Here is a 57671-nt window from a genome sequence, read left to right on the forward strand (position 1 = left end):
TGGAGGCCATCGGGGAGTCAACCATCGAGGCCTGGCGCCTGCGCAAGCGCGCCGTGCTGGTCGGCCCCTACCAGGACGAGGCCGCCGCGCGCGCCTCGCTGGCCCACATCGTCGACGACCTCCGCCTCTCGCGCGCCAACCCCGGGTGGGTCGAGGTCGGCCGCTTCGGCGACGACGCCGCCGCCGACGCCGTCGCGGGCGAGTGGCTGGCTCGCGGCGTCCAGGTCCGCGTCGAGGACGTCACGGATCTCACCTTCAACGTGACCACCATTCGTGCGCCCGAGCGTCAATCCTGGCGCGAGCTGCTGTGGCTGGAACGGCTGGACTTCGACCCCAAGGATTTGGCCGCCTCGGAGCTCGGGGAGCAGGTCGTGGCCGTGGCTCGCTCGGGCAAGGTGGCGTCATTCGGAGCGGACGGCGGCCTGCGCTGGGCACGCGACATGCGCATGCCTCTGGCGCACGTATCCATGCAAAGGCACGGCGACCTCCTGGCCATTCACGGGTTCGACGTGCAACTGCTCGATGCCGTTGGGAATCAGGTATGGCCGGCTCCATTCCGCCCGGACAATCAGCTCCTCGAGCAGGCGCTCTTTGACGACGAGGGCGCCCGGCTCGTGGTTCGCAGCACGAACGCCAGCGGCGTCGGACGGGTGTTCGCCTTCACTCGGCAGGGCCCGGATTGGGGCCCCACCAAGAGCTACATCTCGGCCGCATCGATCGATCTGGATAAGCGAAGCGGAGCCGTGGCCGTGGGGTCATCCAATCGTGGCGAGAACCAGGTCGTGCTGATCCGACCCGACGGGAATCTTGAGCAACGCTTCGGCGTCGACGGCGACATCCTGCAGGTCATCTTCACGCAGGAAGGGGACCAGGTCATCACCCTCACCAGCACTGGTCTGCAGGTATTCGAGGCCGAGAGCGCCAATATCCGGACCCAACTGCGCTTTCCGGCCACCGCCGCCGCGCGCGCCCCGCGCGACGACATCCTCATTCTCGCCGGGGAGGCCGGCGTCGGCTCGTTCACGCTCGACGGCACCGAAGTCTGGTTTGCGCCGCGCGTGCGCGCCCGCGCCGTCTATCCCATGGACGACTACGTGGCGGCGCTGGTGGACGACATGACCATCACCGTCATCCGCTCCGACGGCGCAGTGCTCGGCGACGCCACCACGCTCGCCGCCATCCGCGGCGTCGCGGTTGCCCCGCGCCTCAACCGGCTATTCGCCGTCAGCGCCGAGCGCCAGCTCCAAGCCTGGCAACTTCCGCCGGTCACGAGCCCGCCGCAGGGCTAGGCCGCCAACCTCCGCCAACCGCAAGCGCGCGTCGACGTTCCGCGCTCGACCTGCCTACCCGTCGGAGTCCGTAGCCCCCTTGCCCCCAATGGCGCCCAGCAGCCGGGTGAACTCCAGCGGGAAGATGAACTTCGAGGACGGGCTCTCACCAAGCGACTTGAGCGTGTCCAGGTACTGCAGGCTCATGGTGTTCGGGTCCACCTGCTGCGCGATCACGAAAATCCGTTCGAGTGCTTCGCTGAATCCCTGCGCGCGGAGCACGGCGGCCTGCTGGTCGCCTTCGGCGGACAGAATCTCGGCCTGCCGAGCGCCTTCGGCCTTGAGAATTGCCGCTTGCTTTTCACCTTCGGCAACCGTGATGTTCGACTGCCGCGTACCGTCGGCTTCCAGAATCACGGCGCGGCGCAGCCGCTCCGCCGACATCTGGCGATTCATGGCTTCCTGAATCTCTCGCGGCGGGTCGATCTCCCGAATTTCGACGTTGGTGACCTTGATGCCCCACCGCGCGGTCTCGGCATCGAGCTTCACCCGAATCGATTCGTTGATGCGCTCCCGCTGCGAGAGCACGTCGTCCAGGTCGATGTCGCCAACCACCGCCCGCAGCGTCGTGGTCGCCAGGCCGACGACCGCCGCGCGGTAGTCCTCGACCTCCAGCACGGCCCGCTGCGCCTGGTTGATGTCCACGCGCATGTACACCAGGAAGTCGATGTCGATCGAGGCGTTGTCCTTGGTGATGTTGGTCTGCCGCGGAATGTCCAGCACCTCGGTGCGCGTCTCCACGCGGCGAATCTGGTGCAGGATCGGAATCGCGAAGACGATGCCGGGCCCCAACATGCCCTCGAACCGCCCGAAGCGAAACCGGGCGATCCGCTGGTAGTCACGCACGAAGTTGATAATGGCCATGGTGAAGCCTCCTTCAGCTCGTCACCGTCGGCGCCTCTGACGCTGACTCTTGCAAGATATCGACCCTCAGTCGCAAACCTTCGACATCCCGCACCATAACGCGCTCGCCCACATCCGCGTGGCGCCCCGCCGGCAGCTCCGCTTCCCAGCGCTCGCCGGCAAGCCGCACTTCGCCGCGCGGATCGAGCGTGTGCGTCACTTCCGCCAGCCGGCCGACAAGCGCGGCCTGAGATGCAGGGCTTACGTACGAGGACGTGGCTCGCACGCGGTCCGACCGAAGCGCCCAGGCTATGACCGCGATTACCGCCGCGAACACGCCGCCGAGCAGCCCGATCAACCACGGGTTCACGCCGATCTCGATCTCCGGAATACCTATCTCCGGCACTCGAAACGCATCGCCCACAAGCAGAAACGCCCCAGCGACGAACGCCGCAACGGCACTGGCTCCGAACAGACCGAAGCCGACCGCCTGAACCTCCAGCGCCGCCAGCCCCAAGGCGCCGAGAATCAGCACCACGCCCAGCCAGTTCACCGGAAGCTGTCCCAGCCCGGTGAACGCCAGGGCGAGGGCCACCACCCCCACGATCCCCGGCACGCCGAGTCCGGGCGCCGAGAACTCGACGAGCAAGCCGAATCCACCGACGAACAGGAGCAGTAGCGCCAGGGTGGGATTCGCCAGCACGGACAGTAAACGCTCCACGCCGGTCGGATCGAGCTCGCGCACCTGGAGTCCGGACACGTTGACCTGTTGCATACCCCTTGTGGTCTCGACCTCCGCGCCGTCCGCCTGCCGCAGGAGATCTTCGAGGTCCTCAGCGAGGAAGTCGATGATGCCCGCGTCTTCAGCCTCGCCCGCGGAGTAGGACTTCGCCTGCGTCACCGTGGCTTCGAGCGCAGCCGCGTCCCGACCGCGCTGCTCGGCGATGCTGCGAATAAAGGCCTGCGTGTCCTCGCTGACCTTCTCCGCCAGGGTCGCCGGCACGTCTTCACCACCGGCCGTGACCGGCGACGCGGCGCCGATGTTGGTGCCGGGCGCCATCACCGCGAAGTGAGCGGCCGCGGCGACGAAGGTGCCGGCAGACGCGGCCTGCGAGCCTGCGGGCGACACGTAAACCGCCACCGGCACGCGGGACTCGAGAATGAGCCCCACCATGTCCCGGGTGCTGTCGGCCAGCCCGCCCGGCGTGTTGAGCCGCACCACCAGCAACGCGGCGTCCGTGTCCCACGCCTCGTCGAGCACCCGCTCGAGGTAGCGTGTGGCGACGATGTCGATGGGGCCGTCGATGGTCGCGACCGCGACGTACGACGACTGCGCGCCTGCCGCTGAATAGATGTTTGCCAGCGCCAGCCACGCAACGCCAAGTACGAACATGGCGCCGATACACCAGCGTCTGAGCAGCTGCTGTCGAGCCATTGGGCACCCTCCGCGCCGTCGACGCAATCTCGGCCGCGCCCTCCGCCACCGTCGGCTCAAGTATGCGCTATTCGCCCACGACGCTCTGGTCGAATCACTCCGGTTCAGACCACGCTTGCCCGCGCGGGCCGTAGACGCGAAACGTCTCGGGACCGTATGGCGCCGGCGCGAAGTCGTCGTTCCGCGCCAGCCGTGTGTACGTCCCGTCGAGCACCGGCAGCGCAATCTCGGGCACCAGCGAGACGAATTTGTCAGGCGTGCCCCGCAGGTCGGCGGCGCCGAACACGCCCACCGCATCGGCCTCCGAGGAAACCGCGCGTGGACGGCCTCGCACGTGCCGCATTTCAAAGATCACAAAGGTGTTCAACTCGTCGGCATCGACGCGGTGACGCACGGCCACTATGCCCTCCGGCTCGGCCTCGATCCCCGCCTCCTCCCACACTTCGCGCACCAGCGCCGCCTCGAGCGATTCGCCGGGATCGACCTTGCCACCGGGGAACATGAACCTGCCGCGATGCCGGCTGTAGGTCAGCCGCACCAGCACGATGCCGTCGCCGGAACGCACCACGCCGCCAACGGCAATCACCGCGCGATGACCGGAACGTCGAGCCATGGCCCTAAGCCTAACGAGCCGTGGAACAATCGGATGCGCAGGCAGTGGCCTGCATCGAGTCCGTCGTTCCCGCGAGTGGAGCCCCGGGCGAGATCTCTCCGTCATTCCCGCCAAGGGAGACCCTTGCGTAAACGTTCCGAAGTAGATTGGAGAGCACGTCCGGTCCCCTCTCCTTTGATGGGAGAGGGCTAGGGTGAGGGTGATTCGAAGCTTGGGCGCGGCTCACACCCCGAATCTGATCGGTCTGTGCAACGGATTCCGGAAGCGGGGCCGCTGGGCACCGGCTACCGACCGTCGTTGTTGCCTGGCACTCCCGTAGGCCACAATCAGCCGCCTCGCCGCCAATGGTTATTGCCCATGCCTGATGCAGCGGCGCCGTTCCAAGGCTCGCACCGCGCCTACGACTCGATTGTTAGTCCAAACGTCCTCATTCCCGCCCGCGACGGCGTGCCGCTGGCCGCCGACGTCTACCTGCCCGCGCGCAACGGCGAGGCGGTGGAGGGAGCATTCCCTGCCATCGTCGAGCGCACGCCCTATCTCAAGGACGGCACGAACTACGCCCGGCGCGGCCATTGGTATGCCCGTCGCGGCTACGCCACGGTCATCAACGACGTCCGCGGGCGCGGGCAATCGTCCGGCGAGTGGTATCCCTTTGCACTGGAGGCGCCCGACGGCTACGACGTGGTCGAATGGGTGGCCGCGCAGCCGTGGTGCAACGGGCGCGTGGGCACCATGGGCGCCAGCTACGCCGGGTCGGACCAGAGCGCGCTGGCCACGCTCAATCCGCCGCACCTCGCCTGCCAGGTCGTCGGGCAGGGCACCAGCAACTATCACGTGTCGTCGCTGCGGCAGGGCGGCGCCCTGGAGCAACGCTTCATCCGCTACGCCTTTCGCATGGCGCGCACCAGCCGCGAAGCCCTGGCCGACCCCGACCTGAAGCGCACCTTCGACGCCGCCGATCTCCAGATCCCGGAGCTATTCGGTCCACCGCTGCGATTCCGTCCCGGACGCACCGCCCTGCGCTTGCTGCCCACCTATGAGCAATGGGCCTGGGACATCCTGACCCGCGGCGTCTACGACGAGTACTGGATGCAGCGCGGCTACACCATCGACCGCTATTGGGATGAGCACTCCGATGTTCCGGTGCTCTTCCAGAGCGGCTGGTACGACACCTATCCACGCGGCGCGATTGCCAATTTCCTCGCCCTCGGCGAGCGCAAGTCGAGTCCCATGCGCCTGGTCATGGGTCCCTGGCGGCATGGCGAGGGAACGGTCGAGGAGAGCACCGCCGGCGACGTCCAGCTCGGCATCGACGCCGCCGTGCCCGCCTACGACGACATGCGGCTGCGCTTCTTCGACGAGCACTTGAAGGGGCTCGACACCGGATTGCGCGGCGCGCCGCCGGTTCGCTACTTCGTCATGGGCGGCCACGAGGGGCGTCCACCCGCCGATCTCGAGTCCACGCTTTGGCACGGCGGTCGTTGGGAGAGCGCCGCCACATGGCCCCCGCCGGAATACCGGGAGCAGGCGCTCTATTTCCACCCGGACGGTTCCCTCCAGGCTCAAGCGCCCACCGCCAGGCACGAGCCGACGCGATACACCTACGACCCGCACGATCCGGTGCTCACCGCCGGCGGATCGATCAGCGCCTCGGAGGACATACTGCCGTCCGGGGGCTTCGATCAACGCGGTCAGCCCGGCCGCTTCTTTGGACACCACGACACGCTGTCCCTGGCCTCGCGTCCCGACGTGCTGTCGTTCGAGACGCCGCCCCTGGACTCCGACATCGAGATCGCCGGTCCCGTGGAGGTGCGGCTGTTCGCGGCGAGCACGGCGGTCGACACCGACTTTACCGCCAAGCTGCTCGACGTCTACCCGCACGACCGCGACGCGCCCGGCAGCACGCCGGGCGGCTACGAGCTGAATCTCTGCGACAGCATCATCCGCGCGCGCTTCCGCAACGGATTCGAGTCGGAGGAGTTCCTCACGCCGGGCGAGATCTGCGAGTTCCGGATCATCCTGTATCCCACCGCAAATCGCTTCGCCCGCGGGCATCGCATTCGGGTTGACATCTCGTCGAGCAACTACCCGCGCTTCGACGCCAATCCCAATACCGGCGAGCCGCTGGGGCACGCCCGCCGCGTCAAAACGGCGGACCAGTCAATCTTCCACGACGCCAGTTGGCCGAGCCGCCTGCTCATCCACGCACGCACCGATTCACCCGTCGCGTCCTCAGGCGATTCCGGGCGCTGAGGCGTGAACCGCACATTCGGCGGCACGACCGTTGCGTGCGTCCGCGGCGACATCACGGAGCAGGAGGTCGACGCGATCGTCAACGCGGCCAACGCGCAGCTTGCCGGCGGCGGGGGCGTAGACGGCGCCATTCATCGGGCCGGCGGACGCTCAATCATGGCGGAGTGCCGCGCCATCGGCGGCTGCCCCACGGGCCAGGCCGTGCGCACCGGGGCCGGCGACCTGCCCGCCGAGCACGTCATCCACGCGGTTGGGCCGATCTGGCGGGGCGGCGAGCACGGCGAACCCGACCTGCTCGCCTCGGCCTACCAGTCGAGCCTCGAGGCCGCCGCCCAATCCGGCGCGCGCACGATTGCCTTTCCCTCCATCAGCACCGGCGCCTACGGCTACCCCAAAGCGAGCGCCGCGGCCATCGCCATGGCCAGCGTGGCCGCACACGCGCCAATGCTCGAGTTCGCCGAAGTCCGCTTCGTGCTCTTCAGCGACGCCGACTTGCAGGTCTATCGGCAGGCGCTACATCAAGTCGCGGCGTCCGACGCGGGTGGCCGTTAGGACAGCGTCGGCGGCCCCATGCGTCGCGGGTCTCTCGTTGGCGGCTGCAAGATCCGTTCCTGGGCTTCGGTCAGACCCTCCACGCCCGCGCCGTCCGGATAGGGCATCCACCAGGCCATTGGGCGCGGGCTGTATTTGTAGAAGATCGTGCGGCGTTCGGCCGCGCCGTGCCATGGCAGCGGTCCGTGCGTCAGCGCTTCGGTGAAGAACACCGCCGTTCCCGCAGGCCCGGTCACTCGCTCGACGAATGGCTGCGCCTCTTCGAGGTCCTTCCAGTCGGCAGGGAAGGGCAAGTTGCTCTTGTGGCTGCCGGGCACGCAGGCAAAGCCGCCGTCGCCGGGATTCACGTCCATCAAATTGATGGCCACCACGCACAGGCCGTTGTAGAACCGGCCGTCGGCGAACTCAAAGTACTGCGCCGAGTCATACGGCACGCGCCCGCCGTGCAGCGTGGCGCCAATGGGACTTAGACCGCCACGAATTATGTCAAGGTAGGTGTGGTCCAGGCGCACGTGCGGCCCCACCATGTCGACCACAAACGGCAGCAGCTTGGGATGATCGATCAGGTCGCGGTAGGGCGCGCCCCACGCCAGCAGTTCCAAGAAGCGATGCGATGACCAGTCCTGGTCCGGCAGACTCGCGATCTGCTCGTCGAGAACGTCGTTAAGCGCCTCCACCTCCGCGGCGTCCAGCGCGTTCGGGACTGCCAGAAACCCCTGCAGGTCGAAGAGATACCGCTCGTGCTCAGTCATTGAACGATTCACCCGGCATCTGCCGCGGCCCATGCTGGCACATCCAGCCACCGGGGGGACAGATTGCGACCGCCGGATTCCCGAAAGACCGGTCGTGGGGCGCTAGGATCCCGTCGTTTCGAGACGCACTCGCGGGTCGATATATGTATAGAGCACGTCGACGAGCAGGTTGGCCACGGCGTAGATGACCGCGGACAGCAGCACCAGGCCCTGCACCACCGGATAGTCGCGGTCGATGATGGCGTCGATCAGCCGCAGTCCCAGTCCCTGGCGGTGGAACACGGCCTCGATGATCACCGCGCCGGCCAGCAGGCCGCCGAACTCGAGGCCGATGACGGTGACCACGGGAATCAGCGCGTTGCGCAGGGCGTGCCCCATCACGACCACGCGCTCGCGCAGCCCTTTCGACCGCGCCGTGCGCACGTAGTCGCGCGAGAGCACATCCAGCATCGATGAGCGGGTGAGTCGCGCCAGGATGGCGGATGCCGCGGTGCCCAGGGTGAGCGCCGGCAGGATCAGCTCCTTGCCGTAGCCGTTGGATACCGCCGGCAGCATGCCCACGCCGTCGTCCGTCTGCCATTTGATGGCGAATACCAGGATCAGGAGCAAGCCAACGAAGAAGGGCGGGAACGAGATGCCCAGGATGGCGAACATTTGCGCGCCATAGTCGACGAACGTGTGGCGTTTGATGGCCGAGATCACGCCCGCTCCGACGCCGATGGTGATCGCCACGGCCATGCTCGCCATCGTCAGCGCAAACGTCGCCGGCCAGTGACTCGCAATCATGTCCACGACGGGGCGTCGGTAGGCGATCGACGTCCCCAGGTCGCCACGCACCACGTCCCAGACGTAGAGCACGAATTGGTGCGGCGGCGACTTATCCAGGTTGTAGCTTTCCCGCAGCTTCTCGAGCGCCTTGCGGCTGACTTCGCCGCCCTCGCGGCTGGTCGCGCCTGAGCCGCCGATCTCGCCCGACTGGAAGAATATCTCGATCGGGTCGCCCGGAATCAGCCGCATGAGCACAAACACCACGATCAGCACGCCGAACAGGACGGGGATCATGTAAAGGACGCGGCGGATGATGTACCCAACCATGGCTACGTCATTCTAGGGGAGGATTCGGACGGCAGGCGCCCGACCGCCACAAGACGGTCGGGCGCCTGCTGCATTCCGAGAGTCGCTACTCCTGGGTGCTGTAGAACTGCCCGTAGCTGGGCAGGTAGTCAATACCCAAGTGCAGCACGCCGCCGATGCGGTCCGGGTTGGACAGCCACGGCAGGTAGTCGTGCACCAACGGGATGGCAACCGCGTTCTCCATCAGGTAGAGCTCGGCTTCCTCCCAGATGGCCCGCTGCTCGTCCGGATCGAAGCTGGCCCGCGCGGCGTCCAGCAGACCGTCGATCTTCGCGCCTTCCGTCGCGGTGGCCGGAACGCCGTCCCACTCGAAGAACGAGTAGGCGCGGCCCGGTCGACCGTAGAAGGAAGTGTGGAAGCGGTCGTACAGCACGTCGCCGTTCGGACCCGCCACGCCGATCCACGTGGTGTGGAAGGCGCCGTCCTGGGCCTGCTCGCGGTGCGTGGCCTCATCCATCTTCGGGATGTTCACCTGGATGCCCAGGCTCCGCTCGACGTCCAGCTTGAACAGCTCGACCACGGGGTCGCCGCGGTCGGGGTAGCTGATCTCGAGCTTGCGGCCGTCCGGCGCGTATCGGAAGCCGTCGTCGCCCATGGCGTAGCCGGCCTCGTCAAGCAGCGCGCTGCCCTTGGCCGGGTCATACGTGTAGAGCTGGCCGGCCTCGGCGCTGCGGCCGACGGTGCCCGGCACCAGCAGGTTGCTGATGTTGGTCGGAGCCGTGCCGCCGTTCGCGCGCACCGTCACGGTTCGCCGGTCGACGCCGAACAGCAGCGCCTTGCGCACCGCCAGGTCGTCCAGCGGCCAGAGCTGCGTGTGCAGGGGCATGTACTGCCCCATGCCCGGCGCCGCAAAGCCGATGACGTGGTACTTCGGGTTCTCGGACACCCGCTTGTAGTCGGCGAATGACCAGTTCAACAGGATGTCGACTTCGCCCGCCTCGAAGGCCTGGGCGTTGTCGGTCATGTTGAAGCCGAAGATCTGCGACCGCATGCGGTCGGGATACGCCGGACCCTGGTTCGGCAGGTACGACGGGCCCCAGGCCCAGTTGTCGAACCGCTCGCCGACGATCTTCACGTCGTCTTCCCACTCGAGGAACTTGTAGGGACCGGTGCCGACCGCGTGGCGGTCGAGATCCTCGCCCATCTCCGTGATGGCCTTTGGCGAGGCGAACACCACGTGCTGGTGAGCGATGAACTTCAGGAAGAACGCCTGCGGCTGGTCCGTGTGGAACCGAAGCGTGAAGTCGTTGACTTTCTCGATGCCCGTAATGCCGGCGATGTCGCGAACGACGTGGCCGCGCGGCAGCTCTTCGTCGAGGAATCGGTCGAAGTTGAAGATCGCGGCGTCCGCGTCAAACGGCGTGTCGTCGTGGAAGGACACGTCGTTCCGCAGCGGCACCGTCCAGCTCAGCTTGTCATCCGAAACCTCGGGCAGGTCGGAAGCCAGCGTCGGCAGGATCGCGTTGCCCGGGCCGTAGTTGTACAGCAGTTCGTAGAACATGTTCGCCGGCTCGGCGGTGCGTCCGCCCCACGTCGCCGGGTCGAAGTTCGTCGGGTTGCCGAAGGTCATGTAGCTGACCTCGCCGCCAACCTTGGGGTCCCACGGCTTCAGACCGATGTTGACCGCCGAGTCGAGGTTGTGGATGTCGATGCCCGGCGCGCGCTCGGCGGCCTGCTCGACGATCTTCTCGACCACCCGCTCGACGACCTTCTGGACTTCAACCTCACGGATCACGTCGCGGGTGACGACCTTCTCGACCTCGACCTCTTTGACCGTCTCGACCGGGACTTCCTTGATCACCTCTTTGGTGACGACCGTCTCGACCGGGACTTCCTTGATCACCTCTTTGGTGACCACCGTCTCGACCGGGACTTCCTTCACCACTTCCTTGACTTCGGTGACCGTGACCGTGACCGTCTTCTCGACGACCTCGGCCTCGCCGCACGCGGCCAGAGCGGCTACTCCAACACCGCCCGCCAGCGCCGCCGCCCCACCGCGGAGCAGCTTGCGACGACTCAATGACTTACTCGGACCCATAGACATTCCCCTCCCATTTGGGGTGATCGTGCAGGCACGCGGCGCGCATACTACACGACTCTTGTGAAACAGGCACACGTATTTCCTGTTACCGGTACGAACTACACGCGCTCAGTGCGACCACGCCCCAGCTTGCGGATCGAGCGCCTCGCGCAGCCCATCTCCCAGCAGATTGATCGACAGCACCGTGATGGCGATGGCCAACCCGTTGAAGGTGGAGATCCACCACGACGACCGCAGCAAATGCCGGCTCGATGACAGCTCCAAGCCCCACTCGGGCGACGGGCGCTCGGCGCCCAGGCCCAGGAAGCTCAAGCCCGCGGCGGCCAGGATGGCCCCGCCCAGACCCAGCGTGGCCATGATCAGAATTGGGCTAACGATGTTTGGCAGAATGTGACGCAGCATGATGCGGGCGTCGGACATGCCCACGGCGCGCGCCGCCCGCACGTACACCAGCTCCCGCGCGGCGAGCGTCGTCGAACGCACCACGCGCGCATAGAACGGGATACCGGCCACTCCCAGCGCAATCATGGCGTTGTTGAGGCCAGACCCAAGAGCGGCAACCACCGTCATCGCCAGCAGCAATCCCGGGAACGCCAGCATCACGTCAATGAACCGGCTGATGACCATGTCCACCCAGCGCCCGAAATAGCCCGCCGACAACCCAATCAGCGTCCCGGCGATAGCCGAAATCGTCACCGCGGAGAACCCGACGCGAAGCGAAATCCGCGAGCCACGCACGATGCGGCTGAACACGTCGCGCCCGATGTCGTCGGTGCCTAGCGGGTGGCCCTCCGAACCCGGAGGCAGCTCGGCCGCCATGATGTCGAAGTGGTTCTCCGGTTCGGTCGCAATGACATCGGCAAAGATCGCCGCCAGCGAAATGATGATCAGAATGCCCAGCCCCCCGAGGGCGGCCTTGTTCCGGCGCAGCCGCCGCCACGCCATCGTCCACTCGCTGCGCGGTTTCGGCGCGGCGGCGGCCTCGAGCCCGGTCTCGCCCTCAGCCAGCGTATTGGTGGCCAACATCTCTCCTTCGCGTGAAATCCCGACCAAATCGCAGCAGTCGCTGCGGCCGCCTTGAGCGGTCGCCCGCCAACGCTACCACTCCGGCCATGCCAGCCCGACGCACGATGCGGACCGTGCGTGCGTCGGGCCGCGCAGTGCGCAAACCGGCGCAGCGTCCCAAATCGCGTGTCACCCGCGCAAGCGCACCGCCGGCCAAATTGACACGACGGCGCGCCACGGCTTACGTTCCGCCTTGAGGTGACGGCTCGTCTCCGGCGAGTCGATCGGATGCATCTCGCTTATCGGTGCATCCGTGGCGTTGCCCGGCCCGAGCCACCTGGAACCATTGACGGTCTCCGAGGCGGAGCCCACCTCGCGCAGACAGGCGGGGGAGCGGGTGTGTCGACGGACGCCCTAAGAGAGCCGACCAGCGCGACAGCGCAAGACCCACTCGAACTGCGTCCGCCGCGCAGCGAGTTGCAGATGTCCTATCGCCGCTTTTGGCGCCACAAAGCGGCCGTCGTCGGCCTCACGATCCTCATCATCATCAGCATCGGCGCGATATTCGCGGATGTCATCGCCATCGAGCCCGAAGCGACGTTCTATAGCTTCGATGAGCTCCAGACCAAGAAATGGCTGCCTCCGCTGACCGACGGCCACCTGCTGGGCACCGACGACATCGGGCGTGACGTGTTCAGCCGCGTCGTCCGCGGCTCACGCGTGTCGCTGCGTGTTGGGTTCTTCGCAGTGGGCATCGCCAGCATCGCCGGCACGCTATTCGGTCTCGCCGCTGGCTACTTCGGCGGCTGGATCGACCAGATGGTCAGCCGAGCCATCGACGTGATGCTGGCCTTCCCGGACTTGCTGCTGGCGATTGCGATTCTGGCGGCGCTCGGCCCTAGTCTCGTGAACGCCATGGTGGCCCTCGGGCTGGCGGGGATTCCCAGCGCGATCATGGCGTTGTTCAGCCCGGGACCCAGTCCCGCCACGATGGTGATGGCCAGCAGCAGGCTGGGAAACGCCAGCATGATGTCCAGCACGCGGCTGATCAGCATGTCCGGCCAGCGGCCGAAGTAGCCGGCGACCAATCCCAGAATGGACCCGAAAAACGCCCCAATGGCAACCGCCGTAAACCCGATGCGCAAGGAGATGCGCGCCCCTCGCACCACGCGGCTGAACACGTCGCGTCCGATATCGTCCGTGCCGAAGAGGTGGCCGTCCGTGCCCGGCGGCAACAGCGCTCCCGGAACGTTGTAGTAGTCCAGTCCTTCAGTAGCAATCACGTCGGCGAAAATCGCCCCGGTCGCCATCACGATGAGCACCGCGCCGCCAACCAGAGCGCCCTTGTTCCGGTAGAGACGCCGCCAGGCCAGCGACCATTCGCTGCGCGGCTTGGCCTGCACGGCGCCCTGGAGCGCCGAATCGCCCGCCACCCGTGACTCCAAGCTCAACGACCGCCCCCGGTCCCGGTACAGATGCGCATCGCAGCGCGGACATCCAGGTCGACCGACAGCAGAGCCGGCCCGATCCAGAACGAGCAATCAACCGGGCGGCCGCCGCTGTCGATTGAACCTAAACTGCCCGACCAAGAAGCGTCAATCCCGCGACGAGTCCGGTAGTGGGTCACCTCGAGCCCGGCGCCCCCGCGAAGGGAGCCCCTGCGCAACCCCTCCGTCATACCCGCGGAGCCCGTCCCCGCGCAGGCGGGGAGCGGGAATCCACCCTTCATTGAACCCGGGAGCGGATTGGGTTCGCCCGGTCATCCTCAAGCATGGCCAGGTTTCGCAAGGGTCTCTCAATGGGGAGGGATATGAGGGAGCAAGTGATGCACGGCATCGCCGGATGCCTGCGAATGGAAGCGGAGTGCCGCCGGCCAGACACCCACGCCCGTCATGCGCGATACTGTCGCACCAGCCGCGCAGGGACGCCACCGGAGTTGCCGTGAAAGTCGACCACCAGCGCCCGAGCCACTCGTGAAGCTCTGCATTTCCATCGCGTGCTACCGCTGGGCGTTCCAGCCGTCGATTCGGCGCGATGGCCCCGACTACCGCGCGGGCGGCGGGCCGCTAGCCTACTTGCAGTCATTCTCAGACCCACCGCCGGAAGACAACCGCTTCTTCTGGATGTGCGACAAGACGGCCGAGCTGGGACTCCAGGGCCTCTACGCACACCCAGGCGAATACGTCGACGACCGGGCCGGGGCCGAAGCCATGCGCCGCAAGGTCGACGACCGCGGATTGATCTGGAACGGCGGGCTCACGGTCAACATGGCCGCCACCGACGAGGAGTGGGAGAGCTTCGAGTACGACAACGCCGTGCGCCAGCTCGAGCTCAACCATTGGGCCGGCCTCAACATCGCCACCATGACTCACCGGCTGCCCAACGTGCACAACCACTTCTCGACCGACCCGCCCATCGACGAGCAGATGGCGCGCGCCGCCAAGCATCTCCCCGCGCTCACGCCCGTGGCCGAGGAGCTTGGCGTGATCATGGCCTGGGAAAACCACATGGACTACCGCGTCTCCGAGGTGGCCGGGGTCGTCAACGAGATCGACTCACCCTGGCTGCGGATCACCCTCGACACCTCCAACCCGTTTCCGAGTCTCGAGGATCCGCTGGAGGGCGCGCGCATCGCCGCCCGCAACGTCGTGGCGGTGCACTTCAAGGACTTTCGCGCCCAACCGCTGCGCGAAACCTGGGAGCCGCACTTCCACTACTCGCCCGTGGGCCACGGCGACTCGCCCATCGGCGAGATTCTCGCGCTGCTCCAGGCCGAGGCGCCCGATCCGGACAACCTGCTGGCCAACATCGAAATCTCGCCGCCGCCGCAGCACGACCCGGAAGCCTGGGTGCTCGAGAGCAAGCGCTGGCTGCTCGAAGAGCAGGGCCAGTACTTCGAGCCCCATCTGACCGTCCAATGAAGCTCGGACTCTCGCACGAGACCTACCGCTGGGTCGCGTTTCCGTGGATGCGGTCCGACGACCCGGAGTTTGTCGGCGAGATGCAAGCGCCCATCTACCTGCGCGGCATCGCCCCTCCGCCGGCGGGGGAGTTGCCGATTGATTGGATGGTCGACCGCGTGGTGGCGCATGGACTCTCGTCGCTGGCCATGGAATGCGGTTGGTTCCAGGACACGGACCGCGCCCACGCGTTTCGCGACCGGATGACCGAGCGCAACCTCACCTATCTCGCGTCCGCATCCGTCGACCTGGCCGCGGCGCCCGACGAGTGGGGAAGCGGGACGTTCGACCCGGCCAGGGGAAGTCGCCGCATGCCGACCTTCGATATGTCTCAGGCGACCGCCATGCGCACCGGCTGGACCGGCGGCGCGCCCTTCGACATCGCGCTGCGCGCCATGGAGCTGGCGCGGGCCGCGGGCGCGCGCGTCCTCAGCCTGGTGCACGGGCAGCCCGGCCGCCCGAACCACTACACCAAGGACCCAAACATCGACGAGCAGATCGACCGGATGATCCGCAACCTCGGCACGCTGCTGCCCATTGCCGACGAAATGGGCTTGACGCTCGCCACCGAGAACCACATGGACTACCGCTGCTCGGAGTTCGCCTTGGTCCATGAGGGCCTGGGCTCGACGACCCTGCGCCACGTGTTCGACTTCGCCGACTCCATGGCCGTGAACGAAGACCCGCTCGACGGCGTCCGCCACGTGGCCCGCCACACCGTCGGCACGCACCTGCGCGACATGCGGGCGCAGCCCATCACCCGGGTGGCCACCGGCGCGTTCTATCACGCACCCATCGGCCTCGGCAGCGTGCCGATTCAGACGATGCTCGCCATCTTGCAGGCCGAGGCGCCCAATCCCGAGGACCTGCATCACTACGTCGAGGTCGTCCCGCGGCCCGACTACGACACCGAGCACTGGCTCACCGCCAGCCTGGACTGGCTGCGCACCGAGTGCGCGGCCTACTGGAGCTAGCCGCTCCGAGCTCCTGACCCGGCGGCCGCCATCCGCTGAGCCAGTTCCGGAGTACGCTGCCTTCACAAGCGCTGCTCGCGCCGAGGGTGACCATGGACTACGACGCAATCATCGTCGGTTGTGGCCACAACGGCCTCGTGGCCGCGTTCTACCTGGCGCGGGCCGGAGTGCGGGTGCTGGCGTTGGAGCAGGGCCCCAAGGTCGGCGGCGCGGCCACCACCGACGAGCTTTCGCCCGGATACCACTTCTCAACCTGCGCCCACAGCTTCGTGCTGTTCCATCCGCAAATCCTGGACGACATGCGGCTCGTGGAGCTCGGCTTGCGCGTGTTTCGCCGCGACCCGCCGCAGTTCCACCCATTTGCCGACGGGGAGTATCTGCTCGCCTGGAACGACCTGGAGCGGACGAGGGAATCGATCGCCCGGATCTCACGTCACGATGCCGAAGCCTATAATGATTATGTCAAGTTTTGGCAGCGCGCGGCAGAGCTCTTCGATCCCTACCTCCTCACGCCCCCGCCCTCGCTGGGCGAGTTTCTCCGCGCCGCCGAGAACGGTCCCCATGGGTCCGTCGCGCATACCCTCGTCACCGGCACCCGACGTCAGCTCCTCGACGACTATTTCGAGTCGCCGCGCGTCAAGGCATCGTTCGGCACCACCTTCGACGTCGGGACTACCGACAACGCGGGCGGATTGCTTTACTTCGCCTTCGCCGCCGCTCTTTCGTCGCGGCTGGGCCAACGCGGGCTAGTGGGATTCCCCCGCGGTGGCATGGGCGCGGTCACGCAACTGCTGCGCCAAGCTGCTGAACTCGCGGGCGCGGAAGTGCGCACCTCGGCGCCCGTCGACAGCGTGCATGTGGCCGACGGACGCGCCCGCGGCGTCGTTCTCGTCGACGGAACCGTCGTGACCGCCCGAGCCGTGCTCTCCAACGCCGACCCGCAACGCACGCTCGCCCACCTGGTCCCGCCGGAGCACCTGCCGGAGCCATTCCTCCGCTCGGTGCGCCGTCTGCGCATGAACGCGGGCTACCTGAAGCTCCACTGCGCCACCACGGGCTTGCCGGACTGGCGCGCCCTACCCGGCGACGGTCCGCAGCATGGCGCCAACGTGCGCATCTGCGAATCGCTCGACCACATCGACCGGGCCTGGAACCAGGCGCGCGCCGGTCACATGCCCACCGAACCCGTCCTCGGGCTAGTCTGCCCCTCGGTCTACGACCGCTCGGCCGCGCCTCCCGGCCGCCACACGATTTCAATCTGGGTCGAGTACGCACCCGTGGGACTCCCGCCAGCCGCCTGGAAGGCCCAGCGGGCTCAAATCGCCGACGCGCTGATCGACCAGGTCGCGCGCTACGCCCCTAACTTCCCTGATCTGGTGCTGGACACGTACCTCCACGGACCGCCCGAAATCGAGGCCCGCGCCGGCATCACGCACGGCAACATGCATCACGTCGACATGACCATCGATCAGATGCTGGGGGCGCGCCCGCTGCCCGGCTGCGCCGCCTACCGGACGCCGCTCGGCGGGCTCTATCTGTGTGGGTCGGGGTGTCATCCCGGAGGCGGGGTCAGCGGCGTGCCCGGCCACAACGCCGCCGGGACCGTGATCCGAGACTTGAACGGGGTTCCGGCGGCACTCCCACCACGCGCTACCATCGGCGCCGCGCGGCCCGCGTAGTCAGACCCTTATGAGAGGCAGAGGCCTGTGATGTCCAAGGCCACGACGTCGTCCGAGCAACTCCTGGGAAGAGCCAAGCGTGTGCTGACCGCCGGAGCGTTGGGGCGGTTCAGCATTCCGGACGAGGTCAGCGTGGTATTCGAGTCCGGCTCCGGCAGCCGTTTGCGCACCGTCGACGGCGATGAGTACATCGACTATCTCCTCGGCTCCGGCCCCGTCCTTCTCGGCCATGCGCATCCGGACGTGGAAGCGGCCGTGCAAGCCCAGCTGAGCCGCGGCACGACCTATTTTTTCCTCAACGTGCCGGCGATCGAGCTGGCCGAGCGTCTGATCGACGCCGTCCCCTGCGCCGACCAACTGCGCTACACCAGCACCGGTACCGAGTCCACCCACCTGGCGCTGCGCGGCGCGCGGGCCTACACCGGCCGATCCAAGATCCTCAAGTTCGAAGGCGCCTGGCACGGCATGCACGACTACGCGCTGTGGGGCACGGTGCCGACCGATGCCAGCGACTATCCGCACTCCGAACCCGACTCGGCGGGGATTCCGAGCGTCCTGGGCGACGAGGTGCTCGTGGCCCCGTTCAACGAGCTCGAGATCACGCGGCAGCTCATTGAATCGCACGCCGACGACCTCGCCGCTGTGATCGTGGAGCCGCTGCAGCGCGTGCTCAAGCCCGAGCCCGGCTTCCTCGAAGGCCTCCGCGAGCTCACCGCCCGCCTCAGCATCGTGCTCATCTTCGACGAGATTGTCACCGGGTTTCGCATCGCCTGGGGCGGGGCCCAGGAGCGCTACGGCGTGATGCCCGACATGGCCACCTATGGCAAGGCCATGGCCGGGGCGTTCCCGCTGGCGGCAATCATGGGCCGTGCCGACGTCATGGACGTATACGCGCGCCAATCACGCTCGACGCGCGACGTGGCTTGGGCCAGCGGCACGTTCAGCGGAAACCCAGTCGCCGCCGCCGCCGGTGTCGCCGCCCTCGATGTCCTTTCAGCCGACGGCGTCTACGACCGCCTCCAAGCCACCGGGTCGCGACTGCGACGGGGCATTGAAGACTTGGGCCGCAAGCACGGCGTCCCCACGCAAGCGTTGGGGGAAGACCCCGTCTTCGGCGTCCGGTTCATGGAAAACGCCCACCCGAAGACCTGGATGGACCTGCAAGATCACGACGGCGACTTCGGCCATCGCTGGAGCGTCGAGTGCATCCGAGGCGGCCTGCTGCTCAATCCCAACGAAAAGTGGTACGTCTCGATCGCCCACGACGACGCCGACCTCGACCGCACGTTCGAGATTCTCGATGGGGCGTTCCGGCGGGCGCTCGGCTAGCAGAGGCGCCGAGTCGGCGGCATATATACGCCGCAAATGCCGTAAAGAATCTCACCCAAGCTTGCCTCGAATTGGCTTGGAGCCGTACCATGCTTCCGGTCTGCCGGGGGCGACAAACACGGAACCCCTAAATGCGTGTTCGAGCACGCGACATGCGTATGCGGTGGGCATTGAGGTCCGCCGTTACGGCTCAGGAGCGGCTGATGCGTTGGAAGCTGGGGTTGATCCTCATGATGGTGGCGGTCTTCGTCGTCGCCGTCGCGGCATGCGGCGAGGACGCCGAGGAAATGGTGGAAGAGGAGCCGATGGTCAGTCGCCTCGCCACCGTACAGGAGCGCGGACACGTCATCTGCGCCAGCCGTAACGACGTTCCCGGCTACGGCTCGCTTGACGCCAACGGCCGCAACGTCGGGTTTGACATCGACCTTTGTCGCGCGGTTGCAGCCGCGGTGCTCGGTGACTCCGAAGCGATCGAAATCGTGCTGATCACGGCTGCTGAGCGTGGCCCGACGATCCAGTCCGGCGACGTGGACCTGCTGGTCCGCACCGTGACCTGGACGACCTCCCGCGACGCCGGGTGGGGGAACTACATCCACACCACGTTCTACGACGGTCAGGGATTCATGGTCTCCAAGGACCTTGGAGTCAGCTCCGCCTATGAGTTGGCCGGCGCCTCGGTCTGCGTCACCAGTGGTACGACCACTGAGCTGAACATGGCCGACTTCTTCCGGCAGAACAACCTCGAGTACAACCCGATCGTGTTCGAGGACACCGACGTCGTGCTGGACGCCTACCAGGAAGGCCAGTGCGATGTCTTCACCAACGACCGCTCGCAGCTGGCTGCGCTCCGCAGCGCGCTGCCGAACCCGGGCGACCACGTGATCCTTCCGGAGACCATCTCCGAGGAGCCGCTTGGCCCGGTCGTCCCCCACGGTGACGAGCAGTGGTTCGACCTGGTGAAGACGGTGATCGCCGGGATCATCTACGCCGAGGCCTACGGCGTGAACAGCGGCAACGTCGCGGCGATGGCCGCCGGCGACAACGTCAAGGTGAAGCGCCTGCTGGGCACCGAAGGCAGCTTCGGCCAGGAAACCCTCGGCCTGAGGGAAACCTTCATGCAGGACGTGATCAACAGCGTGGGCAACTACGGCGAGATCTACAACCGCAACCTCGGTCCGGAGGGCATTGACCTCCCGCGCGAGGGCGGTCGGAACGCGCTGTGGGCCAACGCTCCGTGCACCGATTGCCCGAAGGGCGGTCAGATCTACGCGCCGCCGCTGCGCTAGTTCGATCCCGCGACCAACGGGAAAGCAATCCGGGGGGATGCGCAAGCATCCCCCCGGTTGCTATCCGGCCTCCGAAGCCGTTGGGCCACCGCTAATCGCGCCTTCCTGTAGGCTGCCCTCGTGAACCGGTTGCTCTACGTTCAAGGCGTCCCGTTCTGGCGCAACGTGGTTGTGTTGCGCTGGGCGGTGCAGATCGTCTCCGCGATCCTGGTCATCGCGGTGATCGCGGGATTCTTCGGCAACGTGTCAAGGGAAATCGCCGCGCGGGACATTCCCTTCGGCTATGGCTTCCTCGACCGCGAAGCCCAGATTCCCATCGGCGAATCGATCATTGGCTACCACCCGTCCGACAGCTTCGCCTACGGCTTGCTGGTCGCCGCGCTCAACACCGTCAAAGCCTCGGTGCTGGGCGTCATTCTCGCCACCCTGCTCGGCATCGTGGTCGGCGTGGCGCGCCTCTCGCCCAACTGGCTGCTGAACCGGATCGCCCTCGTCTACATCGAGGTTTTCCGCAACATCCCGCTGCTGGTGCAGCTGCTCTTCTGGTTCCTGATCGTGCTGAGCCTGCCCACGGTGCGCGAGGGCTACGTCGCCTTCGACGCCTTCTATCTCAGCAACAGCGGCGTCAACCTGCCCTGGCCGGTCCCGCAAGACGGATTCTGGCCCTGGGCGCTCGCAACCGTCATCGGCATCGTCGTCGCCGTAATCGTGGCCCGTCGCCTGCATTGGCGCGAAACCGAGACGGGCAAGCCCAGCTATCCCGTTGTCGCCGGGCTCGCGATCACCATTGGCGTGGGCGCGATCGCCTTGCTCTTCCTCGCGCCGATGACCATCGACGTTCCCAGTCCCGAAGGCAGGTTTGGACGCCTGCAAGGCGGCGCCGAGCTCAGCGGCAGCTTCACCGCGCTACTCGTCGGGCTGGTCATGTATACCTCGTCGTTCATTGCCGAGATCGTCAGGGCCGGCATCCAATCCGTCAGCAAGGGGCAGACGGAAGCAGCGCGCTCGGTCGGCATGTCGGGCATGCTCACGCTGCGGCACGTCACGTTTCCGCAGTCCCTGCGCGTCATCATCCCGCCGACCATCAGCCAATATCTGAATCTCACCAAGAACTCGAGCCTCGCGGCCGCCATCGGCTACCCCGACCTGGTGAGCGTCGCGAGCACGATGACGCAGACCGCGCCGGCCATCTCGTTGATTCTGGTCGTCATGCTCACCTATCTCGCCATGAGCTTGACCTATTCGTTGATCGGCAATCTGTATAACCGCGCCATCAGGTTCAAGGGCACATGAGCGCCGTCACCGCCGGGGCCATGGGACGGCCTCCACCCCCTCCGCCCATGACCGTGGGCCCCCTGGGCTGGCTGCGCCAGAATCTCTTCAGCTCCTGGGGCAACAGCCTGGTGACCGTTGTCCTGGCCGTAGTGCTGGGCTGGGCGTTGATCGGCCTCATCAGTTGGGTGATCGTCACCGCCGACTGGTTGGTCATCACCAGCCGCGTGCAGCTCTACCTGGTGGGGCTCTACCCGCAGGTGGACGCCTGGCGGCCCCAGGTCGCCGTGCTCCTGATCAGCGCCTTGCTGGGAATCTCCTGGCGCTCGTGGGGCGGGACGGCTCGCGGCTTCGCCGTCGGCTTGAGCGCCGTGGCCGTGATCGTCGGCGTGATCCCACACGGCTTGCAGCCGCTCAACCGAGCGCTGGTGCTGGCAATCCCCGTGGCGGTCGGCGTGGGCTATTTCCTGGCGGCGAGTTTCTTCGCCGGACGCCCCAGGCGCATCGTCGGCGCCGCGTTCCTGGCCGTGTTTGTCGGCTTGCTGATCATCCGCGGCATCGAAGGTGTGCCCGGCCTCGAGCCCGTCAACACGAACGATGTCGGCGGGCTGCTGCTCAACCTGCTGCTGGCCCTTTTTGGCATCGGCGCCTCGATGCCCATCGGCATCGCGCTGGCGCTGGGACGGCAGAGCAATCTGCCGGTCGTCAAGTGGGCCTGCGTCGCGTTCATCGAAATCATCCGGGGCGTGCCGCTCATCACCCTGCTCTTCATGTCCCGCCACATCCTGCCGCTGACGTTCCCCGAGAACATCAAGATCGACACGCTCTACATCACGGGCATCACCATCATGCTCTTCAGCTCGGCCTATATGGCAGAGAACGTGCGCGGCGGCATGGCCGCGGTCGCTCCCGGGCAGACGGAGGCGGCCCGGGCGCTGGGCCTGCGCGGCTGGCAGACCACCCTGCTCATCACGCTGCCGCAGGGTCTCAGGAACATCATTCCCGCCATCGTGGGGCAGTTCATCAGCCTGTTCAAAGACACCAGCCTGGTCTTCATCATCGGCATGTTGGACCTCGTCGAGATGGGCCGTGTGACGATTCAGTCAAACCTGGAATTCGTCGACAACGGCAGGGAGGTCTATCTGTTCATCGCCGTCGTCTTCTGGATTTTCTGCTTCTCGATGTCGTATGTCAGCCGGCGCATCGAACGCGCGCTTGGCGTGGGCAAACGCTAAAGCGGCCCGCGGGGGAGATTGACCATGGCGGAAACGAGTCAGACGAACGGTTCCACCGGCATGCCGGAAGACAAGGCGGCAATCCTGGAGCTGCCGCTCGAACAGCGCGGCGACATCATCGTCTGCGAAAGCGTCCACAAGTGGTTCGGCGATTTCTGCGCCGTCCGCGATGTGAGCATGCGCGTCAAGCGGGGCGAGGTGGTCGTCATCTTCGGACCCTCGGGATCGGGCAAGTCCACCTTCATCCGCATGATCAACCGGCTCGAAGAGCACCAGCAGGGCCGGATCGTGGTCGACGGCATCGAGATGACCAACGACGTGCGCAACCTCGACGCCATCCGCCGCGAAGTCGGCATGGTGTTTCAGCAGTTCAACCTCTTCCCCCACATGACCGCCATCAACAACATCATGCTGGCGCCGCAGCGGGTGCGGCACATGCCCAGGGACGAAGCGCAGCAGACCGCGCTTCAGCTGCTCGAGCGCGTCGGCATTCCCGAACAGGCGAACAAATATCCGGCCGAACTATCCGGCGGGCAGCAACAACGCGTCGCCATCGCCCGCGCCCTCGCCATGCAGCCGCAGATCATGCTGTTCGACGAGCCGACGTCCGCACTCGACCCGGAAATGATCAAGGAAGTGCTGGACGTGATGCGGGAACTGGCCGCCTCCGGCATGACCATGCTCTGCGTGACCCACGAGATGGGCTTCGCCCGCGAGGTCGCCGACCGCATGGCCTTCTTTGACGAGGGCGCGCTGGTCGAGCTGGGCCCGCCGAGCCAGATCTTCAACAATCCGCAGGAAGAACGCACCCAGCTCTTCCTCGACCAAATCCTGTAGCAGACCTCCGGTCGGGTCTCGCCCTCCGCAAGGAGATCCCTGCGCAACCCCTCCGTCATTCCGGCGAAAACCGGAATCCAGTGCGGCCAAAACTGAAGGCGCGGCTCGGTTGGGGTAGGGGCGGGGCTCAGTCCCGCCCGCACTCTCCGTCATTCCGGCGAAAGCCGGTATCCGGTCCGGCCAAACTTAGCGGCGTGCCGCGACGGTCGGGTACGGGCAACTCTCGGACCCGCCCGCCTACGCCCCCCCAGCCGGCATCTCCCGCACCTGCGTGGCGCCGGCGGCGCGCAGCGTGACGACGTGCGCGGCGTCCACCGATTCGTTGTCCGGCAACGGCGTCTGGCCCTTCTGCGAGCCCAGCTGCGCCACGCTCACGAGACCGCGCATCCTTTCGGTTTCCGCCAGCGCCTCGAGGTCGCCGCCGTAATAGTCGAACCACGGCAGCCCCGCGTCCGAGTAGTCCCGCGCGGTCGGCGGCTCCGTCGGCGGCCGCTCGCCGGTGAGCGCCAGCCACCGGGTGGAGTTGGCGATGGTGACGAAACACCGGCTCGCATGGCGCTGATCCCAAGCGTCGAGCCCGTATTCGTCTTCATAGATCTCCTGCCGCATCCGGCCGCCGGGCGACAGTCCCATTGCCGACTCTGACGCAAGTGGAGCATATAGCGGCCCGTAGTCGACGATCGCCTCACCAGACAGTTCCTCGTACCGCTCGGCTTTCATGGGAAAAGCGATGATCTGCAGGCCGCCGTGCTCGGCGGCGCCGGTTAGTTGCTCCTCAACCGAATAGCCCTCGCCCAATGGCATGGCGACGAATTGCCGCACGATGCCTTTGGCGACGCAGAAGCCGTCCAGCCACGGTTGCTCCGGCAGCACCAGGTAGTCCTGCGGGTCCGTGTTCAGGTGATTTGCCCACGCGTCGCCCGTCAGCGCGCAGGTCTTGCCCGCCGCGATCTTCACGGCAAACGGGTAGCTGTCCGACCCGAAACTGACCCACATGGCCTCGGCCTGGTGCATGGGCATCAGCACGCCGCCGCGCGTCAGCCACTCGCGGGGCGCCCGTCGGGCGTAGTCGTCGAGGTGCCGCAGGGGAAAGCTGCCCAACCCCGGCGGCAGCGGATAGTCCAGCCCGTCGTCCGGAATGCGCAGGGTTCGCTGGAAGTCGATCGAGCAGCGCGCCGCCTCGTGAACCTCGGGGAAACGAAATACCAAAGAGTCATGCTCAAGCGTGATCATCTAAGCCTGGCTCCTCACCAGTCACCGTCGCGCACCTCGCGCACGATGTGAAGGATGGCGTGGTCGGGCGCATCCTTGAGTTGTCGAATCAGTTCCGCGAACAGAGCGGGGCGTTTGCAAATGACGTCCTGGAGGTCCCGCGACACCTTGCCCGCCATCGCCAGGAACACGTCCGGGTCCTGGCCCAATTCCTTGGCCAAACGCACCGTGGTGGCCTCCGACGGCGGCGCCACCTGTCCCCGCTCCACCTTGCTCAGATAGCTGGGCTCGACGCCGATCCGCCGCGCCACCTGGCGCAACGAATAGCGCCGGTCTGACTCCCGGAGACGCTGCCGGCTGGCCGTGGCCGCCTCGCCAAAACGTGTCATAGTTCGTACACAGTACACGCCTACCTGGCATTGTCAAGGGCTGGGCGGCCAGTCGCCTTCGCTCCGTCATTCCGGCGGAAGCCGGAATCCAGTCCGGTCGCACCGAGAGCCGCACGGGTTGGTGGGAGTAGGGGCGAGTCTCACACCCGCCCTTTGCGGTCATGCCAGCGTCTCCGATAGTGGGATCCGACGGCAGTTGAACCTGTTCACGGGCAAGGTGAACCGATTCGCACACCGCCTCTTCATGCAAATGTCTCCAACCACGGAACCCAGCCGCTCGCCTAGGGCCGCAGCCTCGCGTTGAGGTCGCCCTCGAATACCTCATACGCCACCTCGCGGGCTTCTGAAACCTCCACCCGCAGCAGCGGGATGAAGCCCACGTGCTCTTGGGCCACGTAGCTGCCCCGATCCACGGCGCGGATGAGTCGCATCGCGAGCGTCCACCGCCCCGGGTCGAGCGGATCGTCCTCGCCCACGGCGCCATTGGTCCGAGCGCCGGCGGCCAAGCTGCCCGTGCGCGGATCGAATCTGAAATAGGCGTCGACGGCGGCGGGCCGCGAAGAAATCTCGCCGGGAAACCACCGCTCGGCTGAAGGCCGGCCGAACCCCGGATAGACGGGGAGTCCGCCCTCCGTCGTCTCCACGACGATCCAATCCTGTCCCGTCCAGCGGTCCGGCTCCCGGTTATGCAGCGCGAGGGCAAAGCTGAGCCGCCCGTCCGTGGCGACGAGATTGGACAGCCGGACAGTGACGGACCGCCAATCCCCGGGCGTGAACGGCATGAGCGGCGCGATCGCGCCGTCCGGCGAGTAGACCGCCACGCCGTCGTTCCACCAGATCGGCTGCCGCGCCGCCGGCGGGAACATGGATGGCGTGAACCAGTGCGGCACCACAACGACGTCCGGAATGTGCTCGCCCAGCGGCTCGATTCCGAAGTCCGTCCGCATGTGCATGCGGCCCGGGAACACCTCACCCACGAGCCGCGCATGCGCGAGCGTGGATGCGGCGCGCAGGGCGAAGGTCGATTGGATCGCCGGGTCCACATAAGCGACGGCGGACGGCGGCACGGCCCGCCGCAGCGCCTCATAGGACGCCGGGATCGGCGGGGCTTCGAGCTCGAGGAACGCCGGACGCACCCGATAGAGGGCGTCGCCCCCATCCCGAAAGAGAAGTTCGAACAGCTCCGGATCTTGCAGCCAGCGCCTGGCGCGATCCGGCAAACCCTCGATCCAAGCATCCGTGGCGTGCACGTACGCGACGCCCAGGCGCCTCAGGGCGGCAGGTTCGAGGTAGCGCCTGGCGTCCTGGTACTCGGGGCCAACCTCGTAGAGCAGATGTGCCGCCTGGATGAACCCCGACGCGTTGGGACGCCCGGTAGCGGTGGACATGGCCGTCGGCTCCGGGGACAGGATGCGCGCCTCGATATCCGTGTGGTCCCGGATGTAGCCGGCAAGCCGCGCGGACCTCAAGCGCGGGTACACCTCTCGGTGCCACGCACCCATCGCCTCCGCCTCTCGCGCTTCGACGCCCGCGTTGGCGAGCAGCACGCCCTGACTGAGCCCCGGATCGATTGCCCGCAGGGGTGACACCACGGTCGGCCAGGTCATCAGCCCCACGATCGCCGCGCCCGCGGCCCAGCGCCAGCCGGGCCTCAGCGCCCGAAGTCGCGGGCTCACGGCCAGCATCGCCGCCAGCAGCCCGAAGTTTCGCGCGTGCCCGTCGAGCCTGGTGACGTCCTGCTGCCCGATCTCGTATTGCAGCGTCAGCCCGGCAAGGACGAACACGCCGGCGGCGACGACCATCGCCAGACTGAACCGATCTCGCCCTGCCAGGAGGGCGGCGCCGCCGGCCAGCGCCAGAGGTCCCAGGGCCAGCAGGCCCAGCCCGCCGGATAGTGTGGTGAAGGACGCCAGCGGTTGCCGGGCGCTCGTGTCGTCGACCCAGCCGAGCGACAGGGCGCCCGCGTCCTCCCCAAACAGGACGGCCGTGATGATGCCGCCGCCGAAGGCCAGGAGGAGCGCGGCCAGCGCCGGTCCCGCCGCGGCGCGCAGGACACCGCCGGTGATGGCGCGTTCGCGGCGGGATTGCCAGAGCTCGACGGCCTCGAGCAGCCCCCACAGCGCCAAAACGACCGGAGCCACGGCCTCGTCCACCAGCCCCAGGAACCCGACCAGCGCAGCCAACGCGACCCGCCGCGCCCAGTGCCCATCCCCGCCCTGCGTGGCTCGCTCCAGCGCCACCAGCGCCAGGGCGTAGGCCAGCGGAAACGTGGGCTTCCAGACGTTTGGCGGCACGGACTCGCTTGCCCCAAGCCCATCCACGTAGACCGTCCCCAGCGCCGCGCGCAGACCGGCTTCCGGCATCCCGGCAGGGACCGGGACCTGGAGCACACCCGGCGCGGCGAACAACAGCGTTTGCGTCCCGGCCGCCAGCAGCAGCGGCCCAAGCGTCACGACGGCCGGCCAGGAACCGCGCCGGAGCAGCAGCGTCCCCACGACCAGCGCGAAGCTGGTCCAGATGTACGCGCCCAACAGCTCCGTCACGAACGCCGGGTCGGGCCCTACCGGCGGCGTGAGCAGTGCGATCAGCAGGTCGACCCCGTAGTGATAGGGCACGGCCATGCCGGGATTCCACGGCAGTTCCGGCGGATGCGGCCCGCCGGCGCGCATCGCCGCGATGAACCCGTGATGGATGTAGGGGTCGGGATTCGGCATGAGCTGTCGCCCGGCCAGCGCGACCCAAAGCAACGCCAGCACCGCCACCGCGAATCCCGCCGCGACGCGTGGCCGCACCCGGAGGCGCTCGCGCCAACGCCAGGCGATTCCCGCGCCGAGCGCCAGCACGACCACCCAGGCCACCACCGTCCCGCCGAGCCCAGGCCATAGGTAAACGACGAAGTTGGTGACCAGCCCCCAAAGGGCCAGGCCGACCACCAGACCCTGCGCCAGCGCTAGGAGCTCGTCGGTTTGTCCCAGCGCCACCCGCGCCACCGCGAATCCGACGACGGCCAGCACGACAAGCTCTGCCGCCAGCAGCAGCAAGCCTGGAATTACCGCGGAATCAACGATCATGGCGATCCGTTGTGCGACTCGGCATCGTGGAGCCCAGGGTGGGACTCGAACCCACGACCTGCGGTTTACAAAACCGCCGCTCTGCCGATTGAGCTACCTGGGCAGACCGCTGATTTTCATGGCTGCGAACCCGAGAGGCGATGCACCAGTCGCCATCGGTCAGCATAGACGAGCAACCTTCGATCACGGTCGAACCCCACCGGCCGGCCGTGGGCCACGCGAAGTCCGTCATTCCGGCGAAGTGAGAACTTTGAGCAATCCCAGCTGCAAGAGCCTCAGAGTTGGTCCGCTCTCCTCCCCCTTGATGGGACTCTTGCGTCATCCCTCCCGTGGATCCTGGAGAGCCGGTCCGGTCCCCTCTCCCTTGACGGGAGAGGGTTAGGGTGAGGGTGATTCGGGGCCTTGGCACGGGATGTCAACCATATGTGCAAGGGTCTCGGAAGTCGGAGATCCTTCCACTCAAATCAACCAACAGATTGTGGGGTCCCACAGGCGCTGAGTCACCATGCGGCCCGCCGAGGTCAAGGTTCCCCACTACCCCCACCACGTCCACCACTGCGGCTCGACCGCAGTCACGACCAGATCGAGCGCATCTGCCAGACGTCCACCGAGCACACGCCCGCGTCCAGTTGAGCGAACAGCGCCACGCCGCGACTGTCCGAACGCGAAGGGTAGATCCGCTGGGTCAGGCACTGCCGCCCGTTGGCAAACACCTCAACGATTGATCGATCGATGAATATCCGCAACTGCAGCGCCTCGTCTGTGTCCAAATCAAGCGGCGCGTGCTGCACGGCGCGCCCAACCACGTCCGGGGCGGCGCTCGAATCTCCGGGATCGAGGGATATCCGACCCTCGGCACGCGAATAGACGATCCGCGTCTCCTCCGCCCCGTCCGGCGAACGGCCCACGGCGATACCGACTTCGCCCGCGGTCTCGCGCTCGAAGGCCACCGCCACCTCGGAGCAGGATGCATCCACGCCGTCCAACGGCGCCGGCGCTCCCGCTGGCACATGCAAGTCGTCGAAGCGCCGATGAACGCCCCGCAGCGCCTGGAGTTCCGGCACCGGCTCGATTCGCAGCAGGCCGTCGCCGCCGAGCGCGAGCACCCGCGGTAGGCACATCACGCCCGACCAACCCGAAGCCCGTTGGGCGGCCTCCGTGCGGCCCTCGGTCACCCAGCCAAACATGAGGCGGCGGTCGGCGTCGTCGCGCAGCGAAAGCCCGGCGCACAGCGTCCCGCTCTCGAGCGAGAACCCGCCGAAGTTCATGCGGCCATGCCGCCGCGGCACAAACTGCTCTCCTTCCATCGCGCCCACGTAGTACTGCACGCCCCGCTCGTGGCTGGCGAAGAGCAGCACGTGCGCTTCGCCCAATCTGAACAGGTCGGGAACCGCGCAATCGCTCTCGTTGCCCGGCTCATAGAGCAAGCCGCGGTAGTCCCAGTTCACGAAATCCCGCGAGCGGAACAGGAACGCCGTGTCGCCGGCGCCCTCGACCTTGCCGCCGCAGACCAGATACCACGTGTCCCCGTCACGCCACGCGCACGGGTCCCACGCCCGCCACCCGGCCTCCGGGTCGGTCGGATGCGGGATCAGCGGATTGGACGGATGCCGCGACCACGTGCGCAGGCCGTCCGTGCTCGTCGCGACGCAAATGCCGTCGGGATTGCCGTAGTACACCAGCGCCGGCACGCCATCGAGATCGATCGCGCCGCCGCTGTAGCAGCCGCTGCGGTCGGGTCCGCCGGGCTCGGGCGCCAGCGCGATCGGCAAGTCCCGCCAATGCACCAGGTCCCGGCTGACGGCATGGCCCCAATGCATCCGCCGCGGATTGTCATAGGCGTCGTCGGGGTTGTGCTGGTAGAAGAGGTGAAAGGCGCCGTCCCAATGGATCGTCCCGTTCGGATCGCCGAGAAAGTTCGCCGGCGCCGTGAAGTGATACGCGGGACGGTAGCGGTCGTCCGCCAGGCACCGGCGGTTGTCCTCGGCGCTCACAGTCGGCGCCCCGCTCACGGAAGCGTGTGCGTGATCTCTTGAGCAGCGGCTGGAGAGCAAGCCCTTTCCCCTCTCCCGCTAAGAGACCTTTGCGTGAATCGTCCGATGGAGCCCGAAGGGCCGGTCCGATTCCCTCTCCCTTGATGGGAGAGGGTTATCCCTTCTCCCTCGAAGAGACCTTTGCGTGAATCGTCCGATGGAGCCCGAAGGGCCGGTCCGGTTCCCTCTCCCTTGATGGGAGAGGGTTAGGGTGAGGGTGATCCGAGGCCTGGACGTGGGGTGTCGACCCATCATGCAGAGGCTTCCTCGCGCGCGAATACCTAGCCCGACGCAGCCGCCCCAGCCCAGCCCGCAACCAACGGAAACGCGCTGTCCGGAAGTCCGTCGCCAGGGTCCAGCCCCAAGCCGTCGATCACCGGGTGCGGCAGGTGCGGGTCATAGACCGCCGCCGCGTCCACCATCGCCACGCGATGGGCCACGCGCCACTCGTCGGTCAGATTCGGACCAGCCATGTGAAACGTGTAGCCGTTGTGAAACGTGCAATCGCCCGCCTGCAGCGGGATGGTGATTCTCGGCAACCACGCCACCTCGTCCACGTTTTGCAGCGAGCCCTTGGCGATGTCCGGCCGGTGGCCGTGCGCCACCTCCTTGGGCAGGTCCTTCCAGTGCTGGCTGCCCATGGCAAAGCTCATGCAGCCCATCTCGACCGACGTGTCCTGAAGCGCGATCCAGGCGGTGAGCGCGCCGGGCGCGTTGCCCAGCGCCCACAGCGGCATGTCCTGGTGCGGCCGGGTCGGCCCGTCGTTTTGCGGCGGCTTGGCAATGATGTCGTCGTGCCACAGGCGCAGCGGCATCCCCGCCAACCGCTCGGCGGCCGCCCCCAGCCGGGGAAGCATCGTCAGCGCACGCATGGTCTCGTTCCACTTCCACAGCTGCACCCGCTGCTGGTTCGCGCCGTCGATATCCAGTTCGCCCGTCGGCCCCGCCAGCAGCAGCTTCATCCCCTCCTCGCGGTAGGCGGCCGCCTCCTCACAGCTGATGAGTCCCGGCAGCTTCACCGCCCCGTGGACGCGGTAGAAGTCCACCATCGCCTGCGTCACTTCACCCGCTGCCATCGCACATCTCCTTCACCAGCCGCGGTGCCTGGCAGCGTCGCACACTCACGCGTCGGGAATGAACCATTGAAACGCGCGGTAGGGCTTGGTGAAGTTGGCCCCGGCGCCAAACCACAGGTTCGCCTCGTCGTCGGGGAAGTTCTTCACCCGGTTGTTGATGATCACCGGCTGCGGGGCGAAGCCCACGGTGCCGATCACCGTCAGGTGCTCCGCCTGCCACCCGAAGTATTCCTTGCCCCACCTGTCGTAGTCGGGTGTGCCTGGAGCGGACAATTGCCATCGCCATTTGGCCTCGGCGTTGGCCTTGATCTCATCCGGCGGCTCGGGCCCCCATCCGCCGTTGGTGGCGAACCACGCGGTCCACCCGCCCGCCCAGACGGCTCGCTTGCCCTTGTAGCCCCAGACCCACGGGACCCAGCGGGTGAAGTACCCGGTGGCTTCCGTGTGCTCGGTACCGATCATGATCTCGGTGAGCAAGTCCAGGCGCTCCTCGTAGATCGGGCGCTCCATCTGGATCCACCGGGTGTCGAGCCCGACCTCGCGCCAATTCTCGGCCACCAGCTCGGCGATCGCGTCCTTCGGGCCTTCCTGGTCGCCGATCTCCATGATCAGCGTCAAGCGCTCGCCGTCCGGTCGCAAGCGCCAGCCTTGAGCGTCGCGCTGGTTGAGGCCCAAGCCGTCGAGCAACTCGTTGGCCTTGGCCGGGTCGTACTCGGTGTGGATCGTGCCCCAGTGGTTCTCGTAGAACGGGTAGCTCGGGAGGATCGTGCCCTGAAAGGGCGTCGCCAAACCGAAGTACACCGCGTCGTTGATGAGTTCGCGGTCGATGGCCACTGACAGCGCGATGCGGAAGTCGAGCTCCTGGAAGATCTCGGCCACCGCCGCGTCCTTGTACGTCCAGTTGGGCTGGAGCGCCAGTGCCGAGCTTCGGAGCGCCTTGCTGATCAGCGTCCGGTAGTTGCCCGAGGCCTCCCGGTCGCGGTACAGCGGCATGTTGTAGAAGTCGAGCTCGAACTGCCCGAAGTCCAACGATCCCTGCGTCAGACGGATTTGGTAGACCTCTCGGTCCGACAGCAGCTCGAAGTTCAGGCCCTCCACATAGGGAAGCTGGTTCCCCTCCGTGTCGACGATGTGGAAGTACGGGTTGCGGTCGAGCGAGGCCCGGTCCACCGAGTGAGCGGTGAGCATCCACGGCGCCAGCACCGGTCGGTCCACCGCATGCCGGGTGAACCAGGTCTGGTGTGCGCCCCAGCGCATTTTGGCCCGGTACTGCTGCGTCCAATCGTCGAATCCATCCCGTCTGGCCAACCTCTCGGCCTCGGGGTTGAAGTCCGCGTGGAACTGCTCAATGTAGTGCGACGCGATGTAGAACCCGCGCTCACTCCCGCCGCGACCCAGCCGGTCCAGGAAGATCGGCGCCGGGTCCGGATATGAGATCTCGACCGTCAGCTCGTCGGGCGTTTCGACCTTCGGCGGATTGCCGTTGATAGGCGGCCACGGACCACGCGGCTGAAGCTCGGCGTTCAGCATGTAATTGTCGTAGTGCCACTGGAAGTTTTCGGACGTGAACGGGGCCCCGTCCGACCACTTGTGCCCCTGGCGCAGTTCCAAGATGACGGTCGTGCCATCGGAACTCACCTCGTGATGCTTGACGGCGTCGTTGACCAGCGCGGTGCCCGTCATGTCGTAGGCCAGGGTGTCGGTGCGGTTGGCGTTGCCGATGTCCACCGAAATCGCCACGCTGCCAAAGTTCAGGCGGCCGCCGTAAGTGCCGATCGCTTCCCACGGCTGCCAGACCAAAGGCTCAGATGGCAGGCGCTCCTCGACCGGCGGCAACTCACCCGCCGCCACGCGGGCTGCCAGCGACGGCGCTTCCTGAAAGCTCGAGGGAATGAACCCCGTCGCCTCCATGTTGCGGCCTTCGGGAGCCATCGGCCGTTCCGCCACCGCGGCGGTGGGTTCAGCGGCAGGACTAGGCTCAGGGGTAGCAGTAGGTTCAGGGGTAGGACTCGGCTCGACGATCTTTTCGACAATGACTTCTTTGGTCACGACCTTCTCAACGACAACCTCTTTGACTACGACCTTTTCAACCGGCACCTCCTTGATCGTCTCGACCGGGACCTCCTTGATCACCTCGACCGGGACTTCTTTGATCACCTCCTTGATCACTTCTTTGGTGACGACCGTCTCGACCGGGACTTCCTTCACAACCTCCTTGATCTCGGTGACCGTCACGATCTTTTCGACGACTTCGGCTTCGCCACAGGCCGCCAGCGTCGCCGCGCCCACGCTTCCGGCCAATGCCGCCGCGCTTCCCCGGAGCAACGATCGGCGACTGACTGCCTTCGCTCGAGCCATGGACCGCTCCTCCTCCGCCAATCGGATTTCGTAACGCCGCTCTGGAATGCTAGTCACACCGTCGGCCGCGCACAATTCCTGGCAGAGGCGACTTTGAGTCCGTCATTCCGGCGAAGCCCGTCCCCCGCGCGGGCGGGGACCGGGAATCCAACCCCGTGGGTCAATCGATGAATCGAGGGTACCCCTCGGTGCTGGGTCACATGGCGCCACACAGGTGTCAGTGTCGTCCATGCCCCAAAGCCTCAGACCAGCCGGTTGCCACCGCCGTTCAACACATCGCGACGGTCACCCGACCGACGTCAGATCGCTATCCCGGCTTCCGGGCGTGGACCAGGTACATCGGCGTGAAGATGCCCAGCCGGCCCGCCTCAACCATGGCCGTCGCGCAGAGGTTCAGCGTCGCTGCGACGCGAGTCGTGCCCTTCGGCGCAATGCGCAGCGCCTCGAGCGCTCTAACGGAATTGTGCGTGACCCAGCGGCCGAGCCTCGAACTGCGAAAGGCGGCCAGCGAAATCCCCGAACCCACTAGCGGTTCAAACCAGGGGATTGACGGACCGGGTTGCAAGGCAAGATCCCTCGCTTCCAAGACTTCGAAGCCCACCGATCGAAGCGCGTTATCAACGGTTGGCATGTCGTCGATGACGGGCAACCCGCCTCCCAACTGCATGTCATTCTTGAGCTTGACGTGCAGAGGGTCCTGCGCATCGAATCGATCGGTCACGCAGTACTCGTAGGCAGCGAATTCGGCACCCGGCTTCAGCAGGCGAAACACCTCGGCATAGATGCTGACTTTGTCCGGGGCGCAGCACGTGGCCTCGATGGAGTACGCCGCGTCGAACGACTCGTCCGGGGCGTCGACGTCCAGGAAGTCGCAGTGCAGAAACTCGGCCAGGTGCGCCAGCCCTGCTTCATCCACCAGCTTCCGGGCGCGGTCGAGCTGATAGCCGTTGCTGTTGACGCCAATGATCTTCGCGTCGGTAAACCGGGCGATCTCGATCAGCGGACCGCCAACGCCGCACCCGAGATCGGCGACGACCATTCCCGGACCCAGCCCCAACCGGTGCGCCAGGTAGTGCTCGTGGCGCGCCAGCGACGCCTTGAAGCTCTCGCCGGGAACGCGAGGAGCAAAGTGAAACGACCGGCCCCAGCCAAACTCAAAGAAATCCGTTACCAGGTCGTAGTAGAGATTGTTGACCGTGGCGGCGTCGCTGATCTGCGCTACATCGTGTTGGTCAAGCTTGAATCGGCGTTCGTACTCGCTCACCGTCGACGCGACACCCGAAGCGCCTTGGTTGTCCTTGAGTGATTTGGAGAGCTTGACCGCCATCAGAACGCCCCGGCCCGCCCCTTGGCGGATTCGAGCCGAATCAACCTACGGATGGTCCGTCACAGTGTCAATCGTCGGTCCAGTTTCAGCACAGCGGCCAGGGCCGTTCGAATCCGGCGCCAGATCGAACGCCGTTGCTCCGCGAATCGAGGTCCGCGGGGATCGCACGTGCGCCGCTCAGCACCAGGATTCGTCATCCCGCTTTGGAATCCGCACGGCTTCTTCGACCTGAGAAGAGTGCGAGTGCAGGGCGCGTGCGCAAGAAGGTGACGCCATGCTCTCGAAGACCTGGGCCCACCGGGCACGACTACCTTGCCGAACTGGCCGTCCTGTGAACGTGCTCGCGGAGCGCCCCATTGATGTCAGTCTGGTACCCGCGACCGTCGCGAGCATGAGCTTTGAACCACGCAATGATGTCCGCGTCGAGCCTCAGCGTGATCTGCTGCTTCACCGGCCGGTAGAAGACCCCGCGTCTTGAGTCGGACCAGCCGAGGATCTCCGGGGCTTCGGTGGTGTCGATCTCGGCATCCGACATAGTCTCCAATGTCCGAATCTGCTCCTGAACGTCGGGCGGCAGCTCAGGCGTGTCCTTCTTCATAGGCCTCCCTTTCATTTCTCGTCGCCTTACGCGCGGAGATGATGCGCCCGATCGATTCGCCGGTTGCGGTGTCGACTTCGGGCCACGTGTGGACCACCATCACGACTTGCGTGCCAACCATGCCGATGGTTCGCCACCGTTGCTCACCTGGAAATGGATCGTCTCGCGTTGCGGACATTGGATCGTCAAACACGAAGGCGGCAGCCTCGAAACCGAGGCCGTTGCGCTCGAAGATTCGCCCGGTTCTTTGACTGATCCCATGTCCAACGCAAGCGCAGTCACCCTACCTCACACTACGGTATTGTAGTTACCAAAGCGTCGTGACGTAAACACTTGGCAACTGGTCGCTCTGACTCCATCATTCCCACGGAGGCGGAAGTCTAGCGGGAATCGAACCTGCTCGTTGGCACGTAGGGGCGGTTCGCGAACCGCCCGCTCCTCACCGGTCAAGGGTCTCCGAAGGCAGCGATCCGCTCCCGCACATCGAGCGACGAATGGGGAATCCCGCGATCAATCGCTCGGCGATCCCGAATCGCAAGCGCCGGTGACTCTGCCGGCGCGGTGGCGGCGTGCTGGGCGGAGTCGCCAGCCTTGACCCGGCCATGTGCTTCCATAGCGGGTGCGCCGGTGAGCGCACGTGTGAAATGGTGACGCCATGCCCTCGATGACCGGGTCCCGCTTCATCGCCGAGACGCTGCACGGCTACGGCGTCACCGCCGTCTACTTCGTCCCCGGCATCCTGCAGCAGACCCTGGTGGACATGGAACCGCTGGGCATCCGGCGGATCATGTGCCACACCGAGAAGGCCGCCGCTTACATGGCCGATGGCTACGCCCGCGCCGCGCGCCGGCCCGGCGTGGCCTTTGCGCAGTCGGTCGGCGCCGCCAACCTGGCGGCGGGCTTGCAGGATGCGTATCTGGCCCGATCGCCCGTTGTCGCCCTCACCGGTCGCTGGATGCCGGAATATCGCTACCGCCACGCCTACCAGGAAATCGATCACTGGCCGCTCTTCCAGCCCGTCACCAAGTTCAGCGCCTTGGTGGATGGCGCCGCCCAGCTGCCATTGCTGCTGCGCCAGGCGTTCCGCGAGGCCGTTTCCGGCTCACCCGCGCCCGTGCATCTGGACCTTCTCGGCATCGCCGCCGAGCTGATCGAAGAGGACGAGGTAGACGCCGAGGTGATCGTCGACTCGTCGTTCACCGCCTACCCCGCATTCCGACCGCTTCCCGACGACCGCCAGATCCACGCCACGGCGGCTCTGCTCAGCCAAGCCCAGCGTCCGGTCCTTCTGGCCGGCGGCGGCGTCACCGCGTCGCAGGCCGGGCCGGAGATCACCGCGCTGGCCGAGAAGCTCTCGATACCGGTCGTCTCATCGCTCAACGGCAAGGGTTCCATCCCCGAGGATCATCCGCTGTCCGTTGGCGTGCTCGGCACCTACTCGCGCTCCTGCGCCAACCAGGTGGCCTACGAAGCCGACCTGGTGCTGATCGTCGGCAGCCAGACCGGCGGACAGGCCACCCACTTCTGGCGCGTGCCAAAACCGGGCGTCCCGACGATTCAGATCAACGTCGATCCCGCCGAGCTTGGCCGCAACTACCCCAGCCAGGTTGACGTCTTGGCCGACGCCAAGCTCGCGCTGCAACGGCTCATCGACGTCATCGAGCCCGGCCCGGCGGAGACAGACTGGTCGCGCCGCGCCCAACGACTCGTGACCGAGTGGCGCGCCGAATTCCAGCCGCACCGCGACTCCGACGCCTCCCCGATCCGGCCCGAGCGCCTCTGCCGCGAGGTCCAGGACATCCTCCCCACCGACGCAATTCTCGTCTCCGACACCGGGCACGCCGGTATCTGGACCGGCGCCATGATCGACCTCACGCACCGCACCCAGAGCTACCTGCGCTGCGCCGGATCGCTCGGCTGGGGACTCCCGGCGGCCATGGGCGCCAAGTGCGCCGTGCCCGACCGGCCCGTGATCTGCTTCACCGGCGACGGCGGCGTCTGGTACCACCTCGCCGAGCTGGAAACCGCCGTCCGCTGCAACATCAACACCGTCACCGTCATCAACAACAACCGCTCCCTCAACCAGGGCAAAGCCGCGATCGACGACCTCTACGCCGGACGCGACGGCAACCCCGACGAGCTATGGGTGTTCGAAGACATCGACTTCACCAAGATCGCCGAAGCCATGGGCTGCTTCGCCATCCGCGTCACTCGCGCGGAAGACCTGCCCAACGCCCTCGCCACCGCCCTCGACGCCAATCGCCCCGCCGTCGTCGACGTGGTCACCGACATCAACGTCGCTGCGCCGTTGCCGTTCGTCCCGGACTAGCGAAACTGAGGCCTCTACGAGTGGCGCAATCTGCCGTATACGCGGAATTCGCACACTCGACTCAGTTAAGCGGCATTCGCTCGAGGCACCGATTCGCCCGCCGTGAGATTGGGACCACCGAAACCCAAGAGAACGCCCAAATCACACGCGCACCGCGACAATAGTCGCCAACAGCCGTAGCCAGCCTCGAGATCGAACGCAATTGAGGACGGTTGCCCGCAAGATTCTCACCCCAACCCTCTACCAGAGGGGATCTTTGCGTAAACGCTCCGTCATTCCCGCGAAGAGCCTGCTCTGTACTTGATTCGGGGCGGGAAGCTAGCGGCCGCGCAATCTGCTAACCCATGCGTAGGGGCGACGCATGCGTCGCCCCTACATCTCTATTCAAAGGTCCCAATAGTGAGAGGAAGAAGGACGACGGCCCGCTTCGAAGTGAAGGGCCCGGTCAACGCGACCCGCTACCTAAGCGTTTGGTAGGTAGAATCGTACTGGTGCGCGTGCTAACGTCCCGCTGCTGCGGAATGTTGAGCCGCGCGGGCTGCCGACGACGACTGGGCGATCGCGAGATGGACAGGACGAAGCGACAAGCGGCCATGGCGTGGTTGCGGCGTCGAGTGTCCCTGCCCGCCAACCCACTGGTCCGCCACCACCATCCCATCTGGCGCCGCGGCTGGGCCCGCCAAAGATCCCTCGCGGCCGCCGGCGCGTTTCTCCTTGGCGTCACGCTGCTCGGCCACGTCAGCCCGGCGCAGGCGTCCGGGATCAGCATCCGCCTCTTGGGCCTGGCGACACGGGGCACAATTTCGATTTGGGACGGGGCCAGTATCGACCTGTCCAACCTGGATGCTCACCAGACCTACGAGGTCGTGGTGACCACCAGCGACCCCACCATCGTGGGGATCGGCGACTGTTTGGGCGCATCGGAATGGCACACGTTCACGGGATCAACGTTCCGCAGCCTATGGTTCGCCATTCGCGCCTGCACGCCGGGACAGGCGACGGTCACGGTCCAGGTATTCCTGGCCGGGGCCAACAGCGCCGCGGCCAGCGTGAGCCAACATGTGACCGCGTTACCTATGCCCAGCGTGGTGCCGCACCAGCGGGCGGCGGCCGAGCGGGCGGTGGCCGAGCTGGCGGATGTCAAGCCGCCCAACCAGCACGTGCGCAATTTCCTCGCCGGGGGAATCGTGGTGCAGCGGCCGTTCCCCCCGCGTCTGTCCGGCTACGTAAGCGCCGCGACCGCGACGGCGACCATAGTGAACTGGGCGACGTGGTGGGCGTCGCCTCCCACGGGCGGCGTGGACATCATCGGCTTCCAGATCCGGTATTGGCCGAATGACGAGCCATCCCGAGTTACATCGGCAGCGATCGCCAACCCGTATGTCTGGCAATACAGGCTCACTGGGCTTGCGGCGAACACGTGGTACACGATCAATATGCGCGCCTGCACCAACCAAGAGGACTGCACGGCAGCCGAGTGGTCATACGACTACCAATTCAAGACGCCGCCGGGCTAAGTGCAAAATCCGGAGTTGGAGGCGCGCGGGGATCACACCATCACGTCCTCGAATGGGTGAGAGCCATGTATCCAGTCTGCACGCTCTCAGAGGGGGAGCGGGAAGAACGACGGCCCGCTTCGGAGTGAAGGGCACGATCAGCGTGACTCGCTACCTAAACGTTTGGTCGGTAGCTACGTACTAGCGTGCGTGCTAACGTCCCGATGTGCCGGGATGTTGGGCCGCGCGGGCTGCCGGCGACGACAGGACGTTCGCGAGATGCGCAGGACGAAGCGACACGCGGCCGTGGGTTGGTTGCGGCGTCATGTGCCCCGGCCCGCCCACCCACCGATGCGCCACCACCTAACCATCCGGCGCCGCGGTTGGGCCCGCCGGATCGCCCTCGGGTCGGCTGGCGCCTTTCTCCTTAGCGTCGCGCTGCTTGCTCACGTCAGCCCGGTGCAGGCGTACGGCTACAGCACCCAGATCCAGGATCCGCAAAGCGGGATCATCATCCACCTCTGGGACCTGGTGCCAGATATCGCAATTGCGCACGGGGACGGGGGCAATATCGACCTGGGAAACCTGGATCCTCACCAGACCTATGAGGTCATGGTGTCCACCAGCAACCCCTCGATCGTGGGGATCGGTGATTGTTTAGGAGCATCGAGATGGACCACGTTCAGGGGATCACCGTCACGCAGCTTGTGGTTCGCCATTCGCGGCTGCGCGCAGGGCCAGGTGACGGTCACGATCGAGGTGTTCCCGGCCGGGGTCGACAGCCCCGCGGCCAGGCTGGTCTACCCTGTGACCGCGTTTCACATCCCCAGCGTGGTGCCGCACCAGCGGGCGGCGCTCGAGCGGGCGTATGCCTCGCTGGCGGACGTCGAGCCGGTCAACCAAAACGTGCGGAATTTCCTCGCCGGGGGAATTGTGGTGCAGCGGCCGTTCCGGCCAAATCTGACCGGCTTCCGAAAAAGCGCGACCGCGACAGCGACCATAGTGAGCTGGCATACCTGGTGGGCGTCGGCTCCCACGGGCGGCGTGGATATCATCGGCTACCAAATGCGCTACTGGCCGGATCATGATCCGTCCAGAATTTCGACGGTGGAAATAACCGACGGGAGTGTCTGGCAGTACAGGATCACCGGGCTTGTGGCGAACACGTCGTACAAAATCAATATGCGCGCCTGCACTAACCAGGAGGACTGCACGGCAGCCGAGCAGACAGGCGACTACGAATTCAGGACGCCGCCGGGCTAGGTGCGCTGTCTGAAGTCTGAGGAGCGCGAGGACCACACCACCACCTTGGCCTCCGGGTGCTCGGCCAGCGCCACGAATTCGGCCCGCAAATCAATTAGCTGTCTCCCCGCAAACGGCCCATCCTGGTCCTCCGCCGACACGGCTTGATGTGTAAACCATGTCTCCGGTCTGCACACTCCCAGAGAGAGTAAGGACGACGGCCCGCTTCGGAGTGAAGGCCACGATCAGCGTGACTCGCTACCTCAACGTTTGGTCGGTAGCTACGTACTAGCGTGCGTGCTAACGTCCCGCTGTGCCGGGATGTTGGGCCGCGCGGGCTGCCGGCGACGAGAGGGCGATCGCGAGATGGGTAGGGCGAAGCGACACGCGGCCATGGCGTGGCTGCGGCGTCTTGTGCCCCTGCCCGCAAATCCACCGGTCCGCCGCCACCATCCCATCCAGCGCCGCGGCTGGGCCCGCCGGATGACCCTCACGGCGGCCGGCGCGTTTCTCCTGAGCGTCGCGCTGCTCGCCCACGTCAGACCAGTGCAGGCGTACGCCTACAGCACCCAGATCCAGGATCCGGAGAGCGGGATCATCATCCATCTCTGGGACCTGGTGCCTCGGATCGAAGTCACGATCTGGGACGGAGGCACTATCGACCTGGGAAACCTGGATCCTCACCAGACCTACGAGGTCCTGGTGTCCACCAGCAACCCCTCGATCGTGGGGATCGGTGATTGTCTGGGAGTATCGGAATGGACCACGTTCACGGGATCACCGTCACGCGGCCTGCGTTTCGGCATTCGCGGCTGCGCGGCGGGCCAGGTTACAGTCACGATCCAGGTGTTCCTGGCCGGGGTCAACAGCCCCGCGGCCAGCCTGGTCTATCATGTGACCGCGTTTCACATCCCCAGCGTGGTGCCGCACCAGCAGGCGGCGCTCGATCGGGCGTATGCCTCGCTGGCAGAGGTCGAGCCGGTCAACCAGAACGTGCGCAATTTCCTCGCCGGGGGAATCGTGGTGCAGCGGCCGTTCCCGCCGATTATGTTGGGCTACAGACGCGCCGCGACCACGACCTCGACCCTAGTGAACTGGGCGACCTGGTGGGCGTCGGCCCCCACGGGCGGCGTGGACATCATCGGCTTCCAGATGCGGTACTGGCCGAATCATGAGCCGTCCAGAATTACGACGGTGGAGATCACCAACGGGTATGCCTGGCAGCACAGGATCACTGGGCTTGCGGCGAACACGTGGTACACGATCAATATGCGCGCCTGCACCAACCAAGAGGACTGCACGGCAGCCGAGTGGTCATACGACGGCGAGTTCAAGACGCCGCCGGGCTAGGTGCGCCGTCGGGAGTTTGAGCAACGCCGGGACCACACGATCACCTTGGCCTCCGGGTCCTGGGCCAGCGCCACAAACTCGGCCCGCAAATCAATCACCTGTCGCTCCGCAAATGGCCCATCCTGGTCCTCCGTCGACACGGCTTGATGTGTAAACCATGTTCCCGAACGGGTGTAAACCATGTCTCCGGTCTGCACACTCCCAGAGTCAGAGAGAGAAGGACGGCGGCCCACTTCGGAGTGAAGGGCACGGTCAACGCGACCCGCTACCTAAGCGTTTGGTCGGTAGAATAGTACTAGTGCGCGTGCTAGCGTCCCGCTGTTACGGGATGTGGGGCCGGACGGGCTGCCGGCGACGACAGGACGATCGCGAGATGGGCAGGACCAAGCGACAAGCGGCCACGGCTTGGCTGCGGCGTCATGTGCCCCTGCCCGCCAACCCACCGGTCCGCCACCACCATCCCATCGGGCGCCGCGGTTGGGCCCGCCGACTGACCCTCGGGGCCGCCGGCGCACTTCTCCTCAGCGTCGCGTTGGTCGGCCACGTGAGCCCGGCGCAGGCAACCGGGATCGGCATCCGCCTCTCGGACCTCGTGTCACGGATCGCGGTTTCGTTCTGGGACGGGGGCATTGTCGAGCTGTCCAACCTGGATGCTCACCAGACCTACGAGGTCGTGGTGTCCAGCAGCAACCCTCGCATCGTGGGGATCGGTGACTGTTTGGCGGCATCGAAATGGAGCACGTTTACGGGATCACCGACACGCAGTTTCTGGATGGTCATTCGCGGCTGCGCGCAGGGCCAGGCGACGGTCACGGTCGAGGTGTTCCAGGCCGGGGCCCCTAGCGCCGCGGCCAGCCTGAGCCACCACATGACCACGGCGCCGTTCCCCAACGTGGTGCCGCACCAGCGGGCGGCGCGCGAGCAGGCGTTGGCCTCGCTGGCGGATGTCGAGCTGGCCAACCAGCACGTGCGCAATATCCTCGCCGGGGGAATCGTGGTGCAGCGGCCGTTCGCGCCGCGTCTGTTCGGCTACGTAAGTACCGCGACCACGACCACGACCATAGTGAGCTGGGCGACCTGGTGGGCATCGGCGCCCACGGGCGGCGTGGACATCATTGGCTACCAGATGCGCTACTGGCCGAATCATGATCCATCAAGAATCTCGACGGTGGAGATCGCCAACCCGAATCTCTGGAAGTACAGGCTCACTGGGCTTGTGCCGGACGCGTGGCACACGATCAAAATGCGCGCCTGCACCAACCAAGCGGGCTGCACGGCAGCCGAGTGGTCATACGGCTCTCAATTCAGAACGCTACCGGGCTAGGTGCGCCATCGGGAGTTGGAGGAGCCCACGCGCCGCATGCACCTCGGCGACGGCGCCAACCGAAGTGACGCCATGGGCCCCAGCGACCACTGTCAGATCTCCATAGATGCTGGAGAAGATTCCGCGTAGAGACGCCAGTTGGGTCGAGGCTCGATCATGGCCGTAGCAGACCTCGCCTGAGACGCACCGTCACGGGACGGAGTGCGGCGTCGGTTCGAGCCCCAATCAACAGGTTCCGCACGCATGCTGGGCGTGGTGCGCGGCACCCCCGGCGGGATTCGAACCCACGACCGTCGGCTTAGAAGAACCGCGGGAAAAACTGCCGCATTTGAGCGACGCCAAACCTGTAACGGCTTCGAGGCCGATTTACAGGCCGTTGCCCCCTTCTTGGAGCAATGGCACGGAAATTCTACGTTATTTCGAGGAGAATTCCGCCTGCGCCAGTGCCAGAAACTCACGGGTCACGGCCTCGAATGCGGGTCGCCGATAGGCGGCCCATTGTTGCTGGCGACTACGCAGGCCCGGCCGATTTGCAATCGAGGCCACGGGCCGGCCTTCACAATAGAGTTGCAGCGCAAGTACTTGTCTTGGTGTCAGGATCGCCGATGCCGGATCCATGGCCTGGTGCAGCAGCACTCGGACCGCATGACCGTCGGCGAAGGCACTGCGTCGGTAGCGTTGGTGCGCCAAGCGTTTCACGCCTGGGAGGCCAACAAGTGCCGAGTCGAGCAAGCGATAGCCGTCGGCCTGGTGGCGCAAGGCGTCGTCGACCCACCGGAAGTACGCTGCGAACGACCGACGGCCGCGGCGCGGCGCACATGCCCCTGCCTTGCGATTGGCATCGTGGCGGCCTGGGGCGTCCGCCGACTCCAGTGGAAGGAGCACTATGGCTTCAGGTTATCGATGCAGGGCCGGGGGTGTGAATGCAGGATTCCGTAGGTTCGACGAATACGATGCACCTGCGATCGGTTTCATGGCCAACACCTTGGCCCCCTAAATGAGCACTTCAGGCTGGCCTCAGCGCTCCCGCTTAGGCTCGGAACCTCCAGCCGCAAACACTCATCCAGTCCGCCAACCTCGACAAGGGTGACATTGGAGATGCAAGATTTCGTAGGCCATCGAACGAACAGCACCTTGAGTGTCAGCAAGCGATGTGATAGTCTAGTTGTAGAAAGTTCAACCTCATGGAACTTCCTCGTCCTTGGAAATCTCACGACAAACACCCAAAGGCATCACTGAGCGAAACCGGCTGCTGCTCGGATCTATCTATCGCAACCTCAGCGGGCCGTTTTCTGTACACGAGGCCAGCGAGGTGCTCAGTCTTGGCACTTCGAGGACTCGACGACTTCTAGCCTACTTGGCCGAGCGGGGCTGGCTCGTTCGCGTACACCACGGCCTGTACGCGCAAACTAGCATCGAAGCGGCCGAGCCGAGCGAGTGGCGCCACGATCCCTGGATAGTCGCAGCCAAGATCCTTGGACCGACTTACTATTTCGGGGGCTGGAGCGCCTGTGAGCACTGGGACCTCACAGAGCAAGTGTTTCGGACTTCCGTGGTCTTCACCACTCGTCGCGTGCGAAGCACGGATACCGAGATCCACGGCTTCCCAATCCGGATACGGCGCACGGCTCTCGACAAGATGTTCGGCCTGCGCTCGGTATGGCGCGAGCAGAGCAAGTTGAACCTGTCCGATCCCGCCCGGACAGTGATTGACATTCTTGACAGCCCGGAACTGGGAGGCGGCATCCGACATGTTGCCGATGTCGTTTCGACGTACTTCGACGGTGACCATCGCAATGACGCACTCCTCGCCAACTATCTTCAGCAGATTGGAAACCGATCGATCCACAAGCGACTTGGCTACCTGATCGAAGCTCTCGATGTGTGTGCCCCTGAGCTTCGACGGGCGTGTGTAGAGGACATGAGTGCGGGTGTCAGTCTTCTCGACCCAAGCCTGCCAAACCGTGGTTCGGTAGACCGACGGTGGAATCTACGAGTGAATGCCAAAGGCCTCTCGACAAACACGGACCGTTGATCACCAAGGCAGACATCAATACAAGAGTTCAAGAGTGGGGCCTCCGCGAGGACGTAGTCGAGAAGGACTACGTGATTGGCTGGACGCTTTGGGGTATTGGCTCGCATCCGCAGCTGTCGATGGCATGGGCATTCAAGGGCGGGACGTGCCTAAAGAAGTGCTTTATCGAGACCTACAGATTCTCGGAAGATCTCGACTTCACGGTTTTGCCAGAAGGACCGGCCAATCCTGATCAACTCCTGCCAATCTTGCAGCAGGTCTTCGAGAGCATCTACGCAGAGTCCGGGATCGACTTCCGGCAGCGCGATCCAGTTCTGCGGGTGCGGCCGAATGGTGAGTCCGTTGAAGGCCGCATCTACTACCAGGGCCCTCGGGGCGCACCCGGGTATGCCAGCATCAAGCTTGATCTCACTACAGCAGAAGAGGTAGTGCGCCCCACCGTGCTACGGCCCATCGGGCACCAATACCCTGACTCGCTTCCGCCACCTGCGACAGTGCGGTGCTATGGCTTTGAAGAGGTCTTTGCTGAAAAGCTCCGGGCCATGGGCGAACGCTGCCGTCCGCGCGATCTATATGACATCGTCACCCTATTCCGACGGCGTGACTTTCGGCCCTTCGCGGACCTCGTCCAGGCAGTTTATGTCGAGAAGTGCAAGTCAAAGGGAATCCGCGTCTTTCGAATCGACGATCTCCAATCTTCGCCATTCTTGGAGGAACTGAAGAGTGAGTGGGTGAACATGCTCGCTCATCAACTCCCGGCAATGCCGCCGTTCGCTGATTTCTGGAATGAGTTGCCTCGCTTGTTCAAGTGGCTCAGCGGAGAATCCGAGCCAGACCACCTATCACCGATAGCAGTCAGCAACGATACAGACGAGGACTGGAGTCCACCACCTACTTCATATGTTTGGGGCCAAGGCATTCCCTTGGAACCCGTGCGTTTCGCCGCAGCCAATCACCTCTGCGTTGACCTCCACTATCAGGGCACTGTCCGCCGAATCGAGCCCTACAGCCTGCGCAAAACTCGCGCGGGGAATCTGCTCCTCTATGCCGTGAGATCCGCAAGCGGCCAGATTCGCGCCTATCGCGTAGACCGGATTTCGGGGGTTGAGGTTACCAGTGTCCCGTTCCGCCCAAGATTCGTCGTCGAATTCACAGATTCTGGCGAACTGACGGGACCACAAGTCCGGCGGACCGGACGGCGACTTGGGATCAGTCCTCGAGCCAGACGGCGATCCAGCAGACCGCGACATGTGTACATCTTGGAGTGTCCTAGCTGCGGAAAGAGATTCAGACGCCTCAAATACTCCTTGAACTTACGACCCCACAAGGAGCCTCGAGGCGACTACCGCTGCTACGCGCGTTCTGGGTTCTTGGTCGAGCGTCGGTACGAATAGCGGCTGCCTCGATCCCATTCGTTGCAGAGCCGGCTGAAATGGGGCCGGCCCTTTTCCCAAAGGCACAGAAGCGACCTGGAATCCTTGTATGTTCCGCGAGACTAGGACTATCCACGGTGACAGTAAACGGGCCGGGGCAGCCCGATCCTCTCTTGGTCGTCAGAGACCGCAATTGAGCAGGGCCGTCCCACCCCAGCCGCTGACGCAGAGCCTCCACAGTTGCCGGGGCCGTCAGCAAAAGCCCGAATCTGCAAGGCAGGGCATGTGGCCAGCGTGGCTGGCGGGCACCCAATGGCGCCATCAGCGGACTTAGCGGTTGGGATCGATGTGGCCAAGGCCCAATTGGACATCGCGGGCGAGCCAAGGGGCGCGATCTGCCGGTGCCGGGCGCGCGGGGCCGCATGCGGCGCTTGCAGGGGCAGCTTTCGGCGCTGCGGCGCACCCGCATCGTGATGGAAGCCAGCGGCGGCTACGAGCGGATCGTGGTGGCCACCCCTGAATCGGTACAGCGATGCCCGGCGGAGCCGCCGCAGTTCCTGGGGCGGGCAGGCCCTGGTCCGTACCGCGCTCTGCATGGCCGCGCTGACCGCCATCCGCGTCAACCCCCGTCTTGGCGACTACTACCAGCGCGCCATAGCCGCTGGCAAGTCGCCCAGGTTTAGCCCCGCCGTCTGCGTTGACAAGCTCCTCGTCCCCTGCAACGCACTCTGCCACAAGCAGACTACGTGAGGCCTCGCCATGGTCCAACTGTCAACGTCCAAACAAAGGTGCTTCTATGTCTATCGGCAGTTATGTCCATGCCACCAGCCGAAGTACTTTAACCACCGACCAAATGCATCTACTTATAGGTTGGCATGGTCGGATGGCAGTCGTCAAGGATGAAGTGCAATAGAGATATCAGAGTTAGGCAGTCGACCGCATCCTCAATATTCCGATGCCACTTTATCTTGGGAGTATGCGACATCGGGTTGCGAAAGAATCTAGTACAACCGCTCAAGAGATCGAGGAAGCCATCATGCTCATTCTTTTGGCTGACAGTCACAAGAGTGTTGAAAGCCAGAGTAGAATATCCCCCTTGACTTTGCGATGGACGTTCAAAGGTCTTCCTCATCAATGCCAGGCCATCAGCGCTGTATCCGGTCTGTTCACGAATACGTTCTGCCAGCCCTTTGTATGCTTCTACAACGGCGTGGAAATAGTTTTCCTCCATATACTCTGCCTTGCAGTATCTTCGGACTTCATGGTGGATTCGTCGGAACCTCAGCTTGTTTTCTAACGCCGCAGCCCTTCGTTCAGCCTCCGACAATGTGCGAGTTGGATCAACATTGTGAAACTGTCCATCGTCCCTGTATTCCACTCCGCAGAAACGGAGGATGCGATTCAATCCAGCGCAGAAATCTCGGAATCCTTCAGGATTTTCAGAATAGATCACGGGTTCGTTGAGTAACTTGATCAATTGCAACACACCGCTGTTGCCGCTCCGGTTGAACTGAAAGCGCAAGGCATGGCGGAGTCTGTCCCTCTTCGATGGCTTAATCACACTATAATGGATGCTACGCTGCATCCCCATCGACCTGTAATAGTCTTCTTCCTCTTCGGACCGTTTCAGGATTGTCTCCTCAATTCCAAGTTCAGCAAATCTGCGGTCTAGCACCTTATGTGTGTCGCGATCGCTAACCAGATAGTCCGCCAACTCATCCAGTGCTACCGACGTGAAGGAATGTGTGGCCATGCTCCTGCGATCCCCTTCCTTTCCTCGTCTATTGTGTGATGCCCCGTTATCCGCTGTGATTCAGAGCCACGCGCCAGCTGCGGCTATCGAGGCATTGATGCAAGTATGTGCAGTAGGTGAACGGACGTAGACACAAGCTCCGCTACAAGCGAGGCGTCTTTCGCTGTAGCCCTACGATCATGCAGAACTGCGCTCGTAGCTTTGACAACCCCGCGGACCGCTCTCCGCAGGGCCTCGTTTCCTCCGCCCGCAAGTGTCGCCCCGATGTATGCGTCGAGTAAACGGGCAGCGTCAGTCTTGCTCGGTACCTTGCCATCTTCGCCGGCGGCTTCGGCCGGATCAATGACGGCCTGAGCGAGCGAGATCATCACCTCCCGGCCAAGGTGACCGACCGCCTGATAGCCTTCCTCCGACGTGGCGCGAGCGAGTTGCTCACGCATCTCCCTGACCTGTCGATCCACTTTTTCCCACAAAGTTGGCTCGGGATCCGCACGGATTAGGCTAACTGGCCTGGCACCGTATGCTGGTTTGCCGGAAATTCGGTCAGTTTCGACGAGGTGAAAGCCATCCCGCTCGAGCGAGCGGTTTATGGCGGCCACTAAAGCAAGCGCCTCCGTTTCGTCAGGCACTACCAACGGATGGACCACCGCTTCAAGGAACCTCAGGAAGTCGTCGTCCGGTCCACCTGTCAGATTCAGCCGCTCCAAGAGAAGGTGCGAATCGTCCCAGTCACGAAAGCCCATGTGCGTCGCGATATCGGTGGTGGCCGTCCTAAACCGACTATCTTCGGACGGCATTTCATCGAGAGGCCAGACACGCTTCAGAAAGTCCATGTAGTCGAGTCTCCCGTGGAAGGAGGCATCACGCAGGACGAGCATGTCGACAATGTCCCTCCTCGTGCCCTCCCGGATCGCGTCTTGGTGCACTTCCAACTACAACTCCCTTCCAGTCACGAATTCCGGGCCTCCCGAATTCTGAATGTCGCGCTTACCTGCGGCGAGGCGAATGGACCGACTGTTCTGGCAGTCTGCCCTGTCCACATCAGATGGAGTGAAGATGGCCTTTTGACGGGATGTAGACGACTGCACGCCAAGGCCCCGCTGAGCCCGCAGGCGACCAAAGTGTGAATCGCATGCGTTACAGCGATGAACCCCGCCGGCGCCCAGTCCGCTTCCACCGTCGCTTGAGTCCGACCGCGAGATATGCGGGTGCCCTCGATTGCGTGCCCACCTCTCGAGCATTTCTACCACCTGTGCGAGACCATACGGTTTCAGCTGGCCACGGTTTCCAATACTTCTTCTAGCGTGCCGCGCGAAACGCGGTCGTCGTCCCAGTTGGCACCGAATATTGTCGTTCAGCGACGCCGGGAATTGTGGAGAGTCGATCAGCCAATCGAGGGGGCCACACGGCACTGACCAGACGCGCCTATGCGGGAGAACGCGGGCCTATGCGAGCAGTTTGGCAAGGTGAAGGGAGCCAGCTGCCAATCACCAGAGCCCATGTCGTGGAGGTCCTCATGTACGGCGTGGAAGGAGTTGCAGGTCTTCGCGTCGTCTTAGAAGAATCGCGGGAAGAACTGCCGGGTTTGAGCGACGCCAAACCTGTTACGGCATCGAGGCCGATTTACAGGCCGTTGCCCCCTTCTAGGAGCAATGGCATGGAAATTCTACGTTATTTCGCGGAGAATTCCGCCTGTGCCAGTGCCAGGAACTCCCGGGTAACAGCCTCAACCGCGGGTCGCCGATAGGCGGCCCATAGATGCTGGCGACTGCGCGGGCCCAGACGCGCAGCAATTGCGGTCATTGGGTGGCCCTCACAATAGAGCTTCAGTGCCAGGACCTGCCGTGGCGTCAGCGCGGCTGAGGCCCGATCGATCGCCTGCTGGAGGAGCGCTCGCGCCGCATGCACATCGGCGAAGGCGCTTCGTCCAAAGCGCTGGCGTGCCAGGCGTCTCACCCCAGGAAGACCTACCAGCGCCGAATCAAGTAGGCGATAGCCGTCCGCGCGGTGGCGCAAATCATCGTCGACCCACCGGTAGTACGCCGCAAACGACCGGCGCCCGCGGCGCGGCGTGCGGTGCACTTGCCGCCGCCCGGAGATTGGCATGGCATCGGCGGCCTGCGGAATCTGATTCCTCCTAGCGCACGGGCGGTTTGCACTCAGGGTGCCAAGCCAAGGATCCCGAAGGAAGGCAGGATTCCGGAAGAACGGACTGTCGACTTGCACTGAATATGCCGCTTTGCAGATGCAGTCACCGATTTCGACCAGATCCCAAAGGGTTACCGCAAAACCTCAATCCTCTTTGCACACGTGAGTCTCCGCCAGGCCAGTGACGGGACTGATCGCCGAGTCGAAGTCAACGGTCACCGGCTGGAAGACCAGAAGGACAGAGCGGCCACAGGACGGGACACAACTCACTAGACTCGATCTCGCTACAAGCAAGGATGTCGATTCTCGGCTAAAGCAAGTTTCTTGCCGACTGCCCCTCAACAGGTTGCGTGCTTCGGTACGCGGCCGCGGCCCATTCTTGAAAGTTGCCGACTTTCCCGGACTCACTTATCAGTTAAGGGTCGACGAGCATGCCGGCGACGCTGAGATGCTGGATCTAAGCAGAGGACTGTCCCTTGGCAGCTAAGCACACGAACGACGCATTTCCAGTCGCTGACCACTCCTGAAGATGTAACATAGAGGGCCGTTCAAGAGTCCGCTTCAGGACTTTTCTTCCCAAGTCGTCGATATGCAAATCACCGTAGTTGAATGTGATTGGGGAGGTTCCAGAACTACCGACATTGGAGCTTTGTTGGCGGATGTCGCATGTCACCTTTTTCGACCATTCAGGATCTTACCAACAGGAAGTATCCTCGTAGAGGCAACGAACTGTCCGGACGACAGTCCCAAAGTCCTCTTCCGTTCTTCTACGAGAGATCCCTTCCGAATCCAGCTTTCAGCGCGGGGCACACACTGGAGCCAATTCGCATTTCAGTTCTCGCACGAACTCTGCCACGTCCTTTCTGACTACGAGCGACTACGAGTTAGTCAAAACCGATGGTTTCACGAGTCGCTTTGTGAACTGGCTTCGATTTTCACCATTCGTCGTATGGCTGAAATATGGCCCGTGCGGCCCCCGTTTCCGAATTGGGCCGGGTACGCCAATTCTCTCACCAGTTACGCTGCGGATCGCGTCGCTATAGCGAAAAGACAAGTTCCCGCGGGAGTGGCCCTTTCGACATGGATACAGTCAGAGGAGGAAAGTCTACGCGCCAACTGTATTCAAAGGCACAAGAATCTGGCGGTCGCATACTCCCTGTTGCCGATCTTCGAACGTGAACCTGCCGTCTGGAATGCGATCCGCCGACTGCCGGAATCTTCGGCAATGTTCAAAGAATACTTGCTCGAATGGTTCGAGAGCGTCGAGCCTACTGACAAGCCGATGTTGTCGCTTGTCTTGGACGCTTTGAATTTGCCAGATTATGCGCTCTCACCAAAAGCAGTCGATGCGTTGATTCGAGCGGCAGAATAAAGTCACTATCACCAATTGCTGACTTGCAGTTCCCGGGGAAATCGCAGACCGGGGTCGTTCAGTTGTTGTCCCATTGGACCGCCCCGCGGAACCCGAATAATCTGTCCATGCACTTAGAAGAACCGCGGGAAAAACTGCCGCGTTTGAGCGACGCCAAACCTGTTACGGCATCGAGGCCGATTTACAGGCCGTTGCCCCCTTCTTGGAGCAATGGCATGGAAATTCTACGTTATTTCGAGGGGAATTCCGCCTGTGCCAGTGCCAGGAACTCGCGGGTCATAGCCTCAACCGCGGGTCGCCGGTACGCGGCCCAGAGATGCTGGCGGCTCCGAAGTCCCACGCGCGCCGCAATGGCGGCCATCGGTTGGCCCTCGCAATAGAGCTGCAGAGCCAACACTTGCCGCGGCGTCAGGACCGCCGATGCGTGCACCGTCGCTTGCTGGAGGAGCGCACGAGCCGCATGAACGTCGGCGAAGGCGCTTCGTGGGAAGCGCTGGCGTGCCAGGCGTCTCACTCCGGGAAGGCCAACGAGGGCCAAATCGAGCAAAAGATAGCCGTCCGCGCGATGGCGCAAGGCATCGTCGACTCAGCGGTAGTACGCAGCAAATGACCGCCGGCCGCGACGTGCCGCATGGCGGGCATGCCGCCATCGTGCAGTTGGTATCGCAGCGGTCTCGGGCATCCGCCGACTCCGGTGAAACGAGAAGAATGGCCTCAGGATGCCGACGCAGCGCTCCAGCGGAAAGGAAGGATTCCATTAGGTCGGGGGACGGGACGTCGCCGGCTATCCCCTCGATGAGCGCAGTCTTCGGACTTCGATCCCGCTCCAACGTCGAGACTTACCCTGCCGGTCCCTGGTAAAGCGACAGCCAGCGTCCGCCATCTGTGATTGCGGATTGGCGGGTGGCAACCAGAGATAGACAAGTCCCTCACTAGGTGCAGACTCTGAGGACGTGCCACGCTGAGCCATACGTTGCACTGCCCGGGGCAGTCAATCCCCACATCCTGGAACCACGACGCTCCTCCTTCCGCCCATCCGTGGACTGTCAAGGCCCGCCGCGTCCCAACGCCGGCGGGCCACGAACCACCATGCGGTGTCACTCTCGCCGGCGGCTCGAATCCCCTGACAACGAAGCCTGACGCCCCGAGCAACGTCCCACCGCTCGGGCGTCTTGACACCGTCGACGCGCACGACCTCCCAGCGCGTCGTCGTCCTACTCGTGACGCGGACGACCTTCTGGCGTCCGGTCGCACTAGTCAGTGCCGCAGGCCCGCGTAAATTGCTTGCTGCGCGGGATATGCGGTACCCCCAGCATGCAGCTTCGGTCGAGGATGGCTATCCAGGATTCCGCTACTCACGAGCATTCCGCGAATGACCGAAAGCGCCGCCGACCGACACGTGAACGCCGCCGATGGTCGGTACGGCGGCGCAGTTGGAGGCGTGATGCAGGCCCAGCCGGCACGATGCGGGTCCACCGGTCATGGAGTCATACACGTCCCGGTCACAGCCACAGGGCTCCGCCGCACGTCGAAGAGCTCGCACCGTGTGTCCTCGTCCCAGGCTACGGTTGAGAGCGGGACACGCCGGCGGTGCTGACGGCACCAGCCGAGCCGATGCCCAGGTCAGACCTGCTCGGCGACGAGACTCGACCGGCGCGAGGGTCGGCCGCCTGATTCCGGGGCTGTCCGGCGCCCGACGCAGGCGTGCCAGCCGCAGTGATGCGACAGGGATACCTGCGGGTGGCGCAAGTTTGGCGCGAGTTGTGGCGCAAGTTCTGACGCAAGCTCAGTCCGCGCCGCCTGCCAGAACGTATTCCACGCGGTTCGTGCGTCCCCGGCGCCGCAGCACGACCTTGTTGGACGAGCACATGGAGATCCCGTTGCAGGGTGCGGTGCGGGGTTTCCGGACAGCGGTCTTGAAAGTCGGCGAATGTCAGCCATGAGCTCAGGGCACCACTTGCCACCATCAAGGGTCCCTCATCCACGGTGCTTGACTCGTCCGCAGACCTGGACCCCGCCGTGGTGCGCCAGTTCTTCTGCACAACAGGAGACTAGGCCGACCACATGCACGCGCTGGTCGCCGACCTGCTGGACTTGGCCCGCATCGAAACGAGCAAGCTGGCGGTCAGCCCCGGACCCGCTGAGGCTGCCGTGCTGGTCGACCGGGCGAGAAACGCCGTCACCGGCGCAGGGGGGCAGGAATAACCTCGACATCGATCGGGACCTGCCCTCCGTAATATCGGACACGCGGCGTTTCGCCCATGTGCCGGTCAACCTGCTGTCCAAAGCGGTCAGGCTCTCCTCCGAGTCATCGCTCATCAGGGTGGCCGCCGTGCGGGATGACGTTCACGTCGAGGTCTCGGTGGCCGACCAGGGGCGGGGGATACCCGCCGAGGACCTGCCGGGGCTGTTCAGGAGGTTCTCCCGTAGAGAGGACCGCGACACGGCGGGGGACACCGGCCTGGGCCTGGCCATCTGCAAGGGGATAGTCGAGGCCCACGGGGGCCGCATTCATGCCGAGAGCGACGGGCCGGGCCTGGGTGCCCGGTTCGTCTTCACCCTGCCGGTGGTGCAGGAGAGGGAACCGGCCCGTCGGCCCGCCCGCTCCCAGGACGGCCCGCAGTCGGCGGGAACGGTGCTGGTGGTGGACGACGCCCCCCTGGTGCTCCGCTCTGTCAGCGACGCCCTCGCGACGGCGGGCTTCCATGCGGTGGAGACGGCGGACCCTGAGGAGGCGCTGTCGCTGATGGCGGAGCACAGCCCCCGCCTCGCCCTGCTGGACCTGGTGCTGCCGGAGCAGGACGGCGAAGAGCTGATGGGGGGTATTCTGGCAGTCTCTCGCATCCCGGTAATCTTCCTGTCGGCCTACGGCTGGAACGAGACGGTGGCCAGGCTCCTGGAGAAAGGGGCGTCGGACCACATCGCCAAGCCCTTCTCTCCTGCGGAGCTGGTGGCCAGGGTGCGGGCCGCCCTGCGCCGGTTCGGGGAACCCGCCATCCCTGCGCCGGAGGAGCCCTTCGTGCTGGGCGACCTGATCATCGACTACGGCGCGCGCAGGGTGACGGTCTCAGGCAACACGGCAGAGCTGACGCCAACCGAGTTCGATCTGTTGGCAGCGCTGTCGATGGAGGCCGGCCGGGTGGTGACCCACGAGCGGCTGCTGAGGCGGGTGTGGAGTCCGGGCAAGCCGGGGAACCTGCGGGTGCTGTACCCCGACCTGATGCACCTGCGCCAGAAGCTGGGCGATGACGCTGCCAACCCCACCTACATCTTCGCCGAACCCCGCGTCGACTACCGGATGCCGAACATGGAGGGGGAGGGAAAACGGAGACATAAATTAATTCGAAAGAAACGTAGTTGAAGGGAAACGTCCGGATGAAGGTATCCACAGTGTCGGAATTCCTAGAATGTCTAGATGTTGAAAGAGCCAGCCCACCTGACTGTGCTTCACGGGATGCAGACACGCGAGACATGACAGAGTTTTATCGGCGAATTGACGACGGACTACAATCTATACTGTCCCCATGAGGGGATAGAGGCAAGACGCCGCTGTTTAGGAGCTGGCGCGAGGTAGGGGAGAAGGTAAGATCAATCAATTCCCCCCGGCGTCCCAACTGGCGCACCAGAGACGACAGACTTGTTCGCCCCGGAAAGGAGATGCAGCATGACCATGTCTAACATGGCGGATTGGCCAGGTGGTCAGAGTGACCCAAGAATGTTGAAAGACGCGTATGCACGGATTGACCAAGCCAAGCTCAATATGGAAATCCTGAGTGCCGAGATCAGTAATTTGGGAAAGCAGACTATAGAGAAAATGATCGGTGGGTGGTCTGAAGAGAGGAATAGTTTTGAAATAAACTTGCCCCCCGCAGAATTAGCCTTTGAAGGCAGAGTTCCCTCCTCCGTACAGGCAAAATGCAGCAGTATCATCGAGGACATGCACGCTGCCCTCGACTACGGAATTATGCGAGTGGCCGAATTCGTAAATCCCAATATGACAAAGTCAGAGCGGCGACGCGTTCAGTTCATAATTGCTAAAGACCAATCTAGTTTCAACGCACAAATGAGGAGCCGCCTAGCATTCCTGGGGCAGGACATCAAAAGCTGGATGGAATTGCGGCAACCCTATCAAGGGAATGAAGCCATAGAATTTATAGGACGCATGAGTGGGGTTTCAAAACACCAGAACCTGCCTGTAGTAAAGCACGCCCCACAGTCTCACATAGAGCTTCGCAAGGACAAAGACAGGGAGGTTTATGAAGACAGAGGCTGGTGGATATTCCCTGTAGACAGGGGGCATATGTTTGTCACCCGTGTTCTCAAGAGCCAGCTAGTCATCGACGAGAAGTACGATGCACTGGTGGTTCTACCAATTTGCATTGATTATGTAGAAAGTCTCGTAAACGACCTAGAGCAGTATCTTCGCACTGTAAACCCGTCCACCTAGGTCCACGCTATGAGATCGCCCGCCTGCATTTCAACGTGAGCCCGCAAAATTGAGTCTTGCCTACACGCTGACGGAGCGCCGACAATGGGGACAAGGGTGGTCCTGCCCGCTGGCGCTGCAATGGACCATCCTGGAGAAACGAGCGGCCCTCCAACCCGATGGGCGGAGGCTCGTACAGGGCTATCCGGGGCTGACAGGCCCTTCTTTAGATCAGGACCTCCCAGCCAATAGTTCGCAAATCGGTACGCCTTAGCCCACCAAGCTGGACAAAATCAAGAACCTTCACGCTGAGGTTCGTCCTGAACCTGTAGCGAGAGGGCTTGCCCCCGTGCGTGTGGGGATCACATCACGTTTCCGTCGGGCAGTCCGCGTGCCTGGACGAGGCTGCCCCCGAGGGTGCCGCGCCGCGGGTCGACCTGATCGCCAGCGGTGCCCTGTGGGTGGGCTTTCAGGTGGCCAGCACCGACGAGCCAGGGGCGGCGACGTACGTGCGGTTCGAGGTGGCGGTGCGCGCGCAATCCGTCACGGCGCCTCCGGTGGTACACAGCTTCACCGTCTATGTGGACGGCACGGCCGTAGCCACGATCGAGGGCCGGCACGCCGTGCCGGCCCTCGACTGGACGGCGTTGGCGCTGACGGCGACGCCATTCACGCGCCGGTTGGTGGCGGGATTCTCGACCGTGGCCTTCCAGGTCAACTGGCCCCCGGCGAGATTGCAACTGGAGTGGTCGCGGGTGCGGCTATTCGTGGAGTACACGCCGACCCGGACGTAGATGCACCGGGTGCCGCCGAAGGCGCCGAAGGTGGCGCGGCAGCAAATCGTTGCCACGCAGACCGAGACCTGCGGCGTGGTTACGCGGGCGAACGCCCGTGCCACGAACGCTGCGGCGTCTCGAGGACTCGGCTGGCAGGCGAACCCCAAACGGCCGAGTGTCCCGTGGTGCGGTACCATGGGCCTTGAATGTGTCATCCGCGGCCTGGGCCGGCAGGACGACCGCGGAGGCTTGCCGACTCTCGCTGGCTTCCTATGGGCGGCGAAGCTCCCTCGCGCTCCCACGGTCCCGGATCCTGTCCAGACCTGACGCCTCGTGGACTGGCGTTGGGGGACATGGTGAATACTTCGGCTGGCTCTCGCAGGTCCACCATGCTCAGATCGTCGGTCAGAATGCAGATCGCCCAGCGGCCATCGGTGGGCGTGGGCCGAAAGGCG

At 64.8% G+C, this 57671-nt stretch carries 42 protein-coding genes, 1 tRNA gene and 1 pseudogene (1 of these 44 cut by a window edge); 24 read left to right on the forward strand and 20 right to left on the reverse strand.

Translation table 11 applies throughout. The features are described 5' to 3' along the window. Positions 1-1289 carry the 3' portion of a hypothetical protein gene (locus tag OXG33_14805; protein ID MCY4115185.1) on the forward strand. 475 nt of this gene lie to the left of the window's left edge, so only the last 1289 of its 1764 coding nucleotides appear in the window; the start codon falls outside the window, past its left edge; its stop codon occupies positions 1287-1289. Positions 1290-1343: 54 nt separating this feature from the next. Here the strand turns inward: OXG33_14805 and OXG33_14810 are convergent, their stop codons facing one another. The 3 genes from OXG33_14810 to OXG33_14820 all read right to left on the reverse strand — a co-directional run bounded on the left by OXG33_14810 (position 1344) and on the right by OXG33_14820 (position 4219). Next, on the reverse strand, positions 1344-2192 hold the full coding sequence (locus OXG33_14810; GenBank protein MCY4115186.1) for an SPFH domain-containing protein: 849 nt from the start codon (positions 2190-2192) through the stop codon (positions 1344-1346). A gap of 13 nt (positions 2193-2205) precedes the next feature. Continuing rightward, entirely contained in the window at positions 2206-3606 is a 1401-nt protein-coding gene (locus OXG33_14815; GenBank protein MCY4115187.1) for a nodulation protein NfeD, read from the reverse strand. Positions 3607-3700: 94 nt separating this feature from the next. After that, positions 3701-4219 (reverse strand): NUDIX hydrolase, encoded by a 519-nt coding sequence (locus OXG33_14820; GenBank protein ID MCY4115188.1) that lies wholly within the window; start codon positions 4217-4219, stop codon positions 3701-3703. 357 nt (positions 4220-4576) lie between these two features. Here OXG33_14820 and OXG33_14825 point away from each other — a divergent pair, with 357 nt between their 5' ends. Further along, positions 4577-6472 carry a CocE/NonD family hydrolase gene (locus OXG33_14825; GenBank protein ID MCY4115189.1) on the forward strand — a complete coding sequence of 632 codons (1896 nt, stop codon included), beginning with the start codon at positions 4577-4579 and terminating at the stop codon, positions 6470-6472. A gap of 3 nt (positions 6473-6475) precedes the next feature. After that, complete coding sequence (locus OXG33_14830; GenBank protein ID MCY4115190.1) at positions 6476-7024, forward strand: O-acetyl-ADP-ribose deacetylase; 549 nt, start codon at positions 6476-6478, stop codon at positions 7022-7024. Here the strand turns inward: OXG33_14830 and OXG33_14835 are convergent. The 4 genes from OXG33_14835 to OXG33_14850 all read right to left on the reverse strand — a co-directional run bounded on the left by OXG33_14835 (position 7021) and on the right by OXG33_14850 (position 11977). Then, positions 7021-7776 carry a phytanoyl-CoA dioxygenase family protein gene (locus tag OXG33_14835; protein ID MCY4115191.1) on the reverse strand — a complete coding sequence of 252 codons (756 nt, stop codon included), beginning with the start codon at positions 7774-7776 and terminating at the stop codon, positions 7021-7023. The two genes, OXG33_14830 and OXG33_14835, sit on opposite strands and share 4 nt — an antisense overlap. 102 nt (positions 7777-7878) lie before the next feature. Beyond that, positions 7879-8871, reverse strand: a complete 993-nt coding sequence (locus OXG33_14840) for an ABC transporter permease (GenBank protein MCY4115192.1) — start codon at positions 8869-8871, stop codon at positions 7879-7881. 85 nt (positions 8872-8956) lie between these two features. Next, positions 8957-10930: an ABC transporter substrate-binding protein gene (locus OXG33_14845; GenBank protein MCY4115193.1), complete on the reverse strand. Its 1974-nt coding sequence runs from the start codon at positions 10928-10930 to the stop codon at positions 8957-8959. A 129-nt stretch (positions 10931-11059) separates the two neighbouring features. After that, positions 11060-11977, reverse strand: coding sequence for an ABC transporter permease (locus OXG33_14850; protein MCY4115194.1), 918 nt, complete (start codon positions 11975-11977; stop codon positions 11060-11062). Between the two features lie 462 nt (positions 11978-12439). Here OXG33_14850 and OXG33_14855 point away from each other — a divergent pair, with 462 nt between their 5' ends. The 9 genes from OXG33_14855 to OXG33_14895 all read left to right on the forward strand — a co-directional run bounded on the left by OXG33_14855 (position 12440) and on the right by OXG33_14895 (position 23528). Further along, complete coding sequence (locus OXG33_14855) at positions 12440-13033, forward strand: hypothetical protein (protein ID MCY4115195.1); 594 nt, start codon at positions 12440-12442, stop codon at positions 13031-13033. Between the two features lie 896 nt (positions 13034-13929). Next, a complete protein-coding gene (locus OXG33_14860) occupies positions 13930-14877 on the forward strand; it encodes a sugar phosphate isomerase/epimerase (protein ID MCY4115196.1) in 948 nt (315 codons plus the stop codon). Beyond that, positions 14874-15890 (forward strand): TIM barrel protein, encoded by a 1017-nt coding sequence (locus tag OXG33_14865; GenBank protein MCY4115197.1) that lies wholly within the window; start codon positions 14874-14876, stop codon positions 15888-15890. Before OXG33_14860 ends, OXG33_14865 begins: the two co-directional genes overlap by 4 nt. A 92-nt stretch (positions 15891-15982) precedes the next feature. Beyond that, positions 15983-17569, forward strand: coding sequence for an NAD(P)/FAD-dependent oxidoreductase (locus tag OXG33_14870; protein ID MCY4115198.1), 1587 nt, complete (start codon positions 15983-15985; stop codon positions 17567-17569). Positions 17570-17599: 30 nt separating this feature from the next. Further along, positions 17600-18898, forward strand: a complete 1299-nt coding sequence (locus OXG33_14875; GenBank protein ID MCY4115199.1) for an aminotransferase class III-fold pyridoxal phosphate-dependent enzyme — start codon at positions 17600-17602, stop codon at positions 18896-18898. Between the two features lie 203 nt (positions 18899-19101). Further along, positions 19102-20184: an amino acid ABC transporter substrate-binding protein gene (locus OXG33_14880; protein MCY4115200.1), complete on the forward strand. Its 1083-nt coding sequence runs from the start codon at positions 19102-19104 to the stop codon at positions 20182-20184. A 120-nt stretch (positions 20185-20304) separates the two neighbouring features. Next, positions 20305-21477 carry an ABC transporter permease subunit gene (locus OXG33_14885; protein ID MCY4115201.1) on the forward strand — a complete coding sequence of 391 codons (1173 nt, stop codon included), beginning with the start codon at positions 20305-20307 and terminating at the stop codon, positions 21475-21477. Continuing rightward, positions 21474-22691, forward strand: a complete 1218-nt coding sequence (locus tag OXG33_14890; GenBank protein ID MCY4115202.1) for an amino acid ABC transporter permease — start codon at positions 21474-21476, stop codon at positions 22689-22691. Before OXG33_14885 ends, OXG33_14890 begins: the two co-directional genes overlap by 4 nt. A gap of 114 nt (positions 22692-22805) precedes the next feature. After that, on the forward strand, positions 22806-23528 hold the full coding sequence (locus OXG33_14895; GenBank protein ID MCY4115203.1) for an amino acid ABC transporter ATP-binding protein: 723 nt from the start codon (positions 22806-22808) through the stop codon (positions 23526-23528). A 237-nt stretch (positions 23529-23765) separates the two neighbouring features. Here OXG33_14895 and OXG33_14900 read toward each other — a convergent pair whose 3' ends face one another. The 10 genes and pseudogenes from OXG33_14900 to OXG33_14945 form a co-directional block, all read right to left on the reverse strand. Next, positions 23766-24761 carry a hypothetical protein gene (locus OXG33_14900; protein ID MCY4115204.1) on the reverse strand — a complete coding sequence of 332 codons (996 nt, stop codon included), beginning with the start codon at positions 24759-24761 and terminating at the stop codon, positions 23766-23768. A gap of 14 nt (positions 24762-24775) precedes the next feature. Then, positions 24776-25129 (reverse strand): helix-turn-helix transcriptional regulator, encoded by a 354-nt coding sequence (locus OXG33_14905; GenBank protein ID MCY4115205.1) that lies wholly within the window; start codon positions 25127-25129, stop codon positions 24776-24778. Between the two features lie 281 nt (positions 25130-25410). Then, the gene (locus OXG33_14910) at positions 25411-28200 is read right to left on the reverse strand and encodes a hypothetical protein (GenBank protein MCY4115206.1); all 2790 of its coding nucleotides are present in this window, start codon (positions 28198-28200) and stop codon (positions 25411-25413) included. A 27-nt stretch (positions 28201-28227) separates the two neighbouring features. Next, positions 28228-28303: transfer RNA gene (locus tag OXG33_14915), tRNA-Thr, on the reverse strand. A gap of 469 nt (positions 28304-28772) precedes the next feature. Then, positions 28773-30194, reverse strand: a complete 1422-nt coding sequence (locus tag OXG33_14920) for a glycoside hydrolase family 32 protein (GenBank protein MCY4115207.1) — start codon at positions 30192-30194, stop codon at positions 28773-28775. Positions 30195-30514: 320 nt separating this feature from the next. Next, on the reverse strand, positions 30515-31309 hold the full coding sequence (locus OXG33_14925) for a phytanoyl-CoA dioxygenase family protein (protein MCY4115208.1): 795 nt from the start codon (positions 31307-31309) through the stop codon (positions 30515-30517). Positions 31310-31354: 45 nt separating this feature from the next. Beyond that, positions 31355-33667, reverse strand: a complete 2313-nt coding sequence (locus tag OXG33_14930) for an ABC transporter substrate-binding protein (GenBank protein ID MCY4115209.1) — start codon at positions 33665-33667, stop codon at positions 31355-31357. A gap of 307 nt (positions 33668-33974) precedes the next feature. After that, entirely contained in the window at positions 33975-34994 is a 1020-nt protein-coding gene (locus tag OXG33_14935) for a methyltransferase domain-containing protein (GenBank protein ID MCY4115210.1), read from the reverse strand. Positions 34995-35301: 307 nt separating this feature from the next. Then, positions 35302-35607, reverse strand: a complete 306-nt coding sequence (locus OXG33_14940; GenBank protein MCY4115211.1) for a BrnA antitoxin family protein — start codon at positions 35605-35607, stop codon at positions 35302-35304. Continuing rightward, positions 35573-35864: pseudogene (locus OXG33_14945) on the reverse strand (BrnT family toxin). Before OXG33_14945 ends, OXG33_14940 begins: the two are co-directional and overlap by 35 nt. 383 nt (positions 35865-36247) lie before the next feature. Here OXG33_14945 and OXG33_14950 point away from each other — a divergent pair. From OXG33_14950 to OXG33_14970, 5 genes are all read left to right on the forward strand, one after another. After that, entirely contained in the window at positions 36248-37921 is a 1674-nt protein-coding gene (locus OXG33_14950; protein MCY4115212.1) for a thiamine pyrophosphate-binding protein, read from the forward strand. A 593-nt stretch (positions 37922-38514) separates the two neighbouring features. Continuing rightward, complete coding sequence (locus tag OXG33_14955) at positions 38515-39438, forward strand: fibronectin type III domain-containing protein (protein MCY4115213.1); 924 nt, start codon at positions 38515-38517, stop codon at positions 39436-39438. Positions 39439-39876: 438 nt separating this feature from the next. Beyond that, positions 39877-40680: a fibronectin type III domain-containing protein gene (locus OXG33_14960; protein MCY4115214.1), complete on the forward strand. Its 804-nt coding sequence runs from the start codon at positions 39877-39879 to the stop codon at positions 40678-40680. A gap of 345 nt (positions 40681-41025) precedes the next feature. Beyond that, the gene (locus tag OXG33_14965) at positions 41026-42009 is read left to right on the forward strand and encodes a fibronectin type III domain-containing protein (protein MCY4115215.1); all 984 of its coding nucleotides are present in this window, start codon (positions 41026-41028) and stop codon (positions 42007-42009) included. 373 nt (positions 42010-42382) lie between these two features. Continuing rightward, on the forward strand, positions 42383-43333 hold the full coding sequence (locus OXG33_14970) for a fibronectin type III domain-containing protein (GenBank protein MCY4115216.1): 951 nt from the start codon (positions 42383-42385) through the stop codon (positions 43331-43333). A gap of 414 nt (positions 43334-43747) precedes the next feature. Here the strand turns inward: OXG33_14970 and OXG33_14975 are convergent, their stop codons facing one another. Next, the gene (locus tag OXG33_14975; protein ID MCY4115217.1) at positions 43748-43969 is read right to left on the reverse strand and encodes a hypothetical protein; all 222 of its coding nucleotides are present in this window, start codon (positions 43967-43969) and stop codon (positions 43748-43750) included. 565 nt (positions 43970-44534) lie between these two features. Here OXG33_14975 and OXG33_14980 point away from each other — a divergent pair. Both OXG33_14980 and OXG33_14985 read left to right on the forward strand, forming a co-directional pair. Beyond that, on the forward strand, positions 44535-45368 hold the full coding sequence (locus OXG33_14980; GenBank protein ID MCY4115218.1) for a type IV toxin-antitoxin system AbiEi family antitoxin domain-containing protein: 834 nt from the start codon (positions 44535-44537) through the stop codon (positions 45366-45368). A gap of 71 nt (positions 45369-45439) precedes the next feature. Further along, entirely contained in the window at positions 45440-46762 is a 1323-nt protein-coding gene (locus OXG33_14985; GenBank protein MCY4115219.1) for a nucleotidyl transferase AbiEii/AbiGii toxin family protein, read from the forward strand. 838 nt (positions 46763-47600) lie between these two features. Here OXG33_14985 and OXG33_14990 read toward each other — a convergent pair. Both OXG33_14990 and OXG33_14995 read right to left on the reverse strand, forming a co-directional pair. Beyond that, positions 47601-48494: a TIGR02391 family protein gene (locus tag OXG33_14990; protein MCY4115220.1), complete on the reverse strand. Its 894-nt coding sequence runs from the start codon at positions 48492-48494 to the stop codon at positions 47601-47603. A gap of 83 nt (positions 48495-48577) precedes the next feature. Beyond that, on the reverse strand, positions 48578-49420 hold the full coding sequence (locus tag OXG33_14995; GenBank protein ID MCY4115221.1) for a hypothetical protein: 843 nt from the start codon (positions 49418-49420) through the stop codon (positions 48578-48580). Between the two features lie 2381 nt (positions 49421-51801). On the opposite strand from OXG33_14995, the gene OXG33_15000 reads away from it, so the two are divergent. The 5 genes from OXG33_15000 (at position 51802) to OXG33_15020 (ending at position 57234) form a co-directional block, all read left to right on the forward strand. Then, on the forward strand, positions 51802-52014 hold the full coding sequence (locus OXG33_15000) for a hypothetical protein (GenBank protein MCY4115222.1): 213 nt from the start codon (positions 51802-51804) through the stop codon (positions 52012-52014). Between the two features lie 2064 nt (positions 52015-54078). Then, complete coding sequence (locus OXG33_15005) at positions 54079-54219, forward strand: hypothetical protein (GenBank protein ID MCY4115223.1); 141 nt, start codon at positions 54079-54081, stop codon at positions 54217-54219. A 31-nt stretch (positions 54220-54250) separates the two neighbouring features. Further along, positions 54251-55375, forward strand: a complete 1125-nt coding sequence (locus OXG33_15010) for a response regulator (GenBank protein ID MCY4115224.1) — start codon at positions 54251-54253, stop codon at positions 55373-55375. Positions 55376-55678: 303 nt separating this feature from the next. Continuing rightward, positions 55679-56461 carry a hypothetical protein gene (locus OXG33_15015; GenBank protein MCY4115225.1) on the forward strand — a complete coding sequence of 261 codons (783 nt, stop codon included), beginning with the start codon at positions 55679-55681 and terminating at the stop codon, positions 56459-56461. A gap of 332 nt (positions 56462-56793) precedes the next feature. Then, positions 56794-57234 carry a hypothetical protein gene (locus OXG33_15020; protein MCY4115226.1) on the forward strand — a complete coding sequence of 147 codons (441 nt, stop codon included), beginning with the start codon at positions 56794-56796 and terminating at the stop codon, positions 57232-57234. Positions 57235-57671: the final 437 nt, after the last annotated feature.

Source organism: Chloroflexota bacterium, assembly GCA_026708035.1.
Lineage (GTDB): Bacteria > Chloroflexota > UBA11872 > UBA11872 > UBA11872 > JAJECS01.

Bases quoted from the DNA above. Each gene is read 5' to 3' on its own strand.
- OXG33_14810 (MCY4115186.1), bottom strand. From the start codon at position 2,192: ATGGCCATTATCAACTTCGTGCGTGACTACCAGCGGATCGCCCGGTTT.
- OXG33_14815 (MCY4115187.1), bottom strand. From the start codon at position 3,606: ATGGCTCGACAGCAGCTGCTCAGACGCTGGTGTATCGGCGCCATGTTC.
- OXG33_14820 (MCY4115188.1), bottom strand. From the start codon at position 4,219: ATGGCTCGACGTTCCGGTCATCGCGCGGTGATTGCCGTTGGCGGCGTG.
- OXG33_14825 (MCY4115189.1), top strand. From the start codon at position 4,577: ATGCCTGATGCAGCGGCGCCGTTCCAAGGCTCGCACCGCGCCTACGAC.
- OXG33_14835 (MCY4115191.1), bottom strand. From the start codon at position 7,776: ATGACTGAGCACGAGCGGTATCTCTTCGACCTGCAGGGGTTTCTGGCA.
- OXG33_14840 (MCY4115192.1), bottom strand. From the start codon at position 8,871: ATGGTTGGGTACATCATCCGCCGCGTCCTTTACATGATCCCCGTCCTG.
- OXG33_14850 (MCY4115194.1), bottom strand. From the start codon at position 11,977: ATGTTGGCCACCAATACGCTGGCTGAGGGCGAGACCGGGCTCGAGGCC.
- OXG33_14855 (MCY4115195.1), top strand. From the start codon at position 12,440: ATGTCCTATCGCCGCTTTTGGCGCCACAAAGCGGCCGTCGTCGGCCTC.
- OXG33_14865 (MCY4115197.1), top strand. From the start codon at position 14,874: ATGAAGCTCGGACTCTCGCACGAGACCTACCGCTGGGTCGCGTTTCCG.
- OXG33_14870 (MCY4115198.1), top strand. From the start codon at position 15,983: ATGGACTACGACGCAATCATCGTCGGTTGTGGCCACAACGGCCTCGTG.
- OXG33_14875 (MCY4115199.1), top strand. From the start codon at position 17,600: ATGTCCAAGGCCACGACGTCGTCCGAGCAACTCCTGGGAAGAGCCAAG.
- OXG33_14880 (MCY4115200.1), top strand. From the start codon at position 19,102: ATGCGTTGGAAGCTGGGGTTGATCCTCATGATGGTGGCGGTCTTCGTC.
- OXG33_14890 (MCY4115202.1), top strand. From the start codon at position 21,474: ATGAGCGCCGTCACCGCCGGGGCCATGGGACGGCCTCCACCCCCTCCG.
- OXG33_14900 (MCY4115204.1), bottom strand. From the start codon at position 24,761: ATGATCACGCTTGAGCATGACTCTTTGGTATTTCGTTTCCCCGAGGTT.
- OXG33_14905 (MCY4115205.1), bottom strand. From the start codon at position 25,129: ATGACACGTTTTGGCGAGGCGGCCACGGCCAGCCGGCAGCGTCTCCGG.
- OXG33_14910 (MCY4115206.1), bottom strand. From the start codon at position 28,200: ATGATCGTTGATTCCGCGGTAATTCCAGGCTTGCTGCTGCTGGCGGCA.
- OXG33_14925 (MCY4115208.1), bottom strand. From the start codon at position 31,309: ATGGCAGCGGGTGAAGTGACGCAGGCGATGGTGGACTTCTACCGCGTC.
- OXG33_14930 (MCY4115209.1), bottom strand. From the start codon at position 33,667: ATGGCTCGAGCGAAGGCAGTCAGTCGCCGATCGTTGCTCCGGGGAAGC.
- OXG33_14935 (MCY4115210.1), bottom strand. From the start codon at position 34,994: ATGGCGGTCAAGCTCTCCAAATCACTCAAGGACAACCAAGGCGCTTCG.
- OXG33_14940 (MCY4115211.1), bottom strand. From the start codon at position 35,607: ATGAAAGGGAGGCCTATGAAGAAGGACACGCCTGAGCTGCCGCCCGAC.
- OXG33_14950 (MCY4115212.1), top strand. From the start codon at position 36,248: ATGCCCTCGATGACCGGGTCCCGCTTCATCGCCGAGACGCTGCACGGC.
- OXG33_14955 (MCY4115213.1), top strand. From the start codon at position 38,515: ATGGCGTGGTTGCGGCGTCGAGTGTCCCTGCCCGCCAACCCACTGGTC.
- OXG33_14965 (MCY4115215.1), top strand. From the start codon at position 41,026: ATGGGTAGGGCGAAGCGACACGCGGCCATGGCGTGGCTGCGGCGTCTT.
- OXG33_14970 (MCY4115216.1), top strand. From the start codon at position 42,383: ATGGGCAGGACCAAGCGACAAGCGGCCACGGCTTGGCTGCGGCGTCAT.
- OXG33_14990 (MCY4115220.1), bottom strand. From the start codon at position 48,494: ATGGCCACACATTCCTTCACGTCGGTAGCACTGGATGAGTTGGCGGAC.
- OXG33_15005 (MCY4115223.1), top strand. From the start codon at position 54,079: ATGCACGCGCTGGTCGCCGACCTGCTGGACTTGGCCCGCATCGAAACG.
- OXG33_15015 (MCY4115225.1), top strand. From the start codon at position 55,679: ATGACCATGTCTAACATGGCGGATTGGCCAGGTGGTCAGAGTGACCCA.